Origin of the sequence: Aeromonas sp. s13 (genome assembly GCF_040907905.1) — a bacterium.
Lineage (GTDB): Bacteria > Pseudomonadota > Gammaproteobacteria > Enterobacterales > Aeromonadaceae > Aeromonas > Aeromonas veronii.
Window position 1 is genome coordinate 1 of the sequence record NZ_JBFOCS010000053.1, and the last position, 56,216, is coordinate 56,216.

General features: G+C 57.9%; 50 protein-coding genes. 27 read left to right on the top strand and 23 right to left on the bottom strand.

Features of this window, described 5'->3' with window-relative positions; genetic code table 11:
* A partial coding sequence (locus AB5Y82_RS09300) for a transglutaminase-like cysteine peptidase (protein WP_368173895.1) occupies positions 1-652 on the top strand: 652 nt, incomplete at its 5' end.
* Here AB5Y82_RS09300 and AB5Y82_RS09305 read toward each other — a convergent pair.
* Both AB5Y82_RS09305 and AB5Y82_RS09310 read right to left on the bottom strand, forming a co-directional pair.
* Complete coding sequence (locus tag AB5Y82_RS09305; protein ID WP_368173896.1) at positions 647-1,588, bottom strand: TAXI family TRAP transporter solute-binding subunit; 942 nt, start codon at positions 1,586-1,588, stop codon at positions 647-649. The two genes, AB5Y82_RS09300 and AB5Y82_RS09305, sit on opposite strands and share 6 nt — an antisense overlap.
* Positions 1,585-2,883: a LapD/MoxY N-terminal periplasmic domain-containing protein gene (locus tag AB5Y82_RS09310; protein WP_368173897.1), complete on the bottom strand. Its 1,299-nt coding sequence runs from the start codon at positions 2,881-2,883 to the stop codon at positions 1,585-1,587. The genes AB5Y82_RS09305 and AB5Y82_RS09310 overlap by 4 nt, the downstream gene beginning before the upstream one ends.
* Before the next feature lie 260 nt (positions 2,884-3,143).
* Between AB5Y82_RS09310 and mepM the strand changes: the two genes are divergently transcribed.
* Positions 3,144-4,481: a murein DD-endopeptidase MepM gene (mepM, locus tag AB5Y82_RS09315; protein WP_042081590.1), complete on the top strand. Its 1,338-nt coding sequence runs from the start codon at positions 3,144-3,146 to the stop codon at positions 4,479-4,481.
* 70 nt (positions 4,482-4,551) lie between these two features.
* Here mepM and AB5Y82_RS09320 read toward each other — a convergent pair whose 3' ends face one another.
* A complete protein-coding gene (locus tag AB5Y82_RS09320) occupies positions 4,552-5,496 on the bottom strand; it encodes a D-2-hydroxyacid dehydrogenase (protein ID WP_368173898.1) in 945 nt (314 codons plus the stop codon).
* 162 nt (positions 5,497-5,658) lie between these two features.
* Here AB5Y82_RS09320 and AB5Y82_RS09325 point away from each other — a divergent pair, with 162 nt between their 5' ends.
* Positions 5,659-6,240 carry a YjaG family protein gene (locus AB5Y82_RS09325; protein WP_021231718.1) on the top strand — a complete coding sequence of 194 codons (582 nt, stop codon included), beginning with the start codon at positions 5,659-5,661 and terminating at the stop codon, positions 6,238-6,240.
* 71 nt (positions 6,241-6,311) lie between these two features.
* On the opposite strand, the gene AB5Y82_RS09330 is transcribed toward AB5Y82_RS09325, so the two are convergent.
* On the bottom strand, positions 6,312-6,791 hold the full coding sequence (locus AB5Y82_RS09330) for a MarR family winged helix-turn-helix transcriptional regulator (protein ID WP_021231719.1): 480 nt from the start codon (positions 6,789-6,791) through the stop codon (positions 6,312-6,314).
* A 163-nt stretch (positions 6,792-6,954) separates the two neighbouring features.
* On the opposite strand from AB5Y82_RS09330, the gene AB5Y82_RS09335 reads away from it, so the two are divergent.
* Both AB5Y82_RS09335 and AB5Y82_RS09340 read left to right on the top strand, forming a co-directional pair.
* The gene (locus tag AB5Y82_RS09335; protein WP_005335836.1) at positions 6,955-7,482 is read left to right on the top strand and encodes a hypothetical protein; all 528 of its coding nucleotides are present in this window, start codon (positions 6,955-6,957) and stop codon (positions 7,480-7,482) included.
* A gap of 9 nt (positions 7,483-7,491) precedes the next feature.
* Complete coding sequence (locus tag AB5Y82_RS09340; protein WP_005363036.1) at positions 7,492-9,090, top strand: BCCT family transporter; 1,599 nt, start codon at positions 7,492-7,494, stop codon at positions 9,088-9,090.
* Positions 9,091-9,208: 118 nt separating this feature from the next.
* Here the strand turns inward: AB5Y82_RS09340 and AB5Y82_RS09345 are convergent, their stop codons facing one another.
* Positions 9,209-10,447, bottom strand: coding sequence for a multifunctional CCA addition/repair protein (locus AB5Y82_RS09345; RefSeq protein ID WP_111900242.1), 1,239 nt, complete (start codon positions 10,445-10,447; stop codon positions 9,209-9,211).
* Positions 10,448-10,684: 237 nt separating this feature from the next.
* Between AB5Y82_RS09345 and mutY the strand changes: the two genes are divergently transcribed.
* The 3 genes from mutY to mltC all read left to right on the top strand — a co-directional run bounded on the left by mutY (position 10,685) and on the right by mltC (position 13,239).
* Positions 10,685-11,737, top strand: a complete 1,053-nt coding sequence (mutY, locus tag AB5Y82_RS09350; RefSeq protein ID WP_111900241.1) for an A/G-specific adenine glycosylase — start codon at positions 10,685-10,687, stop codon at positions 11,735-11,737.
* Positions 11,738-11,745: 8 nt separating this feature from the next.
* Positions 11,746-12,018, top strand: a complete 273-nt coding sequence (locus AB5Y82_RS09355) for an oxidative damage protection protein (RefSeq protein WP_005335828.1) — start codon at positions 11,746-11,748, stop codon at positions 12,016-12,018.
* A gap of 117 nt (positions 12,019-12,135) precedes the next feature.
* Positions 12,136-13,239 (top strand): membrane-bound lytic murein transglycosylase MltC, encoded by a 1,104-nt coding sequence (mltC, locus tag AB5Y82_RS09360; RefSeq protein ID WP_111900269.1) that lies wholly within the window; start codon positions 12,136-12,138, stop codon positions 13,237-13,239.
* Between the two features lie 85 nt (positions 13,240-13,324).
* On the opposite strand, the gene AB5Y82_RS09365 is transcribed toward mltC, so the two are convergent.
* Positions 13,325-13,711 carry a YgiW/YdeI family stress tolerance OB fold protein gene (locus AB5Y82_RS09365; RefSeq protein ID WP_111900240.1) on the bottom strand — a complete coding sequence of 129 codons (387 nt, stop codon included), beginning with the start codon at positions 13,709-13,711 and terminating at the stop codon, positions 13,325-13,327.
* A 254-nt stretch (positions 13,712-13,965) separates the two neighbouring features.
* Here AB5Y82_RS09365 and AB5Y82_RS09370 point away from each other — a divergent pair, with 254 nt between their 5' ends.
* Complete coding sequence (locus tag AB5Y82_RS09370; RefSeq protein WP_042081581.1) at positions 13,966-15,003, top strand: SGNH/GDSL hydrolase family protein; 1,038 nt, start codon at positions 13,966-13,968, stop codon at positions 15,001-15,003.
* 266 nt (positions 15,004-15,269) lie between these two features.
* Complete coding sequence (ompA, locus tag AB5Y82_RS09375; protein WP_368173899.1) at positions 15,270-16,304, top strand: porin OmpA; 1,035 nt, start codon at positions 15,270-15,272, stop codon at positions 16,302-16,304.
* A gap of 131 nt (positions 16,305-16,435) precedes the next feature.
* Here the strand turns inward: ompA and AB5Y82_RS09380 are convergent, their stop codons facing one another.
* Positions 16,436-17,458: a GGDEF domain-containing protein gene (locus tag AB5Y82_RS09380; protein WP_019445736.1), complete on the bottom strand. Its 1,023-nt coding sequence runs from the start codon at positions 17,456-17,458 to the stop codon at positions 16,436-16,438.
* A 134-nt stretch (positions 17,459-17,592) separates the two neighbouring features.
* On the opposite strand from AB5Y82_RS09380, the gene rnr reads away from it, so the two are divergent.
* The 6 genes from rnr (at position 17,593) to AB5Y82_RS09410 (ending at position 28,259) form a co-directional block, all read left to right on the top strand.
* Positions 17,593-19,980 carry a ribonuclease R gene (gene rnr / locus AB5Y82_RS09385; protein ID WP_368173900.1) on the top strand — a complete coding sequence of 796 codons (2,388 nt, stop codon included), beginning with the start codon at positions 17,593-17,595 and terminating at the stop codon, positions 19,978-19,980.
* 732 nt (positions 19,981-20,712) lie between these two features.
* Positions 20,713-23,613, top strand: coding sequence for a hypothetical protein (locus AB5Y82_RS09390; RefSeq protein WP_368173901.1), 2,901 nt, complete (start codon positions 20,713-20,715; stop codon positions 23,611-23,613).
* Between the two features lie 23 nt (positions 23,614-23,636).
* The gene (locus AB5Y82_RS09395; RefSeq protein ID WP_368173902.1) at positions 23,637-26,036 is read left to right on the top strand and encodes a hypothetical protein; all 2,400 of its coding nucleotides are present in this window, start codon (positions 23,637-23,639) and stop codon (positions 26,034-26,036) included.
* A 253-nt stretch (positions 26,037-26,289) separates the two neighbouring features.
* Positions 26,290-27,039 carry a 23S rRNA (guanosine(2251)-2'-O)-methyltransferase RlmB gene (rlmB, locus tag AB5Y82_RS09400; protein WP_201953495.1) on the top strand — a complete coding sequence of 250 codons (750 nt, stop codon included), beginning with the start codon at positions 26,290-26,292 and terminating at the stop codon, positions 27,037-27,039.
* Positions 27,040-27,041: 2 nt separating this feature from the next.
* A complete protein-coding gene (locus AB5Y82_RS09405; RefSeq protein ID WP_058056465.1) occupies positions 27,042-27,614 on the top strand; it encodes a Crp/Fnr family transcriptional regulator in 573 nt (190 codons plus the stop codon).
* A 189-nt stretch (positions 27,615-27,803) separates the two neighbouring features.
* Positions 27,804-28,259, top strand: a complete 456-nt coding sequence (locus tag AB5Y82_RS09410) for a GNAT family N-acetyltransferase (RefSeq protein ID WP_206874703.1) — start codon at positions 27,804-27,806, stop codon at positions 28,257-28,259.
* Between the two features lie 72 nt (positions 28,260-28,331).
* Here AB5Y82_RS09410 and srmB read toward each other — a convergent pair whose 3' ends face one another.
* Complete coding sequence (srmB, locus tag AB5Y82_RS09415; protein ID WP_005335816.1) at positions 28,332-29,555, bottom strand: ATP-dependent RNA helicase SrmB; 1,224 nt, start codon at positions 29,553-29,555, stop codon at positions 28,332-28,334.
* A 119-nt stretch (positions 29,556-29,674) separates the two neighbouring features.
* On the opposite strand from srmB, the gene AB5Y82_RS09420 reads away from it, so the two are divergent.
* From AB5Y82_RS09420 to brnQ (AB5Y82_RS09430), 3 genes are all read left to right on the top strand, one after another.
* Complete coding sequence (locus AB5Y82_RS09420; RefSeq protein ID WP_236269396.1) at positions 29,675-30,385, top strand: tRNA1(Val) (adenine(37)-N6)-methyltransferase; 711 nt, start codon at positions 29,675-29,677, stop codon at positions 30,383-30,385.
* 191 nt (positions 30,386-30,576) lie between these two features.
* Entirely contained in the window at positions 30,577-31,881 is a 1,305-nt protein-coding gene (brnQ, locus tag AB5Y82_RS09425; protein ID WP_041236099.1) for a branched-chain amino acid transport system II carrier protein, read from the top strand.
* Positions 31,882-32,319: 438 nt separating this feature from the next.
* A complete protein-coding gene (gene brnQ / locus AB5Y82_RS09430) occupies positions 32,320-33,597 on the top strand; it encodes a branched-chain amino acid transport system II carrier protein (protein WP_368173907.1) in 1,278 nt (425 codons plus the stop codon).
* 73 nt (positions 33,598-33,670) lie between these two features.
* Here brnQ (AB5Y82_RS09430) and AB5Y82_RS09435 read toward each other — a convergent pair whose 3' ends face one another.
* Genes AB5Y82_RS09435 through zur form a run of 3 tightly spaced genes read right to left on the bottom strand, consistent with a single transcriptional unit; the run spans position 33,671 to position 34,815 of the window.
* Positions 33,671-33,901: a hypothetical protein gene (locus AB5Y82_RS09435; protein WP_368173903.1), complete on the bottom strand. Its 231-nt coding sequence runs from the start codon at positions 33,899-33,901 to the stop codon at positions 33,671-33,673.
* 4 nt (positions 33,902-33,905) lie between these two features.
* Positions 33,906-34,367, bottom strand: coding sequence for a chemotaxis protein CheX (locus AB5Y82_RS09440; RefSeq protein WP_005335807.1), 462 nt, complete (start codon positions 34,365-34,367; stop codon positions 33,906-33,908).
* The gene (gene zur, locus AB5Y82_RS09445; RefSeq protein WP_107682785.1) at positions 34,357-34,815 is read right to left on the bottom strand and encodes a zinc uptake transcriptional repressor Zur; all 459 of its coding nucleotides are present in this window, start codon (positions 34,813-34,815) and stop codon (positions 34,357-34,359) included. Before zur ends, AB5Y82_RS09440 begins: the two co-directional genes overlap by 11 nt.
* 137 nt (positions 34,816-34,952) lie before the next feature.
* Here zur and dusA point away from each other — a divergent pair, with 137 nt between their 5' ends.
* On the top strand, positions 34,953-35,939 hold the full coding sequence (gene dusA / locus AB5Y82_RS09450) for a tRNA dihydrouridine(20/20a) synthase DusA (RefSeq protein ID WP_368173904.1): 987 nt from the start codon (positions 34,953-34,955) through the stop codon (positions 35,937-35,939).
* A 67-nt stretch (positions 35,940-36,006) separates the two neighbouring features.
* Here the strand turns inward: dusA and AB5Y82_RS09455 are convergent, their stop codons facing one another.
* The 3 genes from AB5Y82_RS09455 to AB5Y82_RS09465 form a co-directional block, all read right to left on the bottom strand.
* Positions 36,007-37,566 carry a PAS domain-containing methyl-accepting chemotaxis protein gene (locus AB5Y82_RS09455; RefSeq protein WP_159144369.1) on the bottom strand — a complete coding sequence of 520 codons (1,560 nt, stop codon included), beginning with the start codon at positions 37,564-37,566 and terminating at the stop codon, positions 36,007-36,009.
* 137 nt (positions 37,567-37,703) lie between these two features.
* Complete coding sequence (locus AB5Y82_RS09460) at positions 37,704-38,003, bottom strand: hypothetical protein (RefSeq protein WP_005335795.1); 300 nt, start codon at positions 38,001-38,003, stop codon at positions 37,704-37,706.
* A gap of 118 nt (positions 38,004-38,121) precedes the next feature.
* Positions 38,122-39,726, bottom strand: coding sequence for an ABC transporter substrate-binding protein (locus AB5Y82_RS09465; protein ID WP_368173905.1), 1,605 nt, complete (start codon positions 39,724-39,726; stop codon positions 38,122-38,124).
* Positions 39,727-39,910: 184 nt separating this feature from the next.
* Here AB5Y82_RS09465 and AB5Y82_RS09470 point away from each other — a divergent pair, with 184 nt between their 5' ends.
* Positions 39,911-40,618, top strand: a complete 708-nt coding sequence (locus tag AB5Y82_RS09470; RefSeq protein WP_159144367.1) for a ParB-like protein — start codon at positions 39,911-39,913, stop codon at positions 40,616-40,618.
* A gap of 101 nt (positions 40,619-40,719) precedes the next feature.
* On the opposite strand, the gene AB5Y82_RS09475 is transcribed toward AB5Y82_RS09470, so the two are convergent.
* Positions 40,720-41,379 carry a CatB-related O-acetyltransferase gene (locus AB5Y82_RS09475; protein ID WP_159144366.1) on the bottom strand — a complete coding sequence of 220 codons (660 nt, stop codon included), beginning with the start codon at positions 41,377-41,379 and terminating at the stop codon, positions 40,720-40,722.
* A 285-nt stretch (positions 41,380-41,664) separates the two neighbouring features.
* Between AB5Y82_RS09475 and AB5Y82_RS09480 the strand changes: the two genes are divergently transcribed.
* Complete coding sequence (locus AB5Y82_RS09480; RefSeq protein WP_159144365.1) at positions 41,665-42,093, top strand: DUF2753 family protein; 429 nt, start codon at positions 41,665-41,667, stop codon at positions 42,091-42,093.
* A 17-nt stretch (positions 42,094-42,110) separates the two neighbouring features.
* Here AB5Y82_RS09480 and AB5Y82_RS09485 read toward each other — a convergent pair whose 3' ends face one another.
* Positions 42,111-42,860: an enoyl-CoA hydratase-related protein gene (locus tag AB5Y82_RS09485; protein ID WP_159144364.1), complete on the bottom strand. Its 750-nt coding sequence runs from the start codon at positions 42,858-42,860 to the stop codon at positions 42,111-42,113.
* A 90-nt stretch (positions 42,861-42,950) separates the two neighbouring features.
* Between AB5Y82_RS09485 and AB5Y82_RS09490 the strand changes: the two genes are divergently transcribed.
* From AB5Y82_RS09490 to AB5Y82_RS09500, 3 genes are all read left to right on the top strand, one after another.
* Positions 42,951-43,409, top strand: coding sequence for a copper chaperone PCu(A)C (locus AB5Y82_RS09490; RefSeq protein ID WP_159144363.1), 459 nt, complete (start codon positions 42,951-42,953; stop codon positions 43,407-43,409).
* Positions 43,410-43,504: 95 nt separating this feature from the next.
* Entirely contained in the window at positions 43,505-44,137 is a 633-nt protein-coding gene (locus AB5Y82_RS09495) for a TIGR04219 family outer membrane beta-barrel protein (protein WP_005354809.1), read from the top strand.
* A 31-nt stretch (positions 44,138-44,168) separates the two neighbouring features.
* On the top strand, positions 44,169-44,849 hold the full coding sequence (locus AB5Y82_RS09500) for an SDR family oxidoreductase (protein ID WP_042052437.1): 681 nt from the start codon (positions 44,169-44,171) through the stop codon (positions 44,847-44,849).
* A 92-nt stretch (positions 44,850-44,941) separates the two neighbouring features.
* On the opposite strand, the gene AB5Y82_RS09505 is transcribed toward AB5Y82_RS09500, so the two are convergent.
* Positions 44,942-46,666 carry a proline--tRNA ligase gene (locus AB5Y82_RS09505; RefSeq protein WP_043820454.1) on the bottom strand — a complete coding sequence of 575 codons (1,725 nt, stop codon included), beginning with the start codon at positions 46,664-46,666 and terminating at the stop codon, positions 44,942-44,944.
* A gap of 273 nt (positions 46,667-46,939) precedes the next feature.
* On the opposite strand from AB5Y82_RS09505, the gene rlmD reads away from it, so the two are divergent.
* Entirely contained in the window at positions 46,940-48,292 is a 1,353-nt protein-coding gene (gene rlmD / locus AB5Y82_RS09510) for a 23S rRNA (uracil(1939)-C(5))-methyltransferase RlmD (protein WP_150995703.1), read from the top strand.
* A gap of 146 nt (positions 48,293-48,438) precedes the next feature.
* Here rlmD and AB5Y82_RS09515 read toward each other — a convergent pair whose 3' ends face one another.
* Genes AB5Y82_RS09515 through AB5Y82_RS09525 form a run of 3 tightly spaced genes read right to left on the bottom strand, consistent with a single transcriptional unit; the run spans position 48,439 to position 51,915 of the window.
* A complete protein-coding gene (locus AB5Y82_RS09515; RefSeq protein WP_111900225.1) occupies positions 48,439-49,005 on the bottom strand; it encodes a membrane integrity-associated transporter subunit PqiC in 567 nt (188 codons plus the stop codon).
* The gene (gene pqiB / locus AB5Y82_RS09520; protein ID WP_005335774.1) at positions 49,002-50,651 is read right to left on the bottom strand and encodes an intermembrane transport protein PqiB; all 1,650 of its coding nucleotides are present in this window, start codon (positions 50,649-50,651) and stop codon (positions 49,002-49,004) included. The genes AB5Y82_RS09515 and pqiB overlap by 4 nt, the downstream gene beginning before the upstream one ends.
* Positions 50,644-51,915 carry a paraquat-inducible protein A gene (locus tag AB5Y82_RS09525; RefSeq protein ID WP_159144361.1) on the bottom strand — a complete coding sequence of 424 codons (1,272 nt, stop codon included), beginning with the start codon at positions 51,913-51,915 and terminating at the stop codon, positions 50,644-50,646. Before AB5Y82_RS09525 ends, pqiB begins: the two co-directional genes overlap by 8 nt.
* Positions 51,916-52,091: 176 nt before the next feature.
* Between AB5Y82_RS09525 and hfq the strand changes: the two genes are divergently transcribed.
* Positions 52,092-52,451, top strand: a complete 360-nt coding sequence (gene hfq, locus AB5Y82_RS09530; RefSeq protein ID WP_005335772.1) for an RNA chaperone Hfq — start codon at positions 52,092-52,094, stop codon at positions 52,449-52,451.
* 132 nt (positions 52,452-52,583) lie between these two features.
* Here the strand turns inward: hfq and AB5Y82_RS09535 are convergent, their stop codons facing one another.
* From AB5Y82_RS09535 to AB5Y82_RS09545, 3 genes are all read right to left on the bottom strand, one after another.
* A complete protein-coding gene (locus AB5Y82_RS09535) occupies positions 52,584-53,174 on the bottom strand; it encodes an HAD family phosphatase (protein WP_201296120.1) in 591 nt (196 codons plus the stop codon).
* Positions 53,175-53,239: 65 nt separating this feature from the next.
* On the bottom strand, positions 53,240-54,343 hold the full coding sequence (locus tag AB5Y82_RS09540; protein WP_021231747.1) for an EAL and HDOD domain-containing protein: 1,104 nt from the start codon (positions 54,341-54,343) through the stop codon (positions 53,240-53,242).
* 4 nt (positions 54,344-54,347) lie between these two features.
* The gene (locus AB5Y82_RS09545) at positions 54,348-55,988 is read right to left on the bottom strand and encodes a sensor domain-containing diguanylate cyclase (RefSeq protein WP_111900222.1); all 1,641 of its coding nucleotides are present in this window, start codon (positions 55,986-55,988) and stop codon (positions 54,348-54,350) included.
* Between the last annotated feature and the right edge of the window lie 228 nt (positions 55,989-56,216).

Sequence of the window (56,216 nt, forward strand, 5' to 3'; positions counted from 1 at the left end):
CTGCACGTTGGCGCTATGTTGCGCCAACGTGCAGGCTTCGCGTCTTTCCGAATATATTGCCAGTCCGGACCTGCGGGCCAAGCTGCAGGAAGTGTATGGTGGCCGGGCCATCCAGCGGGCCGAGGCATTTTCTCGCTTGCTCACCCCCAGAGCGGGTACAACCGACCAGCAGAAGATCGAGCTGGTGAACAACTACTTCAACAATCTCACCTACAGTGAAGACCCCAAGCTGTGGGGAGATGAGGATTACTGGGCTAATCCGCTGGAGTTCATCGGTGCCCGAGGTGGGGATTGCGAGGATTACAGCATTTCCAAGTACTACACCCTGATGGAGCTGGGGGTGGATGAGAAGAAGCTGCGACTGGCCTACGTCAAGGCTGTGCGTTACAACCAGTTCCACATGGTGACGCTCTACTTCCCTACGCCCAAGGCTGATCCACTGGTGCTCGACAACATCAACAGCCGGATCCTGCCAGGCAGCAAGCGTACCGATCTCATTCCCGTTTACAGTTTCGATGCCAAAAGCATCTGGATCATGAAGTCACGGCGGGAAGGGACGCTGGCGGGGAGTGCCGATCGGTTGGCTCAGTGGACATCGATGAAGACCCGTTTCTCCAGCGAGCAACTGCGCTCTCCCCGCCGTCAGCTATAGCTTGCCCGCCGCCTTCAGCTCCTCGAAATATTTAGCCGCGCCCGGATGCTGCTCAATACTCAGCACCGGGCCGGTTTTATTGCGTGCCCGGTGAAACATATTGGCGTAGCCATAAGTTTGCTCATTGAACTTGGTCTGCTGGGTCAGCATGGCCTTGGTCAGACGATAGACAGACTCTTCCGGCATGGTGGCATTGGTAACCAGGGTGGCGGCAATGGCAAAGGTGGGCGTCGCCTTCAGATTGCCGGGGTAGATGCGGGCAGGCACCTGACTGCGTTGGTAATATTTGACCCCCTTGAGTAGCTGACCCCGGGTGGCCCCATCGATGGGGAGGAAACTGACCGCGCAACGTTTGGCCGTGTCGAGCACAATCCGGTTAGGGTGTCCCATCACAAGTGCAAATGCATCGATCTGCTTGCTACAGAGCGCATCCGGCAGGTTGGCCATGCTCTTCAGATCGAGATCCTGCTCTTTCGCTCCCAAGATGTTGAACAGGGCCAGCGCCGTCTGGCGGGTTCCCGAGTTCTTCAACCCCATGTCGATGGGGGCGAGCTTGAGCTGTTCCAGTGAAGTGATATCGCCATCGGCACGGATCACTATGGTGAAGGGCTCGGCATGGGTGGCAAACAGGGCACGCAGCTCAGGTTGCGGCTGCGTGGCAAAAGGGCCCAAGCCCTGGCTTGCCTGATACAGCCAGTCTGACTGCACCATGGCGTAGGAGGTCTCGCTACTCTTCAGCCGCGTCAGGTTTTCTATTGAACCCGATGAGCTCTGCAGTGTGCACGCAAGTTGCTCGTCGACCTCATGGGCCAGACGGCAAAACTCTTTGGTTATCTGGTGATAAATCCCCTGCTCACCCCCGGTGGTGATAGTCACGGTTTCAGCCATCAGGCCGGGTTGCCACAGCAGGGGCAACAGCATGGCGAGCCTTTTCATGATTGCGCCTCCTTGGCATAACCATCGATACCCCAGGTCCGCAGTTTGTCGATGTCGCGGCACTCTCCCGATTCTGCCAGCAGGGTATAACCGGCGGCATGCATGGTTTGGGAGAGCAGATTCCAGTAAAGCGGCGCATCGGTCAGCTGACAGCTGATAAAGATGGGATTGAGCGGGTCAAGTTGATTGAAGGTATCCGCATTGAGGGGAATGGCGCTGAAGGCGAGCTCACACCCCTGTTCCTGCAACGCAGCCAATGTGGCTTGGCCGTGGGCGGGAAAGGTGACCACATCCCAGCGCCAATCCAGTGTTTTGCCGCGGCCCTGGCTTAGCAGAGGGGCGATCTCGGACCATTGCGGGTGATTGAGCAGGGAGAGGGGCAGCAAGATCCCCTCTATATGAGAGTGCTGCCACTGTTGCAGGGCGCTCTGGATGGTTGCGAGATCGCTGTCGGCACCGAGGGGCTGACTGGGCAAGAAACGCTGATAGAGGGCGATCTCCCCTTGTGTGGAGACAAATTTTTGCAGTTGCCCACCTTCCGGCAGCGGGCTCACTCCTTGCAGCGGCTGTGGGGGCGTCAGTGGCAGCTGTTTTCCCAGCTGGGTGATTTTGAGTCGTTGTTGCAGCAGATCCCGTTTGCGTTCGGAAACCAATTGGTTGATGGAAAGTGCCACTTCTTTGAGGTCTTGCAACCAGGGAGTGGGCAAGGTGCTGTTGAACTGGTGTTTGCGGATACGGATCAACTGCAGGTTGATCTGCTCTAGGGGCTGCAGCAGGCGTTGGCACACCAGGGAGATGATCAGGGTAAATACGACGAGGCCCGCCAGCAGCGCCAGACCGGTGCGACTGATGGCATTCCACAGATGCTGATAGGCGTAGCCGCTATGCCCCTCAAGGGTCAGAGTGCCCAGCATACGCCAGCCATCGGTCAACTCTTGCTCAATTTTGACGGGCGGCATGCCGATAACCGAGGGAAGCCAGCCGGGGACATTTTGCTGGGTAGAGTGGAAGACCTTCTGAAACAGCACCTGACCATCCGGATCCACCAGAATGACCGAGCTGACGAAACCGCCATCGAACATGGCATTGACGATGGTCTCGGCCAGTACATTGTCGTCATTGAGCAGGGTTCCTTGCAGCACCAGCCCGAGAGCGGTGATGGCGGTTTCCAGGTTGGCTGACATCTGGTCGAGGATGGATTGGCGGACCGTCGTGACTTCCAGTGCAAACAGCAGCGCTGCACCGATCAGGAACAGGACGACAATTATTCTGATTAACAGTTTTGCTAACGACATATCCACTCCATGGAAAAGTTATCGCAACATTTCAGGTTTCTATTCAGTATCGAATCCGACCCGGTTCTTAAAAATAGGAAAAAATGGTTAAAAAAGACGATCATTTCTGCCCATCCGGGCGGGTTATGCATAAAATGTGAGGTTCATGCAGATTGTGATGAACTATTTGTAACTATTTGTGTCCAACAAACAGTTTTATACGGTTTTGTCACAACTGACATCACAACTCACACTCTTTAGATCTAAATACAGGATAGCGGATGAAACGTCTCCGTCCCTTGGTAGTACAGGCTGCCAATTGGGAACCACCGGTTCCCCGCAAACACTTTTACGCCATGCTGATGCTGACGGCCATGACCCTGTCAGCAGTGGCATTATTGCCAGCTCCGGGTGACATCCTTGAGCGGCCGCTGCGTCTTGAGTTGCCCATTGATACCGCAGGTACGGCAACCAACGAAAACAACACCGACTTTAACGAAATCCCCGATCACGAACTGGTTGATCAGAGTGCGCCGGATGACGACATCCCGGTTGACACCACCCCCCAGTGGCAGGATTACCGGGTCCGCAACGGCGAAAACCTGACCGCCATTTTTAACAATCTCGGTCTCTCCACCACCACCCTCTACAAGGTGCTGGACGCCGATAACAAGAACTATCTGGCGCGCCTCAAGCCGGGCCAGAATATCGAGCTGCTGATCGATCAGGACAACATCCTGCAGCAACTCAAAATCCGCCTGAACATCAAGCAGACGCTGGTGATGGCACGCAGCGATGATGCCTATACCGCCTCCATGATCAATGAGAAGGTCGAGTGGCAACCGCAGCGTTACAACGGCGTGATCAACGGCAGCTTCTATGTCAGTGCCCGCAATGCGGGGATTCCGGCCAACCATATCCAGAAAATTGCCAACCTGTTCCAGTGGCGAATGAATTTCGCCAAGGATCTGCAGAAGGGCGACAAGTTCAAAGTGCTGGTACGCCAGGAGACGGTGGAAGGCAAGAGCACTGGCAACAGCCAGCTGCTGGGTGTGGAAGTGACCAGCCAGGGCAAGACGGTGTCGGCCTGGCTCTCCGATGACGGCAACTATTACGACGGTCAGGGCAACAGTCTGGAGCGCGGATTCCGCCGCTACCCGACCCACAGCCGCTATCGGATCAGCTCCAATTTCAACCCGGCGCGCAAACATCCGGTAACCGGTATGGTGCGTCCTCACGAGGGCACCGACTTCGCAGTGCCGGTGGGCACGCCAGTGCTGGCGACCGGCGATGGCGTCGTCCAGAAGGCAACCAGCCACCCGCTGGCGGGCACCTATATCGTCATCAAGCATGGCCGTACTCTCTCTACCCGTTATCTGCACCTGAGCAAGCTGCTGGTCAAAACCGGTCAGCGAGTGAAGATGGGCGACAAGATCGGCCTCTCCGGCAACACAGGTCGCTCGACCGGTGCTCACCTGCACTACGAGCTGCGGATCAACAACCGCCCGGTCAATGCCATGACCGCCAAGCTGCCGATGGCTGAACCGCTCAGCGGCAAGGAGCGTCGTCAGTTCCTTGCCAAGGTGAAGAGCTACCGCAAGGAGCTGGCTGCGGGTTGATTCCGGTTGTCACCGCCTGAAATGAAAGGCCCCGCCAGATTGGTGGGGCCTTTTTACATGCGCAGTGAGGTCAGTAACCCTTGTCGAAGTCGATTTTGCCATCCAGTGGCTGGCCATCGATAAAGCGGATGTAGTTGCGCACAAAGATCTGGGCTACATCATCCGGGAAGCTGTAGGCGCTGTTGTGGGGGGTGACGATGAGGTTGGGTTGGCCCCACAGTGGACTGTCGGCAGGCAGCGGCTCCTGCTCGAACACATCCAGCACCGCCATCGCCAGCTTGCCGGTACGCAGTGCGGTGAGCAAATCGCCCGAGTGCACGGCGCTGCCACGACCGACGTTGAACAGGATGGCGCCCGGTTTGCAGTGTTCGAAGCGGGCGGCATTGAACAGATGACGGGTATCGCGGGTGGCTGGCAGCACGCTGACGATGACATCGGTCTGCGCCAGCATCTTGTTGAGCGCAGGTAGCTGATAAACCTGATCAAACCCGGCCCGCTCCCGACCGCTGCGGCTGATGCCCAGCACCTTCATGCCAAAATGTTTGCCGGTGTGGGCAATATGCTGACCAATGCTGCCGGTCCCCAGGATCAGCATGGTGCGCCCCTTGAGGCCCTGATAGGGGTGGCTTTGCCACAGTCGCTGTTTCTGCTGCTCCCGATAAAGGGGGATTTGGCGCATCAGGCTGAGCAGATGACCAAAGACATACTCGCTCATCAGCGGGCCGAAGATGCCGCGCACATTGGTGAGCTGATAATCACGGCGACTATCAGGGTCGAGCAGCACATCGACTCCCGCATAGGTGGACTGGAACCAGCTCAGCTTGTTGGCTTTGGGCAGCAGCGGTTTGGCACGGGCTGGTTCGGCCATCAGAATATGGGCTTCGCCGATCAGCTTCTCGGCATCGCTCTGGTTATCGGCTCGTAGAATGCGCAGATGGGGGAGATTGGCGGCCTTGAGCAGCCGTTCGTAGTGAGCATTATCCTGGCTGAGCAAAAGAAGGGTACGTTGGCTCATACTCTTGTTCCTTATCAGAATTTGCGGCGCAACAAGATGCCGCTCTCGACCCATCTTACCTGACTTCATATCGCAACATAGCCGACCAGGGCGCTTTTTCGTTTTCGCCGCGCCCCTCGTGGGCTACAATCTGCCCCACATTTTGCAAAGGATCCGACTCCAGTGTTTGGTGACAAGTTTTATAAGCGACTGGCCGAGCTACAGCCTTGGCAACAGACCGTCTACACCCTGGCGCTGGCAGAGCGCATGTACCCCAACTATGCCCTGTTCTGTCAGGCTTCCGGCTTTGGCAATGCTGGCGCTTTCCGGCATGCGCTGGATCAGATGTGGGTCTACCTCACCGTCAAGGGATCCCGGGTCAATCTGGGTGCCATTCTCGAAGAGTTTGAGTCTCACATTCCGGATCCCCGCAAGTTTGAATCCTACGGAGCCTATCCCGCGCTGGATGCCTGTGTTGCGCTGGGCTGTGCCTATAACTCGGTGATCTGCCGGGTTGGCGAAGAGGCCAACGATGCCAGTCATGCCTCAGTCGGTACCGTGGCCGGTTTTATCGAGCTGCTGGAAGAGCGGGATCTGACCGAAGAAGAGCTCTACGAGCACGAGTACATGGAAGCCGAACTGGAGTTTCAGGTCGAACTACTCAAGCGGGTTGCCCATGAGCGCGACAGCGATCGTATCCTGGCCATCAGAGCATTCGCCTCTCAGGATGGCGTCTCCAATATCGGGATCAGCTTGGAAGAGTAATCCTCTACGACCCCTGATAGAACAAAGCTCCCTTTCGGGAGCTTTTTTTATGCCTGAAATTGTTCAGCAGCTTATGCCTGCTCTTCGGTGAGGGGTCTGACGCTCAGCACCGGGGCTGCGTCGATTTCGTCTGCATTCATCATGGCGGAGATGCGTTGCAGGGAAGAGAGCAGCAGCGTCTGCTCCCACGCTTCCAGTGCCTGAAAACGCTGAATGAAGCGCTCTTGCAGCGGGGTCGGGGCCTGAGCCAGCAGGGCGCGGCCTGCGTCAGTCAGTGTCGCGTGAACCTTGCGCTTGTCGGTATTGCTGCGAACGCGCTGCACCAGTTGACGGCTCTCCAATCGGTCCATGATGGTGGTGGCGGTGGCCTGGCTCATGTTGGTGTGATCGGCCAGCTGGCGCATGGAGATCTGTCCCAACTCGTCGATCCCCTTGAGCAGCAAAAGTTGCGGAGAGGTGAGCCCGGCTTCTTTGATTAAGCGCCTGGAGTGCATGTCGATGGCACGAATAATCTGGCGCAGGGCGACCAGCACTTCATCATGTTTTTCCATGGGGTGTGCGTCATTGGAGGGCTATGGAGAGGGGCAAAATTTTCCGCCTAATTCGTCTCAAGGTCAATATGGTTTTTGCTGTAATAATTTCTGCTCTAACTAATTTTGTGTTAGGTTGACGGGCATTTCACGGAATTCACCCTGACATTTGAGGAGCGAAATGATGAATGACGAGCTGGATATCAAGTCTCTGGTGGCCGAGTTACGTGTGGTCAGAGTGCGCTATGAACTGCCGGATACCTCGGCTTTTGTGCGCTATCAGCCTGCCTATGATGAAGACCCGAACAACCTAAAGGTACACCACTATGATGGTGAGTTACCCCTCTCTTGCAGTGAGACAGGTACTTTCAACCTAAAGGAGTTGGTGAATGAATTGCGCTACGCCTATGTGCTGGTGCACCTCTTTCCTGACGAAAGTGCCATGAACTTCTATCTGACCGGCCTCGATACCGGTCTGGCTCAGCTGGAGTTCATCGGTGGCTCTTACGACTTCAACCGCCTCTGGATCACCAGCGGTATCTCCAATCTGGGCGTCCCCATGGCCATCTTCCTTGGCAAGCGTCACGCCGTGAATGGCCAGCCCTCGGTTTCGCTGGTGGATCACCGCGAACAGGCGGCTGGCAAACTGGTCTATCGCGCCATCGGCGGTGCCGGTGATCATGTGGGCGAAGATTTTTTCAACAACGACTAAGGAGGCTGGATGCGAGCAAGCAAAGGGCTATTGAAAGGCCTCAACCCGACTATGGCCATGACGGCCCTCACCGTGATCACCCTGTTTTTGCTGTTTGGCGTATTTGTTCCCGATACCGCGGCCGCCTGGTTTGTCGGTGCCAAGGATCAGATTATTGCCGGGTTCAAGTGGTACTACATTCTGGTGGTCGCCCTGTTCCTGTTCTTCGCTGTCTACCTGATGTTCAGCCGTTTTGGCAGCATCCGGCTGGGTGACGACGACCAGGTACCGGAGTTCGGCTACTTCGCCTGGTTCTCCATGCTCTTTAGCGCAGGCATGGGTATCGGTCTGGTGTTCTGGAGCATCGCCGAGCCGATGAACCATCTGCAGGGCAATCCGTTCATTACCGAAGGGATGACCCCGGAAGCGGCCCAGATCGCTATGCGCCTCACCTTCTTCCATTGGGGCCTGCACCCTTGGGCCATCTATGTGATCGTCGGCCTGTCACTGGCCTTTTTCAGCTATCGGCGCAAGTTGCCACTGGCGATCCGCTCTGTGCTTTACCCTATCCTCGGCGAGCGGATCTACGGCTTCTGGGGCCATGCGGCCGATGTGCTGGCCGTGTTCGGCACCGTCTTCGGGGTGGCGACTTCCCTTGGACTGGGTGTCTCCCAGATGAATACCGGCCTCAACCAGATGTTCGGTATGGACGTATCGCAGTCCAACCAGCTCTGGCTGATTGGCGGCATCAGCCTGATCGCCACCCTCTCGGCGGTCTCCGGGGTCGGGCGCGGAGTGAAGATTCTCTCCGAGCTCAATATCTGGCTGAGCGTGTTCGTACTCGCACTCTTTCTGGTGCTGGGGCCGACCACCTATATCCTCAACGCCTATGTACAGAACATCGGTGATTACCTGCAGAACATCGTCAAACTGAGCTTCTGGACCAACACCGAGGCTAACGGCACCTCGGCCTGGCAGTCGAGCTGGACGGCGTTTTACTGGGGCTGGTGGATTGCCTGGGCGCCGTTTGTCGGCATGTTTATCGCCCGCATCTCCAAGGGGCGTACTATCCGCGAGTTTGTGCTCGGTGTGTTGCTGGTACCCTCGCTGCTAGGCATGTTCTGGCTCACCGTGTTTGGCGGCACGGCGATGAATCTGGAGCTGTTCGGTGGTGGTGGCGTGGTCGCTGCGGTCAATCAGGATGTGACGCTGGCGCTCTACAAGACGGTCGAGCTGCTGCACTGGGATACCTTCGGCTGGATCGCCAAGGCCGTGCTGACCCTGCTCATCTGCACCTACTTCATCACCTCCAGTGACTCGGGCACGCTGGTCATCACGACTCTGCTCTCCATTGGTGATCAGGAGCCGCCGGTGCTGCACCGCGCCGTATGGGGTCTGGGGCAGGGGCTGGTTGCCGCTATCCTGCTGGTCTCCGGCGGCCTGGCAGCCTTGCAGGCGGCCAGCATCATAGCCGCGCTGCCCTTCTCGGTGATCATGTTGGCGATGTGCTATTCGCTGATGCTGGGGCTCAAGCAGGAGAGTCAGCGCCAGTTCGAGTATCGTCAGAACCTCAAGCGCCACGATGGCTCATCCCATATGAGCCTGATGGAGCGAATTGGTCCGGCATAACGGCACCAGCAGGGGTTAGCGTCCCCTCACATATCAATCTGGATGCAAAACGGCCGCCCTGGCGATGCTCTCCTTGTGGAGCTCATCATCAGGGCGGCCGTCTGTTATGGGGCCGAGGTTACTCCTCGATAAAGGTCCACTCATCCTTGATGCGGCTAATGGCATCGGTGCGCTTTTTGGCGAGCTGCTCCTTGATCTCTTCTCCCTTGTAACCGGCCGCCACTATCTCTTTCACCGGCACCGCCTGGGCGGCAGCCAGCGCTTCTGCCACATAGTCCGGCTCGGCGTAGACCCGCTCCTCGAAACCGGTACGGCCGTGGAAGTCGGCGCGGCAGGCGTCCAGCAACTGGGCAAAGCGCTCGGGGCGACGCCAGGCATCAGCCTTGTCGAACACCTTGAGCAGGGTGGCGGGCTTGAGCTCAAAGGCGATATGGATGTGGGTGTGCAGATCGCTCACCAGCAGCGCCAGATCCCGGCACTCGTTGGGTACCCGGAACCGCTCGCACAGAGCGCGAATAAGCGGCAGCCCTTTCTGGCCGTGACCGTGATGGCTGGGCCAGAACTCCTTGGGGGTCACTCCCTTGCCAAGGTCGTGGCAGAGGGCAGCAAAGCGGACGGTCAATTCCGGGGAGATCCGGCACGCCTGCTCCAGCACCATCAGGGTGTGGATGCCGGTGTCGATCTCCGGGTGCCACTTGGCCGGGGCGGGGACGCCGAACAGAGCGTCGATTTCGGGGAACAGCGCCTTGAGGGCGCCGCACTGGCGCAGCACCTCGATAAAGATCTGCGGGGTCGGCCCCAGCAGCACCTTCTCCAGCTCCTTCCAGACTCGCTCCGGCGTGAGGTGGGCCAGCTCGCCAGCGGCCGTCATCTCGCTCATCAGGGAGAGAGTTTCCGGCGCTATGGTAAAGCCCTGAGCGTGGAAGCGGGCGGCGAAGCGGGCGACCCGCAGGATGCGCAGCGGATCTTCGGAAAAGGCGGGGGAGACGTGGCGCAGCAGCCGCTTTTCCAAATCCTCGATGCCACCGTAGGGATCGTGGAGCTGGCCCTGATCATCTTCGGCGATGGCGTTGATGGTGAGATCCCGGCGCAGCAGATCCTGCTCGAGCGTCACATCGGGGGCGGCGTGGCAGACAAAGCCGGTGTAGCCCTGACCCTGTTTGCGTTCGGTACGGGCGAGGGCATACTCCTGCTGGGTTTTGGGGTGAAGAAACACGGGAAAGTCGCGACCGACCTGGGTAAAACCCAGCGCCAGCATCTGTTCCACGGTGGCGCCGACCACCAGATGATCCCTGTCGCCCTGCGGCAATCCCAGCAGGCGATCCCGCACTGCGCCCCCAACCAGATAAGTCTGCAAACCGTCTCTCCCGTCATCAATCGTGGGGCCGAGTATATCGTCTTTGTTACCGCTTTGCTGCCTGAGCACCACCTGCCCGCAGCGCCAGTCAGCGCGGCTTTGACTTGGGCGTGACGAGGCCTTACGCTGCCGCACCAGACAGTTGGCGCTGTGCTGCGGGATGACTTTATGCCCGCGCAGGCCAGATGAGCCGAAGGAACCGCAGAGTTCCCCTTATATCAACGACATGAGAACAACGTGAATCAATCAACCTTCGCAAGCCGGGTTCTGGAGTGGTACGAGCTTCATGGCCGCAAAACCCTGCCCTGGCAGCAGGAGAAGACCCCTTACCGGGTCTGGGTCTCGGAGATCATGCTGCAGCAGACCCAGGTCGCCACAGTCATCCCCTATTACCAGCGTTTTATGGCGCGCTTCCCCGATGTTGTGGCGCTGGCCGATGCCCCTGTCGATGAGGTGCTGCACCACTGGACCGGGCTTGGCTACTACGCCCGGGCCCGCAACCTGCACAAGGCGGCCCAGCAGATCCGCGATCATCACCATGGTCTCTTTCCCGAGCGCTTTGACGAGGTGATGGCGCTGCCGGGGATTGGTCGTTCTACCGCCGGGGCCGTGTTGTCGCTCTCTCTGGGTCAGCCCCACGCAATCCTTGATGGCAACGTGAAGCGGGTGCTCACCCGCTGGCTGGCGCTGCCGGGCTGGCCCGGCCAGAAACAGGTGGAGAACGAACTGTGGGAGATCGCCATCCGGCTGACTCCCAAACTGGGCGTGGCGCAATACAATCAGGCAATGATGGATATCGGGGCCACAATCTGCACCCGCAGCAAGCCTGCCTGTGATCGCTGTCCGGTGCGGGCCGATTGCCAGGGGCTGTCGCAAGGCAAGCCTACCGCTTACCCCAACAGCAAGCCGAAGAAGAGCATTCCGGCCCGCGATGGCGTCATGTTGTTGATCCGCCATGGTGACGAGTTATTGCTGGAGAAGCGGCCGCCGCAGGGGATCTGGGGCGGGCTCTACTGCTTCCCGCAGGTGGCCTCGCTGGCGGAGGTGGATGGTCTGCTGGCATCCCTCAGCTTGAGCCATCACGGTTATCGTGAACTGGCCGGTTTTCGCCATACCTTCAGCCACTTCCATCTCGATATTCAGCCGCTGCTGATTGACATTGATGAGGCGCAGCCGCTGCGGCTCATGGAAGCAGATAACCGACTCTGGTATAACTTACGCCATCCTGCCGAGGTGGGGCTGGCGGCCGCCACGGCCCGTCTCCTCGCCTATCCAGAGTTACAACCATAGAGGTCAACATGAGCCGTACTGTATTTTGCCAACGCCTGAAAAAAGAGGGCCCGGGTCTGGATTTCCAACTCTATCCCGGTGAGCTCGGCAAGCGGATTTTTGACAACATCAGCAAGGAAGCCTGGGCCGAGTGGCAGAAGAAGCAGGTGATGCTGATCAACGAGAAAAAGCTCAACATGATGAATCTTGAGCATCGCCAACTGCTGGAAAAAGAGATGGTCAGCTACCTGTTTGATGCAGGTGAAGTGCAGATCGAAGGTTACACCCCGCCTGCCCAGTAAGCTCTCCGGCTGTTGTACGTGTGAACAGGTGCGGGAATGGCGCCACACTTGCGTGACCGCTCCTGAAGTCGCAGCAAATGAATGATGGGCAGCTCTGCTGCCCGGTTTGAGGATCCTATGGGCCGAATTTTTTGGCTGCTGTGCACCCTGCTGTTTCTCTCTGCCTGCTCATCTTCCCCCAAGCCCAGCGGGAGTGAGGATGACGATCTGGTCAACGGCAAGGACATCCGCGGTTTTGAACACATGATCAGCGCGCTCTCCCATAACGTGAACGAGATATGGGGGCGGGAGGCGCTGTTTGCGGGCAAGTTTGACTACGTCAAATACACGGATCAGTACAAGAGCCGGGCCCACATCGACTTCTCCAGCGGTCACATCATGGTGGAGACGGTCTCGGGCATCGATCCCCGCGCTCATCTGCGTCGCGCCATCATCGAGACCCTGCTGACGCCGGACGATCCGGCGGAAGTGGATCTTTACTCCGATCGGGAAATTCTGACCGGCGGCGAGCCTTTCCTCTATGGTCAGGTGCTGGACAATCAGCGCCAGCCAATCCGAGCCTCCTGGCGCGCCGAGCGTTATGCCGATTACCTGCTCAACACGGCGATGAAGAAGCGCACTTTGGGGATTCGCACCATCTTCTTCGTCGATATTCCCATGGTGGCCAACCATGAAGATCGACGGGGCTACAAGTATGCGGGGATCATCCGGGAAGCGTCGCGTAAATACGGCGTGCCGGAGAGCCTGATCTATGCGGTGATCAAGACCGAGAGCAGCTTCAACCCCTATGCGGTGAGCCATGCCAACGCTTATGGCCTGATGCAGGTGATCCCGGCCACTGCCGGTCGTGACGTCTATGTGCGGGTCAAGGGCAAGAACGGCCAGCCGACGCGGGAGGAGCTGTTCAACCCGGCCTACAACATCGATGTCGGTACCGCCTATCTGCACCTGTTGCAGACCGTCTATCTGGCGGATATTCAGGATCCGCGCTCCCGTCGCTATGCGGTGATCTCCGCCTATAACGGTGGTGCGGGCGGGGTACTCAATACCTTCTCCAGCGATCGCAAGGCGGCGCCTGGCCGGATCAACAGGCTCTCCCCAGAGGCGGTCTATCAGGTGTTGACCGAGCAACATCCCAAAGAGGAAGCGCGCCGCTACCTCTACAAGGTCAATCAGGCCGAGAAGGGGTTCAAGAGAACCTTTGCCAGTCGGGCCGGTTAAGCGGTGACGCTGGGTTAACCATGCAAAAGGGCGCTTGATATCAAGCGCCCTTTTAACGTCTGGCCAATTCGTCGTTGAAGTGGCCTTATTTGGCGATAAAACCGCCCTTGGTCTGCGGGGCCGCGCCCACTTTCTCCAGGGTTTTGACTTCCACTTCGATCTTGTTCCAGCTGTGGTCCACTTCACCACGGATACGGATCTGATCATCCGGGCCCACTTCGGTGCCACGCCACACATCCTGATCCACTTCGACCTCCACCTCACCGCTGGCGTCGCGGAACAGATAGTTCTCGCCGCCCAGGTGCTTGACCAGTTTCCCTTCCAGGGTGGCCCAGCTGTCATCTGCCAGATCTTTCAGTTGAGCAACGGAAACCTTGTTCTGCTCCTGCGGGCCGGTATAGGCCGCCATGGCAAAAGAGGAGACAGACATCAGGGTCAACAGTCCGATTACGCTTGCGCTTGCCTTGTTCATTTCATACTCCTGTCGTTGGTATGGGGGCATTGTGCCGGGGGGGGCGTGAAACAAGCGTGAAAGAAATAGGCTGGTGTGATTGTCTGTTTTGTGAGCGCAAGCGATTTCATCGGTGGCGGAACATGTGTGATTTCATCTGGAACTGTAATCTGTCGCCTTCACCAGAAGTCAGTGGCAGCAGACTCTTCCCATGCCTGTCGCCACTCGAGGAGAAGTCCGCAGGTCTCACCTGCTTAATCGAAGAGCATAACAATATGAAAAAATGGCTTGTTTGTTTATTGGGGTTAATGGCATTGACCGCGCAAGCGGCAGAGGGACGCCAACCTTTTTCCCGGGTCGTGATGTTTGGTGACAGCCTCTCCGACACCGGCAAGATGTACAAAAAGATGCGGGGGTATCTCCCCTCCAGCCCACCTTACTTCAACGGGCGTTTCAGCAACGGCCCGGTGTGGCTGGAGCAGTTGGGTGACGAGCGTTTTCCCGGTCTGGTCGTGGCCAACGAGGCGGAAGGCGGTGCAACCGCGGTGGCTTATAACCATCTGGGTGCCCTGAATGGCTGGCTCGGTTTCTGGTCCTGGGATCCCAAATATCAGGTGATCAACAACCTCGATTACGAGATCGATCAGTTCCTGAAAAAGGACAAGTTCCGTCCCGATGATCTGGTGGTGATCTGGGTCGGTGCCAACGACTATCTGGCCTATGGCTGGAACACCGAGCGGGATGCGGATCGGGTGATCGATACCATCCGGCTGGCATCCAACCGGTTGGTGCTCAACGGCGCGCAGCAGATCCTGCTGTTCAACATTCCTGATCTGGGGCAGACCCCGTCAGCCCGCAGCATGAAGGTGGTGGAGAAGGTGCGCCATGTGGCCAGCTACCACAACCAGAAGTTGCAGAACCTCACTCGAGAGCTGGCTCCCCTTGGCATTGTGAAGCTGTTCGAAGTGGACAAGCAGTTTGACGAGATGATGCGCGATCCCCAGCAGTTTGGGCTGAGTGACACAGAACACGCCTGCTACGGTGGCGGCTATACGTGGAAGCCGTTCTCCGGCAGCGCTGCCGAGGTGGCTGCGACCCCGGCTTTGAGTGTCTCCGAAAGAGTGGCTATTGCCGGTAACCCGATCCTGGCGCAGGCGGTGGTGAGCGGGCAGGCAAAAGGGCGAGCAGCGACTCTCAACTGCGATGAGCATATGTTCTGGGATCAGGTCCATCCGACCAGGACGGTGCACAAGGTACTGAGCCAGCGTGTTGCTGACTTTATCGATCAGCACTACGAGTTTGTTCGTCACTGATATCGCTTCGGGCCAGCATGTTGCTGGCCTTTTTTCCCCTTTCAGCCCTCATCTGTGCGTCTTTTTGCGTCACATCCAGTTCAAATAACAAACGTTTGTTGCTGTTTTTGTAACGTGGTTGCGTTAGAGTGTTTTTTGTTAATTGATATCAGTGACTTGAAAATAGGCTAACGTTGATATGCTGCGATCGCTTTTGGGTGGTTGCACCTATAAGACGAGGTGATATCAATCAACCTCCTCCTACATAAAGTTGCAGAGGCTCAAACATGAAAAAATCATTGATTACCTTGTTGGTTACCGGCTTGCTGGCGGCCAATGCCCAGGCTGCCGGTCAAGACAACACCTGGTATGGTGGTGCCAAACTGGGTTGGTCCAACTTCTACGGCATTGATGAAAGCAACAGCTTTACCCTCGGCAATGAGACCAATGATGCTCTTGGGGTTGGTGTATTTGCCGGCTATCAGCTTAACAAGAACCTGGGCATCGAATATGGCTACGATTATCTGGGTAAGTACAAATATGATGCCCGCTCAGCCACGGGCGCAGCGTTTCAAGATGAAGTTCAGGCCCAACTTATTCATTTATCATTGAAGCTGGGCTTCCCTGTAACTGATAGCCTCGACCTGTACGGACGTATCGGCGGCGGTTATGCGGCCGCCAACAGTGATCTGAAAGGCGGTGATGGCCGGTTCAACTTTGTCAGCGCGCTGGGTGCCGAGTATGCATTCAACCTCGACTGGGCTGCTCGCCTGGAGTATCAGTACACCACCCCGTATGGCAGTCGTGATGATACCGGTTTGAGAATGGATAACGGCCTGCTCTCACTGGCAGCGGTTTATCGCTTTGGTCAGGTTGCCCCTGTGGCGCCCGCCCCGGCTCCGGAACCTGCTCCTGCACCTGTGATGGTTGAGAAGCAGTTCACCCTGAGCTCCGATGTGCTGTTTGACTTCAACAAGGTGACTCTCAAGCCAGAGGCCAGTCAGGCACTGGATAGCCTCTATAGCCAGATTGAAGAAGCACGACCCAAAGATGGCGTGGCAACCGTAATTGGTCACACCGACCGTATCGGTTCCGATGCCTACAACCAGAAGCTCTCCGAACAGCGTGCCCAGACCGTTGCCAACTATCTGGTTGGTAAAGGGATCCCGGCCGCCAAGATCAATGTGGAAGGGCGTGGTAAATCCTCACCGGTTACCGGCGACAGCTGCGTCAGCAAGTCCAAGCGTGAGCTGATCGTTTGCCTGGCTCCGGATCGTCGTGTTGATGTGAAAGTCGAAGGTGTCAGCGAGGTGCAGGAGTAATCCTTCACACTGAGCAGCGTTCCACTGGGGCTGGAATGAACAGCCCCTGTCGGAGCAAGAGAGACCAAAAAGCCAGTCAGTTGATCTGACTGGCTTTTTACATTGGCATTGCGGTCGGGCAGGGGACTAAATCAGGAAGGGAGCGGCATCACCCGGTTGCGCCCCAGCTCCTTGGCCTTGTAGAGCAGCTTGTCGGTACGTTCGACCAGACAGTCTGCACTCTCCTGACCGTTGAACTCACCCACGCCAAACGAGGCTGTGATGTGGTCAATGCGGCGGCCCGATTTGCGATCCAGAATCGACATCCGCTCGATGGCGCGGCGCATGCTCTCCGCCATCTGTCTGGCCAGCGCCAGCGAGCGATGGGGGACCAGCATGGCGAACTCCTCCCCACCCAGCCGATAGGCGGTGACCCCCTCCTTGCAGGCATCGCGCAGCCGTTTGCTGAAGGCGCGCAGTACCTGATCGCCGAGCAGGTGCCCATATTCGTCGTTGAAGTTCTTGAAGCGATCGATATCGGCGAGGATCAGCGAGAAGGGGTGCTGGCTGCGGATCAACCCCTCCAGTTCCAGATCGAAGGCGCGGCGGTTGAGCAGGTTGGTGAGGGCATCCTCGTTGGCCAGTTTGCGTGTCTCGTTGAGCGCGGCCCGCAGCTCTTTGATCTCTTTCTCCGCATTGCTGAGCTGGTTGCGAAAGTGCATGGTGGACATGCGCACATCCCGCGATTCGCGCACCAGCTCCCGCAGGATCCCCATGGTGTCTTCCAGGCTGAAGCCCTCGTCATCAATGCGGCTGAGCTTGTCAAAACTCTTGTCGAGCATCTCCTGAAACATGCCGGTATCGGAGATGGCGTCCTGCATGGAGTGGCCTAGCTCGTTGGCCATGGCGGCGAGACTCAGTTTCATCGCCTCCATCTGCTTCTCGTCCTGAGCGGCCAGATACTGGTGATAGAGCCGCTCGCAGGTGGTGAGTGAGCAGGTTCCCTGCATTTTGACTGCCTGATCAATCGCCTGGTTGAGCTCGGGCATGCTGGCCGAGACATAGTTGTACCACAGGTGGTAATTGTCCGGCGTCGTGGGGATCTGGTACTTGATCATCAAGGGGACCGCCTGTTTGAGATAGGCGGCGGATTGGGCAAATGTGTCCTTACTCATGAGTTCTGTGTCTCATCATGCCAGCGAACTGAAGATAGTATGACAGAGAGATTGGCCAAAAGGCAGCCGATGGATGCCATTCGCCCCCCCCTCCGATATAATGGCACCGTTACCACCTACCCTAAGGCCTGCTTATGTCTCAAAAAGATCCTTTCCTCGAACGCGAGGCCGAAAAATACGATAACCCCATCGCCAGTCGCGAGTTGATCCTGGAACTCATCAAGGGCCATGAAAAGCCCATGTCCCGTGAAGAGTTGGCCAAGGTCCTCAAGCTGAAAGATGAAGAGCCGTTGGAAGCCTTGCGTCGTCGTCTGCGCGCCATGGAGCGTGATGGACAACTGGTATTCACTCGCAACCAATGTTATGCCCTGCCGGATCGCCTGAATCTGGTCAAAGGTTATGTAATCGGCCACAAGGATGGCTTCGGTTTTCTGCGTCCGGAAGGTGGTGGTCCGGATCTGTATCTGAACAACCGAGAGATGCAACGCCTGATGCATGGCGATTACGTGCTGGTGCAACCGACCGAGATCGACCGCAAGGGTCGTCAGGAAGCGCGTCTGGTGCGCCTGCTCAAGTCCCGTGAGGCAGACATTGTCGGCCGTTACTTCGTCGAGAATGGCGTTGGTTTCGTGGTGCCGGATGACAGCCGTATCGGCCAGGACATCATCATCCCGGAAGGGGAGAACAAAGGGGCTCGTCAGAGCCAGGTCGTGGTTGTGCGCATTAACCAGCGCGCCACCTCCCGCATCAATGCCGTCGGCACCGTCCTGGAAGTGCTGGGCGAGAACATGGCGCCGGGCATGGAGATCGAAATTGCCCTGCGTACCCACGGCATTCCGCACACCTGGCCGGAAGAGGTGACCAAAGAGGTTGCCGGTCTAGGCGAGCAGGTGCCGGAGAAAGCCAAAGAGGGCCGCATCGACCTGCGCGCCCTGCCGCTGGTGACCATCGACGGCGAAGATGCCCGCGACTTCGATGACGCTGTCTTCTGTGAAGCCAAACGCGGTGGTGGCTGGCGTCTGTGGGTTGCCATTGCTGACGTCTCCGCTTACGTGAAGCCCGGCACGGCGCTGGATGCCGAAGCGTATCAGCGTGGCAACTCCGTCTACTTCCCCGAGTTCGTGGTGCCCATGCTGCCTGAGGTGCTCTCCAACGGCTTGTGTTCCCTGAACCCGCAAGTTGACCGCCTCTGCATGGTGTGCGAGATGACCATCTCCGCCGCTGGCCGCATGTCCGGCTACAAGTTCTACGAAGCGGTAATGAACTCTCACGCCCGTCTGACCTACACCAAGGTTGCGGCGATCCTCGACGGCGATCCCAAGCTGCGCCAGCAGTATGATCCGCTGGTGGGACACATCGAAGAGCTGAACAACCTCTACAAGGCGCTCAAGCATGCCCGTCACCAGCGCGGCGCGGTGGAGTTCGAGAGCGAGGAGACCCGCTTCATCTTCAACGCCCAGCGCAAGATTGACCGCATCGTGCCGCTGGTGCGCAACGATGCCCACAAGATCATCGAAGAGTGCATGATCCAGGCGAACGTGGCTGCTGCCCGTTACATCGAGAAGAACGAAGCCTTTGCCCTGTTCCGGGTACACGATCGTCCTGGCGAAGAGCGTCTGACCGGTTTCCGCGACTTCCTGGCCGAACTGGGTCTGGAGCTCAAGGGCGGCCTCGAGCCCGAGCCGAAGGATTTCGCCGAGCTGGCTGCCAAGTTTGAAGGGCGCCCCGATGCGGAGCTGCTCTCCACCATGTTGCTGCGCTCCATGCGTCAGGCCATCTATCAGGCCGACAACATCGGTCACTTCGGTCTGGCGTTGAAGTCCTATGCGCACTTCACCTCGCCAATCCGTCGCTATCCCGACCTGATCCTGCACCGGGCGATCAAGTACCAGACTGCCAAGGAGCAACAGGGCAACCTGCGCCACAAGTGGACCCCGAGCGGTGGTTATCACTACCAGCTGGAAGAAGTGGACCCGATGGGCGAGCACTGCTCCATGACCGAGCGCCGCGCCGACGATGCTACTCGCGACGTGGCCGACTGGCTCAAGTGCGAGTACATGCTGGATCACGTGGGTGACGAGTTTGACGGCGTTATCGCCAGCGTCACCGGCTTTGGCTTCTTCGTGCGTCTGGCGGAGATCCATATCGATGGTCTGGTGCACGTCAGCACCCTCACCAACGACTACTACCAGTTTGATCCCCTGCACATGCAGCTGATTGGCGAGAACTTCCGCCGTCGCTACCGTCTGGGCGACAAGGTGCGGGTCAAGGTGATGGGCGTGAACCTGGACGATCGCAAGATCGACTTCGTGATGGTGGAAGAGCCGCTCAAGGCCACCGGCAAGAACGCCAAAGAGATGGCGCGCAAGCAGGCCGAGATCAAGAAAGATAAGGCCAAGAGAGCCCAGCGCCACGAAAAACGTAAAGAGGGCAAGGATCACGGCAAATCCGACAAGGGTGGCCGCGCCAAACCGAGCAACAGACGACCGAGCAAAAAGGCTCGCGATAAGGCCAAGGGGTAAACCCTCGGCCTATGGCCTGGGTCTGGCTACCTGGGCTGAGGTCGTAGGGTTGATGGCCCGGGGTTATCTCCGCCAGCGGCTGATAGCCCCAAAGACAAAAAAATCCGAACCCTGTTACCGGGGTTCGGATTTTTTTATGGTCAGCGAAAAGGGGAGGGGTTTAGCCCTTCGGCGGAGAGCGGCCAAGCGCCGTGCCTATGGCGAGGGGCATACTCCCTGCGCGATGGTCACTTTATTGGTCGCTACGCTGCACTTAGAAAGGTGAGTGTCCTATTTTTCATATAGCCCCTTCGGTATTGCTGCTATACGCCAGAACTCCCCTTGCCGATTAATTTATTGATCTTGCTCAGGAAACTATCATCTCCTTCTTCCCTCCCCCGCTTTGCTCGCTAACATAGCCGTTTGGCAACATGAGCCAGGCCAGCACCACATCGCAGGTTAAAAGCAGCAGGCTGAAGGCTGTCACGCAGATCAAATTGAATTGATAAGCGATTAATGCCCATTACATCCCATCAAAATGTAACCCTCCCGATTTGATTGCCGAACAACGATGGGTGTCCATGTTAATTACTACTGACCCGCTCAACCCGCCTCGGCGATTTACAGGGGGAAAATACCATGCCCACCTGTGACTGGGGTGACTGGGGTGACTGGTTGCTGGTCTGTGGGCTGCTACGAGGTGCTCAGCAAGGCGGGTGCCCCATTTTTCCATCTTGAGCGTTGCATCAATCAATGCTGTTTAAATTTAAAGCGCCAGTTCTGATGCACAGGCTGGCCAAAAAACAAAATGACTGGATCGATACCGATATGACTGATAACAAGCAGACTGAAAATCAACAAAATAACGACATCATCATCGACTTGTTCGCCTCCAATCTTCCTGGCAGTACCAAAGACGGAGATCTGATCCAGAAAGCGTTGCGTGATCAGTTGGTTGAGAGCATTCGAGATTCGGTTACCCCACCTGACGCTGATAAGCCGACTGACGTAACAAGGGTTATTGATGAGTCTGGCCGTAATGTGTTCTTTGTGGATGGTACTCGTGGTGCAGGTAAAACCACCTTTATCAATAGCGTGGTCAAATCCTTAAATGGTGACACAGCTGATGCCCGCGTCAGTATCAAGTGTCTGCCGACCATCGATCCTACCAAGCTGCCGCGTCATGAACCCATTCTGGTCACGGTGACCGCCCGTTTGAACAAAATGGTGTCCGACAAGTTAAAAGGATGCTGGTCGTCAAATGACCAAAAAAAACAAAAGGAACAATGGCAGAGCCACCTTGAGCAACTCAAACGGGGTCTGCATTTGCTGACCGACAAGGAGTACAAACCGGAATATTTCAGTGACGCTTTGAAGCTGGATGCCCAGCTTGACTACTCCATTGGTGGCCAGAATTTATCGCAAATATTTGAACAACTGGTTGAACGTGCGTGTGAAATTCTCGGCTGCAAGGCCATTTTGATCTCGTTCGATGATATCGATACCCAGTTTGATACGGGTTGGGATGTTCTTGAATCTATTCGAAAATTCTTTAATAGCCAGAAATTGGTGGTGGTGGCGACCGGCGATTTGCGTCTGTATTCCCAGTTAATTCGCGGTAAGCAATACGAAAATTACAGTAAAACCTTGCTCGATCAAGAGAAAGAGAGCGCCCGACTGGCCGAGCGGGGGTATATGGTGGAACACCTTGAGCAACAATATTTGTTGAAACTGTTTCCTGTACAGAAACGTATGCAGCTGAAGACTATGCTGCAACTGGTTGGCGAAAAGGGAAAAGCTCGTAAAGAAAATATCAGGGTTAAAACCAAGCTTGCCATGCCGGATATTGACGCTATAGAAATCCGGCAAGCGATTGGCGATGCTGTTAGGGAAGGTCTCAATTTGAGGGTGGGTTCTGATGCGGATATGTATGTGAATGAGCTGCTGAAGCAGCCTGTGCGGTTGTTGATGCAGGTGCTTCAGGATTTCTATACCAAAAAGGATCATGTTACATCGGTGAAAATAGCAGGTGAGCAAGACAGCGATGAAAAGTCTGATCCGAAGTTACTTAGAAATGCCTTGTATGGCTCGATGCTAAGCAGCATCTATCGAGCAGGGTTGAATTATGAACAGCATCGGTTTGGTATGGATTCGCTTTGTAAAGATATATTTACCTATGTTAAGCAGGACCGTGACTTTAACACCGGATTTTATTTGCGTCCTCAGTCTGAAAGTGAGGCACTAAGAAATTGTGCTATTTACTTAGCGTCTCAGGTAAGTGAAAACTGTCAGGGAAGCCTTTCTAAAGTATTACAAATGCTTTTAGTAGGTTGTGGTTCGGTTAGTATATTTAACCAGTTCGTTTCCGGATTAGTTCAGGCGGAAAATGATAAGGAAAAATTTGAGCAGCTTGTCAGTGAGTATGTTGCCTATATGTCCGTTGGCAGAAATGAAAGCGCCTCTCATTGGGCTAACCGTTGTTCTGCAGTTATAGCGGATACAAGTAATGACGGAAAAGTTGGAGTTTTTATCGGTCAAGTCCAATTAAATCGTGGTTCAAGAAAGGAAAAAATAGAACATTATCAACAGTTTAAACTTAATAGAGAAAGTGGTTTAGCCAAAGTGGCAATGGCTGCATCTTTAAGTACAGTTGCATCAAATAACCTGATGGATTTTAGTAGTGTTTTCAACTTGATCGGCGCTATTTCTGATATCGCTGCATGTTCGTATGATAGTTCTGCAGCGTCTAAAGTTTTTAATAAAATCATATCGCAACCAACTTGTATTGCTCCTCCCTGGAGTAATGCTGCTGCGCGCGCAGAGGTGAAGACTGGTAAAGCTGATGATGAAAACGAAGTTTTAGGCCAGATAGATGATGATGATGACGACGATAAATTAAGTGGTGCTGAGCCAAAAATTGAAGCGGAATTTAAAGACGCCTTTGATGCTATTGTTAGTTGGCTTGATTGTGTTAAAAATGTGGAGCCGAAGGTTCGGCCTTCTGCAGTATTGATAGGAAAAATCTGGACTAGATTTTATTTTAATATTAATAATGTGGCGGATCTACATAAAAATAGGCTAAATAAGCCAGAGGCTTGGCATGGCGTTATTGCTATGCACTCTAATGCTGCAAAGATCATGCGGTTTAATGTATTGGCTCTTCTTCATGCTGTCTTGGTTGAGGAAAGTTTATATCATGCGGTGGAGGATAGAGATTACCTTGGGGCAGGGTTGCGGCTTAATCCGGTTACATCAGTAAAAGAGTTTGAGGAGAAGCTCAGGGATATGTCTGCTATCTTAAAGACATCAGGAAAGGAGTGGAATGATACTAACCCATTATTTTTCTTGTTAATTAGCTGTCCTATCCTTCACCCATTTATCTTCCCATTTGGTGGCGTTAATAGTTCATCGAAATCACTTAAAAATGAGGAAGGGCTTCGTGATCTTATTTTTGATATTGTAGGGTATGAGTTGTTTTCTGAAGATGACTGGCGTGCATTGATTACACAATGTGATCCTGATGATAGTAAACCGTTCGATAAAATAATTAAATCACTGAACTCTGCAACAATCGCAAGTGTAAAATATGCTGAATCCAAGCCAGCAGAGGAAAATGCCGTTCTCCCTTCGGATATAAAGTCAGGCAAAAAATGATGACCACTATATAAGGATTGGAGATGGAGCGGTTTATTCTTAATTCAACAGCGCTGTTGCATTGCCTGTGTGATGCTTCATTTGATGAGTCATCACTTGATGACAGGGTGGAGTCATCTGTGTTCCTTGCTCAATACGAGCAGACGCGTAGCTTGCCTGATCATGTAGCCAAATCTGCTTGGTCATCCTTGGCACAACAACTCAAACAGCGAAATATGAAACTTGGCCCCATTGCGGCTTTGCGTTTTATCGCTGAAAAATTTGTTAAAAACGAGAAAGGTGGCCCCAAAACCGATCTTGCTTTGTTCTCGGAATGGCAAACGTTGATGAGTAGGGTGTCGTGTCTGCCGATTCTGGCGTGCCATCAGGTGTTTAATCCTGGTCCTGCCAGTCAGGATTACAACTTTCGCTGGCCTTTGTATCCCTATCATCCGGCGGTTGAGGATTACCTTACCCGTGAGCGGCTGAACGAAACTCATCAACATCTGAATGGCAGTACCAGTGCGGAAGAGTGTTGGCTGGATGCACTCAAACACCCAGAAGTGACAGTCAGAGATTTCGAGAAGGGCTGGGCGGTTCAAGAGATGAAACAACTCTGTGCCCAGATTGATCCCTCCCTGACGCCTGTCATCTTCAGGGAGCGTTTGCAGATCGCCTGTAATATTCGTGAAATTCTTTGCCGGGTAGCTCAGGGCATGGTGTTGCCTGATTGGATGGTGTCATTGCAGCACCCGCAGCAGTTGGCGGACAGCACCATTCTGCATAATGACCAGGAGTACGGGTTTACGACGGTTTGGCCAACAGATGACAAATACCGCCAGGAGTCTGAGTTTCGCTTGCTAACCGGGTTGTTGGAAAAATGGCGGCATGGTGCGCCAGAAGGATTGGAACGACTGCTTTGGGTTTACCTGCTAATTCAGAATCAGTATTTGACCCTGCTGGTTCAGCGAGACGATTTTTTCGGGTTTGATCAGTTCCAGAAATACACCATGACGGAGCTGAGGGAAGAGACCGAGAAATCTTATTTGTCTCGTTTCAAACATGCACATGGGGCGGGTGTGTATTCTCAGGTTCGTTATCTGGAAGGGCGTTTTGCTCCGAAGAGCGACCCCAACAAAATGCAAAAACTGATCTTCAGTGTTTTGCGTGGGTATTGGGAATACCTTAAAGGTCACATGACCGTAGACTGGGAACATCCCCAGCCACTCAATATCACCCAAGTGCTCGATAATCTTGAGCAGGTTAAGCCTGACAGTATATGTGCCGAGCTAGCGCTGGTGCTGCACTTCATCAAGAAAAAGCCCCAAAAGGATGAAGTCTATCCCTACGCGTTGCTGTTCAAGGATGTAAAAAATCAGGCAGCTATCCTGATGGAGATCCTGAATCATGAGCCACGTTTGACCCGCTGGGTTCGAGGTGTGGATGCCGCTGCCAATGAGATGCACGCGCCACCGGAATTGTTTGGCCCCTTGTTTCGGGTGCTGGCAAAATCCGGTATTGCTCATTTTACCTATCATGTTGGCGAGGACTTCCCGCATCTGATCAGTGGTATTCGTTCCATTGATGATGCCTTGAGGTTTTTGCCGTTGCGTAATGGCGACCGTCTTGGTCACTGCACCGCCATTGGCATCACGCCTAACATCTGGAAACGCTCTTTGCCATCGTCTCTGTCCATGACCAAAGAGACGCGATTGCTCGATTTGGTATTTATCTGGCGGGAACTTCGCAATCATCCACAGCTACTGCGTTACGCCAGTGATGCAGCGATTGAAGCGGTTCGTTTGGCCCATAAGGTGTTTTCGCTGGAAGACGAGATCTCGATTACCACTCTTGATCAGGTGTTTGAGTTGCGAGGCGTGTTGGCTGAATCGGAAGGCCTGCTGGGTGAACTGGATGGGCCATTAAAGCCCGAATCCCTCTGGTTGGAAGAGTACGAGCACGCTAGAGAGTTGTTTAAAGTAGCGGGCATGAAAAGGCCACTGAAGTTGTATCGGCAATGGCTGACAGATGACAATGTGCGAAAGCAGCGTGCCGAATTCGTTGATGTTACCTTGGAATATTTGCCGGATGAGGCGTTAGTTTCGTTGCAACAGGCGGTGATGGCAAAAATGGCAGACCGAAACATCGCGATTGAGTGCCCTCCGACCAGCAATACCCGTATCAGCCAGTATCGAGATGTTAGCGAGCATCATATCTTTCGTTGGATGGGTTTGCCGGGTGAGGCAATTAAAGGTGATGTCCCTATGTCTATTTGTCTGGGATCTGATGATCCGGGGATCTTCGCCGCGGATTTGAAATCCGAGTTCTACCATCTGTTCGTTGTGTTAACCCGAAAGTTCGGTTTGTCGCCAGCGGAGGCTTTGAGAAAGGTGGCGGAGGTGAACGAGAATGGGCGGATTTATCGCTTTCACGATGTCAGGTAGTGAAGTCGGGATTCCCATCGTCTTGAGCGCCGCATAGCAAGCCCACTTCGTCACTGCCGGGCCGGATCAAGAGGCCTGTCATAGATCCGGAGCTTGGCCGAGCAGCTTCCTCCTCCCTAGATGCCGGTCTCTCTGGTATGATGCGCCATTATTTAGCGACCGGTGACGAGACCAGTATCATGGTGGTCAGGCTGCCGGTACGGCCATTTTTCTTCGGGGCGCATTTATGCGGCCCGACCTACGGATCTTGAACATGAGCACTGAACTGATCTACGGCATTCACGCTGTATCCGCGCTGCTGGAGCGCACCCCGGAGCGCTTTATCGAAGTGTGGGCCCTCAAGGGGCGGGATGACGACCGGCTGCAACCCCTGCTGAACGAGCTGGAATCCCTCGGCCTCAAGGTGCAGAGCGTGAACCGCAAGACACTCGACGATAAAGCGGAAGGCAACAATCACCAGGGCATCATGGCCCGGGTGAAAGAGGCGCCGAAGCTCGCCGAGCACGATCTGGCCAGCCTGCTGGACGAGCTGGCTGCACAACAGAGCCAGCCCTTCCTGCTGGTACTGGATGGCGTGACCGATCCGCATAACCTCGGCGCCTGCCTGCGCAGCGCCGATGCTGCCGGGGCTCATGCGGTGATCGTGCCGCGGGACAAGGCCACGGGTCTCACCCCAATCGTGCGCAAGGTTGCCTGTGGCGCCGCCGAAGTGGTGCCGCTTATTCAGGTCACCAACCTGGCCCGCACCCTGCGCGAATTGCAGGAGCGCGGCGTCTGGATTGTCGGCACCGCTGGCGAGGCCGATCACGACCTCTATCAGGCCAAACTGACCGGCCCGATGGCGCTGGTGATGGGTGCCGAAGGTAAAGGTATGCGTCGCCTGACCCGCGAACATTGCGACGAGCTGGTGAGCATCCCAATGGCAGGGGCGGTATCCAGCCTCAACGTCTCAGTGGCAACCGGCGTCTGCCTGTTTGAAGCCGTGCGTCAGCGTCGCGGTTAATCATGCTGACTGACAGACCCCCCTTCGATTGGGCGCAGGTCGCAGATAAAGAGGAGGCCGCGCGCCTCCTCTCTTTTGCCCGCCCGCTGACCCTCAGCCCGAAAAGCTGCCTCTGGCACGCCGGTGACAGCCCGGATCTGCTGGTCAGGGTGGAGCAGGGGCTGCTGCGGGCCAAGCTGGTGCTGGAGGATGGCCGCGAGTACATCAAGGAGTTCTATTGGGAGGGGGACGAGTTTCTCGACTTCCATCACCTGCTCAGTGGCGAGCCGGCCCGCTACAGCGTGGAGGCGCTGGAGCCCTGTCGTCTGCAGCTGTTCAGTCTGGCCGACCTGCGCCAGCTGCCCGGCTGGCCGCGCTGGTACCAGCACCTGCTGGAGGTGCAGCTGCGCATCAAGGAGGAGAAGGAGCAGTTGCTGCTGACCGGTAGCCCGCAGGCGCGCTATCAGCACTTTTTGGACAGCTTTCCCGCGCTTGATGCCAGAGTGCCCGACCACCAGATTGCAGCCTATCTCGGCATTACTCCCATCAGCCTGAGCCGCATTCGCAAGCGGTTGAGAGCGCTGAACAAGGAATAGTGTCGCCGAGGCGCCATGAGGGGCTGTGTTGCCACCAGATTTCAGACCTTTCATAGAGCCCGTCTCGGCATTACGCCAGCCAGTCAGTCTGAGCCGCATTCACAAACGGCTGAAAGAACTTAACAAAGGTTAATGCAGGGCACTGGCGTCACGATTATGCTGGCAGGCCGAACTGATAAGGAGTTGCCGATGAACTGGATCCTGAAACCCTGGTCTGAACTGACCACTGACGAGTTGTATGAGTTGCTGGCGCTGCGGGCCGAGGTGTTCGTGGTGGAGCAGACCTGCCCCTTTCAGGATCTGGACGGGCTCGATCGCCGCGAAGGGGTCTTGCACCTGCTCGGATATCAGGGCGATCTGCTGGCCGCCTATGCGCGGATTATGGCGCCCGGCATCGGCGATGAGAGCGGCGCCGCTATCGGCCGGGTGGTGACCTCACCCAAGGCGCGTGGCGGTGGTCTCGGTCACCAGCTAATAGGCGAGGCGGTCAAGGCGTGCGAGGCGCGCTGGCCGACTCACAGCATCTGGCTGGGGGCGCAGGCCCATCTGCAGGGCTTCTATGGCCAGCACGGTTTTGTGGCGGAAGGGGAAGGCTATCTCGAAGATGATATCCCCCATATGGGGATGCGCAGAGTGGCGGCATAACCACTCGTCAGAGTGATTCAGAATGCAGAAGGGCCATCCCGCGGGATGGCCCTTCTCTTTATCGCCAGGCGATCACTTCTTCTTTTTCTTCTTGGCGGACTTCTTCTTGTCGACCGGCTTTTTCTTCTTCACCGGTACCCGCGCTTCCTTGTGTTTCGGGCGCAGCTCGTCGATCACCCGGCGCTTGAGGCGCTCTTCGGTGTAGCGCTCGATCTTGGCGACCATCGCCATGTCGTGGGCTTCCACCAGGCTGATGGCGCATCCTCGGTTGCCGGCGCGGCCGGTACGACCGATCCGGTGGACGTAAACATCGGCGCCGTAGGGCATGTCGTAGTTGATGACATGGCTGACGTTCGGCAGGTCGATACCGCGGGCGGCGACGTCGGTGGCGATCAGGAAGGGTACTTCACCTTCGTGGAACTTGCGGATCGACTCGATACGCTTGCTCTGCTCCATCTCGCCGCGGATCCAGGCGCAGGAGATGCCTGCCGCCTGCAGCTGGCCGGAGAGCTCCGCCAGACGCTCGCGAGTCTTGACGAAGATAATGGCTTTCTGGGTTTCCGGATCTTTCAGGATATGGGTCAGCAGCGCCAGCTTGTGGGCGGCGTCATCGGCCAGATGGATCCACTGGGTAATGGGGCGACGTTCGCTGCGGGGCGGCTCGGCGTGCAGCTCCACCGGATCCTTGAGGATCTCGTTGGCGAACTTCTCAAGGCCGGCCCCTTCCAGGGTGGCGGAGAAGAGCATGGTGTGCTTGCGGTAGCGTGCCTCTTCCACGATGCGGTTCACATCCTTGATAAAGCCCATGTCCAGCATGCGATCCGCTTCATCCAGCACCAGCACTTCGATGTCGTGGCTCTCGAACTCCTCTTTCTCGATGTACTCGAGCAGACGGCCCGGGGTGGCCACGACGATGTCGGTGGTCTTGGTCAGGGCAGGCAGCTGCTCTTCATGGCTGACGCCGCCGATGATGGTTTCGATGCTGAGGTTGGTATGGGCCGCCAGCGCCTTGGCGTGGGCGGTCACCTGCAGCGCCAGCTCGCGGGTCGGGGTCAGGATCAGCATGCGGCAGGGGCCCGGCTTGCGGCGCGGGAAGTCCAGCAGATGCTGGAGTGCCGGCAGCAGGAAAGAGGCGGTCTTGCCGGTACCGGTCGGAGCGGATGCCAGAATATCGCGGCCGTCCAGGGCTGGCTCCAGCACCATCTGCTGGATGGTGGTGGGGCGGGTGAATCCCATCTCGGCCAAGGCCCGGTTGAGGGCTGGGTGCAGGTCGAAATCATCAAAGGACTGGCTCATGGCAATACTCGGTCATTAAGGAAACGGCAGATTATAGGCGATTATCTCGTCGGCTCCTATTGGTGAGTGTGTCTTAGCCGCTATAATCGCCCACCATTTTTGCAGATGACGGGGGCCAGATGGGACGTAGTCGCGGATTTACCTTCAAACAGTTCCATATCAATCACGATCGCTGCGCCATGAAGGTGGGCACCGATGGCATTTTGCTCGGTGCCTGGGCGCCGGTCGAACAGGCGCGTCGAGTGCTCGATATCGGCACCGGCAGCGGCCTGATCGCCCTGATGCTGGCCCAGCGCAGCAGATCTGACTGCCGTCTTGATGCGGTTGAGCTGGATATTAATGCGGCCAGCCAGGCGCGGGAGAATGCGGCTGCCTCTCCCTGGGCCGATCGGGTGACCGTCATAGAGAGTGCCATTCAGGATTTTCAGGCCGCCCCTTACGATCTTGTCGTCTCCAACCCTCCTTATTTCGTGGCAGGCCAGTCATTTAGCGATCCGGCGCGGGCGTTGGCCCGCCATACCGGCGCCCTCGACAGCCCCGCATTACTGGCGGCCTGCGATCGTTTGCTGAGCCCGAACGGGCAGGTGGCGCTGGTGCTGCCGACGGCGATGGCCGATGAAATTTTATGCATTTCGGCGAATTATGATCTGCATGGCATTTGTTATACAGCTGTTATCACCAGAGAGGGTAAAGAGGCAAATCGTGTTTTATTGCTACTTGGCAGAGGATTAAACAGGTGTGAGAGGGGTGAAATTGTGATCCATTCTGCTGATGGGGCCTATTCCGACAGATATATCCAACTGACCAACCCCTTCTATTTGAAGATGTAAATTTCGTCTTGAACTATTTTTTCACGCCATTATGCTGGTTCCAGATCGAGCGCCCGCTCCAGACCAGCTAAAACCACTGGTTGCGATGAAAAAACATGCGGGGCTCTTTTTTTATACCCCCTGAACACACCCGGTCAGCGACCGATAAAAACTATAACAAGCAATAATTTACAAGACAGACGAGGTTGAACTTGACGAAATCACTCACATTGTCCGATGTACTCGGATTAGGGTTTATGACCTTCGCCTTCTACCTGGGCGCCGGTAACATCATTTTCCCGCCGTTGGCCGGTTACATGGCTGGTGAGCACCTCTCCCTGGCGATGTTTGGCTTCCTGGTCACTGCCGTGGGCCTGCCTCTGGTGACCATTCTGGCCGTGGCGAAAGCCGGTAACGGCTGGGCTGGCATGACCAAGCTGCTGCCTGCCGGTGTCGCGACTGCGCTGGCCGTTGCCATCTATATCATCATAGGCCCGGCCTTTGCCGCGCCCCGTACCGGTCTGGTTGCCTATGAAATGGGCCTCAAGCCGTTTATCGGCGATATGGGGCAAGCGGGTCTGGCTGCCTATACCGTGATCTTCTTTGGTGTGGCCATTCTGGTCTCCATGAACCAGGGCAAGCTGATGGACGCCATCGGCAAATACCTGACTCCGGTACTGATGCTGCTGCTGCTGACTCTGGCGGTCGGGGTATTCGTAGCGCCGCAAGGCTCCATGCCTGATGCGTCCGGTGACTATCAGAACAGCCCCTTCGTCAAAGGGATCCTGGAAGGCTACAACACTATGGACACCCTGGCGTCCCTGATGTTTGGCGCCCTGATCGTCGATCTGCTGCGCCAGAAAGGCATCAACGATTACAAGAGCCAGTTCAAGTATCTGGCCATTGCCGGCCTCATCTCTGCCGTTGGTCTGAGCGTGGTGTACGTCTCCCTGTTCCAGCTGGGTAACACTGCAGCCGGTGTGGCGACCGATGTCAGCAATGGTGGCGCCATCGTCAATGCCTACGTACTGAGCCTGTTTGGTCAGCCGGGTCAGTTCATTCTGGCGGCCATCATCACTCTGGCGTGCTTTACCACTGCAGTCGGTCTGATCTCCGCTTGTTCCGATTTCTTCCACAATCTGACCGGCATGGCTTACAAGAAGCTGGTGGTGTTGCTGGGCGTTATCTGTGCCGTGGTGGCCAACGTGGGCCTGAGCCAGTTGATCAGCCTCTCCATTCCGGTGCTGGTTGCCATCTATCCGGTTGCCGTGGCGCTGGTGCTGGTCACCTTCCTGAAGGGTTACTTCGGCCGCCCCCGTCTGGTGTTCCGTGGGGTGTTGATGGTTGCCTTCCTGTTTGGTTGCCTGGATGGTCTGGGTGCTGCCGGTATGAAGATGGATGCGTTTGCCTTCCTGCCGCTGTTCGACAAGGGCCTCGCCTGGCTGATGCCGACCCTGCTGGCCTGCGTAGTTGGCGTGATGGTGCGTCCGACCGAGATGGCTGCCGAAGCTGCCTGATCACACCCGATCTGATATTGCCAAGAGCCTGCCCCGTGCAGGCTCTTTTGTTTTCTGTGAGCCTCGCTTGCACTGCCGTAATTGTCACTGTACACAGATTGCATCTGAGCAGCCGTATCTTGCCGCTATAACCCGTTCCCCTCTTCTTGCCTCCCATACGCAACGTGTGACACCTGTTTATGGAGCGCCGAGTTGTTCGGCGATTAATTCCACAGCGGTAAATTGTTTCAAGATATTAATTGGTGATTGAGATCGAACTCCTCTTCTTTATGCTAAAGGTGGTGCGCCTCATCCGGTCCGCGGGCTGTGTGGGGGCGAGAGGTATTGTTACCGGTTATCTGCCAGGCAGTGGGTGCAATCAATAACAAGCTGATAAGGCAGATGAGGTTGAGTTTGACGAAATCATTGAAGTTGTCCGACGTATTCGGATTGGGGTTTATGACGTTTGCCTTCTATCTGGGGGCTGGCAATATCATTTTTCCGCCGCTGGCCGGTTTTATGGCTGGTGAGCATCTGCTGGCCGCCATGTGCGGCTTTTTGCTGACGGCAGTGGGTTTGCCGCTGATCACCCTGATTGCGGTGGCCAAGGGGAGCTCGGGGGGCGGCGCGAGTGGCTGGACCGGAATGACCCGCTATCTGCCCGCCGGGGCGGCGACGGCGCTGGCCATCGCCATCTATATCATCATGGGGCCAGCCTTTGCCATTCCCCGCACCGGTCTGGTCGCCTACGAGATGGGGCTCAAGCCCTGGCTCGGCGATGCCGGTCATGCGGGGCTGCTGATCTACACCCTGAGTTTCTTTGCGCTGGTGATCCTGGTGGCGCTCGATCGGGGCAAGCTGCTCGATGCGGTCGGCAAGTATCTGACCCCAGCCCTGATGGCGATGCTGCTCATTCTGGCGGTCGGGGTCTTTATGACGCCGCAGGGCACCATGCCTGATGCCAGCGGTGAGTACATAGATGCAGCCCTGACCAAAGGAATGCTGGAGGGGTACAACACCATGGATACCCTGGCCTCCCTGATGTTTGGAGCCCTGATCATCGGGTTGCTGCGCCAGAAGGGGATTGAGGATTATCGCAGCCAGTTCAAATATCTGACCATTGCAGGCTTGATCTCGGCGGTCGGGTTGTCGGCGGTGTATGTCTCGCTCTTTCAGCTGGGCAACAGCGCCGGTGGGGTGGCGAGCGATATCAGCAACGGCGGCGTCATCGTCAATGCTTACGTCCTGAGTCTGTTTGGTCAACCGGGTCAGTTTATTCTGGCTGCCATCATCACCCTGGCCTGTTTTACCAGTGCGGTCGGCCTGCTCTGTGCCGGTGCCGACTACTTCCATGGCCTGACAGGTTGGGCCTATCGCAACTGGGTGATGCTGCTGGGGGCGCTTTGTGCAGTGGTGGCCAATGTGGGGCTGAGCGAGCTGATCGGCCTCTCGATTCCGGTGCTGGTGGCCATCTATCCGGTGGCCATCGCGCTGGTGCTGGTGACCTTCCTCAAGGGATGGTTTGCCCAGCCACGGCTGGCGTTTCGCGGCGTGCTGACGGTCGCCTTTCTGTTTGGTTGCCTCGATGGGCTGGGGGCTGCCGGGATGGCGATGGACGGCTTTGCCTTCCTGCCGCTGTTCGACAAGGGGCTTGCCTGGCTGCTGCCGACTCTGTTGGCCTGCATTATCGGCATCCTGGTGCGACCAAGCAGGAAGTTGGCTGCCGAAGCGGCTTGATTCAGAAACAACGAGATAGCAAAGAGGCCAGCAGCTGCTGGCCTCTTTTGTTTCTGCCGGATCCGTTACCGGATCAGATTTGCGGGCCTTTCGGCTTGGGTTTGCCCTCCAGACCATACCAGTGGGTTTCTACCCGTCCGGCATACCACTCGAAGGTGCCCCAGGGCTGCTTGGTTTCCCAGCGCGGGAAGTTGATGAGCACCCGGTTATCTTCGTACTTGTAGAGGGAGGTGCTGATCTGAATGTCCGACAGGATCAACAGCAGGGCCCAGCAGATGAAAATCCATTTCAATGCTTTCCACATAGGGTTACTCGAAGCAGATTTCGATAGTGGCGCGACCGAAATCCGATTCGAACGGCATCATGATCTTGGTGCCATCGGCACGGTGGGTAATGGTGTGGTTGGGACCGGAGACGATGATGGGGGTCGCCATGTCAAACTCGTAGCCCTTCTCGCCCAGCATCCGCTTGGCACCGCCGGTCACCATGTTGGTGATTTCACCGACCATGTCGGTCACCTCTTCGTTGATGTTGGCGGGAGCTTCCCCCAGCATGCGGCGCATGATCTCCAGCGCCAGCCCCTTCTCGAAGCTGATTGAGAGGGAGCCACGGGTCTGCGGGCCGACCATGCCAATCAGGCCGGAGACGTCGCCGCGCGCCAGCTCATCCATCTTGCGTTTCGGTTTGCCCGGTTTGAGTTCCAGCTGTGCCATGGTCGAGAGCACATTGAGCAGGGATAGCAGGAACGGATTTACAAAATCAGCCTTCATGATGACTTCCTACAGTGGGCGTACAACGGGCACATTGGCCATGTGCCTCTATCGTCTTATTGGTAATAGTAAAACCATGCAAGTGGGCCTGCTCGGAAAACGCGCTATCGATCGCCGTATCGTGAAGCTCGACCACATCCCCGCACTCGTCGCAGATCAGCAACTGCATCGGGTGAGCGTGATCGAAGTGGCAGCAGAAGATAAATGCGTTGAGAGATTCCACCTTGTGAGCAAAGCCCTGTTCGAGCAAAAAATCGAGTGCCCGATAGACGGTTGGCGGCTTGGCATTCGCTTCGGTTTGTTGCAGCTGGGCCAACAAATCATAGGCGCTGATGGCGTTGCCGTGTGCCGCCAGCAGGCGAAATACCTGACGTCGGGTCGGGGTGAAGCGGCTCCCTCGCTGTATACAGAGTCGCTCGGCTCGTTGTAAAAGTTGGTCTTGATTCATGATCGCGCAGATACCCTTTCTATTAGCCGGATACTATCACAGGGCCTCGCATGGCGCGGCGACAAAATTCATTTTCTGGGGCTGCTTCACGTTGTGATAAAATCCGCCCCTTTCTTTAGCCAACCCGGATGATTTTTATGCAGGCGCAGCGTTTTTCCATCGCCCCCATGCTGGACTGGACTGATCGGCATTGCCGTTACTTTCATCGACTGATGAGCCGCCAGACCTTGCTCTATACCGAAATGGTGACCACCGGCGCCATCATCCACGGCAAGGGGGATTATCTGGGTTACAGCGAGCAGGAGCACCCCATCTCCCTGCAGCTGGGTGGCAGCAATCCAGCCGATCTGGCGCGCTGTGCCAAGCTGGCCGAGGAGCGCGGCTATGACGAGGTGAACATCAACGTCGGCTGCCCCTCCGATCGGGTGCAGAACGGTCGCTTTGGTGCCTGCCTGATGGGTGAACCGGCGCTGGTGGCAGACTGCGTCAAGGCGATGCGCGATGTGGTCGATATTCCGGTGACGGTGAAGACCCGTATCGGCATCGACGAACAGGACTCCTACGAATTTCTGCAGGCATTCATCGAACAGGTGCGCGATGCCGGTTGCGACACCTTTATCGTCCATGCCCGCAAGGCGTGGCTGAGTGGCTTGAGCCCCAAGGAGAACCGCGAGATCCCGCCCCTCGATTATCCTCGGGTCTATCGGGTCAAACAGGATTACCCGGAGCTGACCATCGCCCTCAACGGCGGTGTCACCTCCATGGAGCAGACTCTCGAGCACCTGCAACACGTCGATGGCGTCATGATGGGGCGTGAAGCCTATCAGAACCCCTACATTCTGGCGCAGGTAGACAACCTGGTGTTCGGCCAGAACAACGCCGTGCCGAGCCGCCACGAAGTGGTGCGGATGATGCTGCCCTATATCGAGCAGGAACTGGCCAAGGGCAACTACCTCTCCCACATGACCCGCCACATGCTGGGATTGTTCCAGAATATGCAGGGGGCCCGCGCCTGGCGTCGTCACCTGAGCGAGAACGCCTGCAAACCGGGCGCCGGTATTCAGGTGGTGCTGGATGCCATGGCCAAGGTGCCGGAGTTTGCCAGCAGCGAGACGGCCGAATAAGCCTGTTGTGCCAAGGCAAGAGCAACAAAAAGCGCGTCAGTTGACGCGCTTTTTTATTACTGTCGCTTCAATATCTGAACTGGTTGATCAGCCGCGAGAGATCCTGCAGCCGCTCTACCAGCAGGGTGATGCCATCGAGGGCCTGCCTGCTGTTGTCGGCGGTGTGGCTGGCCAGTTGGTGGATCTGGTGTACCCCTTCATCGAGGGTCGCCGTGACGTCGGCCTGCTGACTCACCGCCTGGGCGATCTCGTCGCTGGTGCGGGTTACCTGCCCCAGCATCCGGTTGATCTGGGTGAGCACGTCGGCGGTGGTGCCCGCGTGCTGCTGGCAGCGTACCGAGGTCTGCGCCCCTTGTGTCATCCCGTCCGACAGCTGTTGTGTAGTCTGTTGCAGCGCCTGGATCATCTCGTGGATCTCGCTGGTCGAGGCTCGGGTCTTCTGGGCCAGCGCCCTCACTTCATCCGCCACCACGGCAAAACCGCGCCCCTGTTCGCCCGCCCGGGCGGCCTCGATGGCCGCATTGAGGGCGAGCAGGTTGGTCTGGTCAGCGATTTGACTGATCACCTCCAGAATACCGCTGATCTTCTGGCTGTCGCTGGTGAGCTGGGCCAGCACGGCATGGTTGGCATCCAGCTCCTGATGAAGTTGGTTGACGGCGGATCGGGTGGTCGCCAATGCTTGCAGCCCCTCATCGGAGACCTGCTGTACCTCTATAACCAGATTGCTCGCCTCATGGGCACTGTGGGCCACATCGCGAATGGAGTGGCTCAACTCGGTGATGGCGGTCGCCAGCTGCTCGCTGTGGGCGCGCTGCTGCTGCAGATGAGTATCAATGGTCTGGATATTGCCCCGGTCATCTTCGGCTGCCTGCAGGATCTGCTGGTTGGTGTCGGCGCTGCGCCCGACCACGGCCTTGAGCTCGGCCTGCTTCATTCGCAGGGCCAGTTCGACGGCCGCCAGGGTATCGCGCCGTCGGGTGTAGAGCACCTGACAGAGGTGGGTTCCCTTGTCTTGATCGGCAAGGGTGAGCAGATGAGCCAGCCGCTGCTGCAATCGCCAGCCGTGGATTGCCTGTGCCAACAGCAACAAGGCGGTGGGCAGCAGCCATAACAGGTTGCCGGTGGCAAAGGTAGCAAGGATGGTGAGCAAGGCAGAAGCGGAGAGCCAGAGGGTCAGCTGACCCGGTTCAATGTGAAACCGGCTCAGCCAGGGAAGTGCCTTGCCGCTGCGCAGCAGGCCATAGAGCTGCTCGGCCCAGGCCACATCGCTGGCGGCGGGTTTGGTGCGCACCGACTGGAACTCGACGATCTCCTTCTGCGCATTGAGGATCGGGGTGACGTAAGCGTTTACCCAATAGAACTGACCGCTTTTGGAGCGGTTCTTGACCAGCCCCATCCAGCTTTTGCCCTGTCGCAGCCGCTGCCACATGTCGGCGAAGGCCACCTTGGGCATGTCGGGGTGTCGCACCAGATTGTGGGGCACCCCTTCCATTTCGGCAGCACCGTACCCGGCCACATCACAGAAGTGCTGGTTGGCATAGGTAATATGACTGGCGGGATCCGTGGTCGAGATGAGTGCGATGTTGTCGGGGAAGTGTATCTCCCCCTCCTGATGGAGTCTGGTCATGTGTCGTTCCTGAAAAAGCCAACTAACTGATAACTATGTTTTTTATTGTCGTTCTCAGTTAATCATTCTAAGGCTCTTCAGTGACCCGAACTTGGCTTGGGTCAATTAATCAACACAATGAATTGATGAAGTGAGGGTCAGCTGGCCGGTGTGAAATCGTGAACTTCGCCGCTTCTCGGTTTAAAGCGCGGATCGCTATCTTTGTAGCTGCGCACCAGCTCCATCGTCTTGCAAAAGCTGGTCTGCTTGTCGTACTCCTGACGAGCCAACTCGATGGCCCGTTCGGCACGGCGCCGCTCCATCTTGTCAGACTTGCGATCGCTGAACTGTTGCTGCTGGTGCAGCATCCAGCCGACAAACTCTTGCTGGCATTGGGATTCGCTATTGGCCTGCGCGGGCAGGGTCCACAACAACGAGAGCAGTATCAAATAACGCATGTCTGACTGGGCATTGAAGATTAATTGAACAGAAGGGGCGACATTTTAGGCTGGAAATCAGGGTGTGAACAGTATCAATAGCGAGGCCCTGCGGGGCCTCGCATCGTTGTGGCCGGTGTCAGTGTTTGACGAGGTACAGCTGGCGGCTGTAGGCCACATCTTCCGGGTTGTTGATGGGGTAGCCCTTGAGCCATGGCTTGATGAGTCGGGCATTGGTGTACTGGTAGATGGGGGCGATGGGGGCTTGATCCAGCAGGATCGCCTCCGCCTCGCCAAACAGCTTGCTGCGGCTGGCGGCATCCTGAGTGCTGGCCGCCTCTGCCAGTAGCTGGTCATAACGGGCATTGGCAAAGCCAGCCATATTGCCGCTGTGACGAGAGCCCCACAGGCCAAGGAACGCTGAAGGGTCGTTATAATCGGCGACCCAGGAGGAGCGGCTCACCTCGAACTGACCACTCTGGCGGCTGTCGAGATAGGTTTTCCACTCCTGATTGGTCAGCTCGACCTCGGCGCCCAGCTTCTGCTTCCACATGCTGGCGATGGCCAGCGCCATCTTCTTGTGAATTTCCGCGGTGTTGTAGAGCAGGGTCAACTTGAGCGGCTTGTCCGGGCCGTAACCGGCCTCCTTGAGCAGGGCCTTGGCCTTGCTGTCCAGCGCCGGTTGGCTGCTGGTGGAGAGCAAGTTGACGGCCGGGGTAAAGCTGGCGGTCACATCCGGAGTGAAGTGATAAGCAGGTTTCTCGCCAGTGCCGAGCACTTTGTCGGCGATCAGGGCGCGGTCGATGGTGTAGGAGAGCGCCTTGCGCACCCGCACATCGTTCAGTGGTGCCTGACGGGTATTGAAAGCGTAGTAGTAGGTACCGAGCTGATCCGGGGTGTAGACCTCATTCGGGATCTGCTGCTTCAGCTTGTCGTACTGCTCCTTGGGGAAGGATTCGGTGATATGCAGATCGCCCGCCAGATAGCGGTTGGTCGCCGCGCTCTCCTGATTGATCGGCATGAAGATCACCTTGGTCAATACGGTATGGGCCCGATCCCAGTAATAAGGGTTGGGGGTCAGCTCCAGCTTCTCGTTGACCACCCGGTTGTTCAGCACAAAGGCACCGTTGCCCACCAGTTTGCCGGGTTGGGTCCACTGGTTGCCGTACTGCTCGATGCTGGCCTGATGGAGCGGCGACAGGCTGGGGTGGCTCAGCAGGTTCAGGAAGTAGGGCACCGGCTGGGAGAGGGTCACTTGCAGGGTGTGATCATCGAGGGCCTTGACCCCCAGCTCGCTGGCAGGCAATTTGCCAGCCACGATCTCGTCCACCTTGTCGAAACGGGCCAGTTGGGCAAACCAGGCGAAGGTGGCCGCCTCTTTCGGGTCGACCAGCTTGCGCCAGCCGTAGACGAAGTCGCCGGCCTTGACCGGATCGCCGTTGGACCAGCGCGCATCCGGGCGCAGATGGAAGGTAAAGAACTGGTTGCCCTTGTTCTCCCAGCTGGCCGCCACCCCGGCAACCGGTTTGCCATCCGGCCCCTGGGTCAGCAGCCCCTCGAACAGATCCCGCAGTACCTGCAACTCCGGCAGGCCGACCAGCTTGAGAGGGCTCAGGCTCGCAGGTTCATCCTTGAGGTGGCGAACGACAATCTGCTCGGCGGCGAGTTGTGTTCCGGCGGGAATATCGGCAGCCTGGACAGCAGCACAGCCCAGCAGGGCCAGCAAGGGGCTCCATCCTTTCATGGGTCGGATCCTTCAAATAGTGTGAAGCGGGGAGAAAACTCGGCGAGAAAATATCGCCGACAGATGGGAAATCATGATATCCCGTTTGCTGGTCTGACCGCCAGCATTCGACTCTCACTCCCAATCGGGGTAGAAGAGCGTTCCCGGCGTCTGTGCAGTTCAATGTGGTGAGGAGTGTCAAACGATGAAAGCATGGTTATTGCTGGCCTGTGTGTTGAGCCAGGGTGCCTGGGCGTTGGCCCCGTGCCAGAGCGACACGGCGGTGGGCAACTGGTGCGAGATCGGCATCGATGCCTTGCACCCGACTCAGGGAGGCGTCGGCCAGATCCAGGTCGATGAGACCCAGGCCACATTGGCGGGCATGAGCGCAAAGCAGCTCGACAAGTTGATGAAAAAGAAAGAGATCCCCGTGGTAATTGCGCCGGATGGCAGTTACTGGCTGGTGGACAGACACCATCTCACCAAGGCGCTGTGGCAGCAGGGCGTCAAGGATGCCCGGGTCAAGGTGATTGGCCGCCTGCAGGACAAGGCCAACTTCTGGAGCCAGATGCAGAACAACCACTGGGCCTGGCTCAAGGATGAGAAGGGGCAGCCGCTGACCCCGGAGCAGTTGCCGAGCAGTATCGACAAGCTGCCTGATTACCCCTATCGCACCCTCGCCGGACTGCTGCAGAATGCGGGCTACTTTCGCAAAGATAAACAGGTCTATTTCGTCGAGTTTGCCTGGGCCAGCTGGCTCGGCAAGCAGATGCAGTGGATGCCGGTGGACAGCGCCAATCTGGCGGCCCGCCTGCAACAGGCCAAACGGCTCGCCTGCGGCAGCGATGCCAAGGATCTACCCGGTTATCCCGGCAAGCAGTGCAGCCTCAACCAGTCCAAAAGCGCGCAGTGAGTGGGTGTGCGATGACGGCATCCAGAGTATGCCGGAGATAAAAGAGGGCGACCCCGGGGTCGCCCTTATGCTGTCAGCTTGCTACTGCTGGCTGGCGGTGGTCACCCATGGCACACCACCCAGCGGGCAGCAGCCTGTTCAAGCAGGGCGACGTCACCTTGCTGGATCAGCGGTAGCAGATCGTTGACCTGTTGATCCCGCCAATCCCACCAAGCGAGGGCCTGTAGCCGGGCAATTTCCTCCTCGCCAAAGCGCATTCGCACCACCCTGGCCGGGGTACCCGCCACCATGGCATAGGGCGGCACATCCTGATTGACCAACGAGCGGGCGGCGATGATGGCGCCATCGCCGATGGTGACACCGGGCATGATCATCGCCTCCATGCCGATCCAGACATCGTTGCCGATGCGGGTATCACCTGCGGGGTGGTAGCTGCGCTTGAGCGCCGCCAGATCGGCGAACGGATAGGTGCTGATGAAGGCCGTGTTGTGGGTGTGGTTGCCCCCCATGATGATCTTTACCCCGGCGGCAATTTGCACATAGTCGCCGATATGGAGCCGGTCGATATGCCAGAGCGGCTCCCAGCCGGTTTCCGGGCTGCGGCTGAAGGGATCGCCATGGAGGTAGCGCACCGCCACCTCTTCGAAGGGGCCATCCCAGGCACCCGAGTAGTAGCTGTGCTGCCCTTTGAGGCAGATATTGGGGTTGGTCACCGTCAGGTGCAGGTATTCGACCTGCGACCAGTGTTGGCAGGTGCTCATATTGGTACTCCTTTGCTGAATGGATCGGATGGGTTGCGTTCGCTTGAGCGCAGCTAATAGATCCAGACCAGCATGCGGGGCACGCAGAGCAGGGAGCAGCCCAGCATCTGCGGGAGGCGTGGTCGCATTGTGGTGTGCTCCAAAGGAGGGAGGAGGGGCACGATCATAAGGTCGGATGCCGGATTTGCCAAGGTTGCGCAAAGATCCTGCACTAACCCTCTGGTTGATATTTATTCTCAATTAGCCATGATAACACTCCCACCATGACGGACTCGGGAGAGCGAGATGACACCGCAAAGTTGGCAACGATACATGCTGGAGGCGGAGCGTGCCTGGCAGGCCGGTTCGCTGGGGGCGGCGATCTGCTTTTATCAGCAGGCGCTGGGAGATGTTTACCAGATGACCCAGGTCGAGTTGACCGAGCTGGCCACCATGCGGGTCGCCACCTGTCACCGGCTGGCCGACTTCTGGCGGGCGATGGATGAGCCGACTTACGAGCTGCGCTACCTGAAGCTTGCCTCCGAGCTGGTGACGGCGCTGGTGCCGCAGTGCCCCAACCGGGAGTGCGAGGCACTGATCAGCGAGCTGGGTTGCTGTCGCGGAGCCCTGCTCGCCTTTCTCAAGCGTCACCCCAATCCGGAAATTGCCCGGCTGATCCAGCTGCAGGACAAGGTGCAGGGCTGCGAGCTGATCGGCCGTTTTCGACTCAACTGAACGGATGTGGGCGCGGCTCAGCCCCGCCGTTTGAGTTTCTGGGCGATGCGCTGCTGCGCCTCTTCCCCTTGCAGTGCCTGGGCGAAGGCGCGCGCCTCCAGATCGATGACAAAGTGCACCGCCTGTTTGAGCTCCTGTTTCAGCAGCGCCTTGCTCTTTTGTAGCGCTCTGGGCGGTTTGGCCGCCAGCTTCAGCCCCTGCTCGCGGGCAAAGGAGAGCACTCCATCGGCCGCCACCACCTTGTTGGCCAGCCCGAGACGTAGCGCCTCCTCGGCATCCATCGCCTCGGCCAGCAGCAACAGCTCTGCCGCCTTGAGGTGTCCCACCAGACGCGGCAGCAGCAGGCTGGAGGCGAACTCCGGCACCAGCCCCAGCTCGACAAAGGGAAGCTGCAAGCGGGCGTTATCCGCCAGATAGACCAGATCGCAATGCAGCAGAATGGTGGTGCCAATCCCCACAGCCGGGCCGGCAACGGCGGCGATCACGGGTTTGGGGAAGTCGGCCAGGGTGTGGAGGAGCTGCAGTATGGGATCGTCGGGCTCCAGCGAGCTCTTGCCCATAAAGTCGGCCAGATCATTGCCCGCGGTAAAGCAATCTTGCTGCCCCTGCAACAGCAGGACATGCACCTCCTCATCGGCTGCCGCCTCTCGCAGCGCTGCCACCAGTTGCTTATAGAGCTCGGTATTGAGGGCGTTGCGCTTGTCGGGGCGGTTGAGGGTCAGGGTGAGCAAGCCATCCTGCTGCTCGGCAATGAGAATGGGGGTCATGTCTAAATCCTTGTTATTGAAAGGTGCAAAAAAGGTTGCTGCTGGGGTAACCTTGGCGCCGTTTAACAACATCATAAAAGGATTTCAACCATGTTTAAACGTACGTTTTATTCTCTGCTGGTTCTGGGTATGACGGCGCCTGCACTGGCTAAGGTCGAGGCTGTCGACGGCTATGTGCGCCTGTTGCCACCGGGCTCCCCCAACACTGCCGCCTTTATGGTGCTGAAGAATGACGCCGACCAGCCGGTCAAGCTGGTGGCGGCGGCTTCTGCTGCGGCCGGGCGTGCCGAGCTGCACACCCACCTGCACGAAAATGGCGTGATGAAGATGCGTCAGGTCGAGAATATCGAGATCCCGGCCAAGGGCGAAGCTGTGCTGAAACCGGGCAGCCTGCACATCATGCTGTTCGAGGTGGGTACGCTCTCCGAGCAGACTCCTTTCCCGCTCACCCTCACCATGGATGATGGTCAGAAGCTGGAGCTGTCACTGCCGGTGAAGCCGATTGAGCCGATGGCAGAGATGAAGCATATGAAGCATATGAAGCACTGACATTTGTCGTCGTTTGTTCAGGATTGACGCTGGGTATTTTGGCTGCACCGAGTAAAATAGTGCTCTTTTCCATGTATGCAAGAGGAAGTGACGTAATGAAAAAGACGCTGATTGCCGGTTTTGTGCTGGCTCTGTGCAGCCAGAGTGCCATGGCCGCTGACGACTGGCGTTTTGCCGCCGGTGCCGACGTATGGGCCGCCAAGGGCAGTGGTCAGGCTTATGGTACCAGTGCTGATGGCAGCTATGACGACAGCTACAACTGGAACGGCTATCTGCAACTGGAACACGGCATCATCTTCCTGCCGAACGCCAAGTTTGAAGTCTCCGATTTCAGCACCTCCGGCGGCAACTTCAAAAACGATCTGACCGCCTACGATCTGAGCCTCTACTACCGTCTGTTCAACAACGATCTGTTCAAGATCGATCTGGGTATGACCGGCCGTCACTACGATGGCGAGCAGGTCTACTTCGGTCGCAAGGGTTATGACGAAGATACCCTGATGGCCTATGCCGGCAGCGAAGTGAAGATCCCGGGCACCGGCATCGCCTTCTTCGGCGATCTGCGTACTCACGATGCGGACAACTATGACTACCGTCTGGGTGGTTCCTACAAGTTCTCCTCCATGCCGATCAAGCTGCGTGCCGGCTGGCGTGAAGCCAAGGTCGACTTCGCCAATATCGACCAGTCTGTTGATGGCTGGTTCATGGGCGGCGAATTCACTTTCTAATCTGACCGTCGACTGACGACGAGGGGCGATAATGGGCCACATCATAGTGACAGGTGCCGGTTCTGGTCTCGGCCGGGCGCTGACCATCGGACTGGTTGAGCGGGGCCATCAGGTCTCCATGATGGGGCGCCGTTATCAGCGACTGCAGGAGCAGGAACAACTGCTCGGCAGCGCGGTGATCGGCATCGCTGCCGATCTGGCGCACCATGAAGAGGTCGACGTCGCCTTCGCCGCTGCGGTGGAGTGGGGCGGGCAGCCCGACATGGTGATCCACTGCGCCGGGGTGGGCGAGTTTGGCCCGGTCGGTGTCTACACCGCCGAGCAGATCCGCCGGGTGGTGGAGAGCAATCTCATCTCCACCATTCTGGTGGCTCAGCAGACGGTGCGGCTTATCGGTGAGAAAGGCGGAGTGTTGGCCAATGTGCTCTCCTCCGCCGCTCAGGTGGGCAAGGCTAACGAGAGCCTCTACTGCGCCTCCAAATGGGGGATGCGCGGCTTTCTCGAATCCTTGCGTGCCGAGCTGAAAGGCTCGCCACTGCGGCTGGTCAACCTCTACCCGAGCGGGATCCGCAGCGAATTCTGGGACAACTCGGATCACGTGGACCCGAGTGGCTTCATGACCCCGGAAGATGCGGCGGCCTATATGCTCGACGCACTGGAAGCCAGAAGCAGCTGCCACGTGACCGACCTCTTTATTGGTCGCAATCCCTGAGGCGAAACCCGCCATCCGGTTGCCGTCGTCAGAATACGGAAACAAAAAGCGCGCCAAATGGCGCGCTTTTTTATATCGGGAAGAGGGCGGAATTAACGGCCCAGCTTGGCCTTGAGCATGGCGATGATGTCGCTGATGGCCACTTCCTGCTTCTCGCCGGTGCGGCGGCACTTGTACTCCACCACGCCGTTGTCCAGACCGCGATCGCCGATGACGATGGCGTGCGGGATGCCCAGCAGCTCCATGTCGGCGAACATTACGCCCGGGCGCTCTTTACGGTCGTCGAACAGCACGTCCACACCGGCCGCTTTCAGCTCGGCGTAGAACTGTTGTGCCTGCTCGGCCACGCGCTCGGACTTGTGCATGTTCATCGGCACGATGGCCACTTCGAACGGAGCGATGGCGTCCGGCCAGATGATGCCGTACTGGTCGTTGTTCTGCTCGATGGCAGCGGCCACCAGACGGGAAACCCCGATCCCGTAGCAACCCATCTCCATGGTGACGGACTTGCCAGCTTCGTTCAGCACGCTCGCCTTCATTGCTTCGGAGTACTTGGTACCCAGCTGGAAGATGTGGCCCACTTCGATACCGCGCTTGAGCAGCAGCTTGCCCTGGCCGCACGGGCTCGGGTCGCCTTCCACCACGTTGCGCAGGTCGGCAACTTCGTAAGCGGTGATGTCGCGATCCCAGTTGGCACCGGTCAGGTGGAAGCCGGTTTCGTTGGCGCCGCAGACGAAGTCCGCCAGATGGGCAGCGCTGCGATCGACGATGATGCGACCGGCAAAGCCGACCGGGCCGATGGAGCCTGCGTCGCAACCGGCGGCAGCTTTGATCTGCTCGTCGTTGGCGAAGGTCAGCGGGTTAGCCACGCCAGCCAGTTTCTCTGCCTTGATTTCGTTCAGCTCGTGGTCGCCACGCAGTACCAGCGCAATAACGGCCTGCTTGCCGTGCTCATCTTCCTCTGCCAGTACCAGCAGGGTTTTGGCGATGGCGGTCGGTGCCACGTTCAGGAAAGCGGCCACTTCGTCGATGGTGTGAACATTCGGGGTGGCAACCTTGCTCAGGGCTGCGGTGGCGGCAGGGCGCTCACCAGCCGGTGCCAGTGCTTCGGCCATCTCGATGTTGGCGGCGTAATCGGAGCTGTCGGAGAAGGCGATCAAGTCTTCACCGCTCTCGGCCAGCACCTGGAATTCGTGGGAACCGGTACCACCGATGGAGCCGGTATCGGCCTGCACCGGACGGAAGTTCAGACCCATGCGGGTGAACGCCTTGCAGTAGGCGGCGTGCATCTTCTCGTAGGTATCGACCAGAGATTCTTTGTCGATGTGGAAGGAGTAGGCATCCTTCATCAGGAATTCGCGGCCGCGCATCACGCCGAAACGGGGGCGCACTTCGTCGCGGAATTTGGTCTGGATCTGGTAGAGGTTGAGCGGCAGCTGCTTGTAGCTGTTCACTTCGTAACGTACCAGCGCAGTGATTACCTCTTCGTGGGTCGGGCCCAGCACGAAGGGGCGGTTGTGACGGTCGGTCAGGCGGCACAGCTCGGGACCGTAGTCATCCCAGCGGCCGGACTCCTGCCACAGCTCGGCGGGTTGTACCACCGGCATGGAGACTTCGACGGCACCAGCATTGTTCATCTCTTCGCGAACAATGTTCTCGATTTTCTTCAGTACCCGCAGACCGGTTGGCAACCAGGCATACATGCCGGAGGCCAGTTTACGGATCATCCCGGCGCGCAGCATCAGCTGGTGGCTGACAACTTCAGCGTCGGAGGGGGTTTCCTTGAGAGTGGAAAGCAGATATTGGCTGGTACGCATCGCGGTAGACCTTAGCTAGAACGGGCGCGGGGCCCAGGATAATTTCAAGGGCGGAATTTTAACAGGCTGGGCGTTATGGCCCAAGGGCTAAATTTGCCGCAACCCGAAAGGTGGCCACGCTCGGCAGATGGTCAGGGCAATGACCATTGCAACAAGCAGGCTTTTTATGCCTGCAATTTGGCCGGATCTCCGCTAAACTCTGCCACCTTTTCTCGATGGGCATGGCTCTGCCGCGTTCATCACCCCCCATTTTTAGTACTTTTGGAGCCGCTCATGCCGTTAGTGGGACATCAACACCAGATCGAGATCCTGGAACTGACCGACAAAGGAGATGGCAAAGGACGCCTGTTCGATCGCCCCCTGTTTGTCGAAGGTCTGCTGCCCGGTGAGCAGGCGCTGGTGGAGCTGACCGAGGTCAAGCCGAACTATCTGCACGGCAAGGTTGCCGAGCTGCTCCAGCCCTCTGCCGATCGGGTTGCCGATTTCTGCCCCAACACCGAGTGTGGTGGCTGTCAGGTTCGTCCGCTGGCCTATCCGGCCCAGCTCAAGCTCAAGCAGGCACTGGTGCAGAGCGCACTGGAGCAGGCCGGGCTGGGTGACACCCCGGTCAAGGATATCCTTGGCATGGAAAGCCCGTTCGCCTATCGCAACAAGGCGCAATATGCGGTGCGTGGCTGTGACGCCGGTGCCGAGATCGGTTTTTATCGCAAGCACTCCCACGATCTCATCACCGCCGATGACTGTGCGGTGCAGGATCCGCTGCACGTTGAGCTCAACGCCCGGGTGCGCAACTGGATGCGCGAGCACGACATCGCCGCCTATGACGAAGTAAACCACAGCGGCTGCGTGCGCAACCTGATGACCCGCAAGGGCTTCAAGAGCGGTGAGCTGATGGTAGTGCTGGTCACTTTGGGCGAGGAGTTACCGTTCGAAGCCGAGCTGCTTGCAGCCCTGAGCGATCTGCCGGTCACTACCCTGGTGCAGAACATCAACAACGAGCGCACCAACCGCATTCTGGGCGCGACCAACCGGGTGCTGCTCGGCGAAGGGGTGATCCGCGACAAGATCCACGAACTCGAGTTCGAGATCTCGCCGCTCTCCTTCTTCCAGAACAACCCGACCCAGACCGATGTGCTCTACTCCAGCGCCCTTGAGTATGCCGAGCTGACCGGTAACGAGACGGTGTTCGACATCTATTGCGGTATCGGCACCATCTCCCTGTTCCTGGCTGGCAAGGCCGCCAAGGTGGTGGGGATCGAGTCGGTGGAGAGCGCCATCAGCGATGCCCGTCGCAATGCCGCCCTCAACGGCATCGAGCACACCGAATTCCACGTCGGCAAGGCCGAGCAGCTGATGCCCGAGCTGCACGCCCAAGGAGTGACCGCTGACGTGGTAGTGATGGACCCGCCGCGCAAAGGCTGTGACAAAGCGGTGCTGCAGACCCTAGTCGCCATGGCGCCCCGTCGTCTGGTCTATGTCTCCTGCAACCCGCAGACCCTGGCCCGCGATCTTGCCTGGCTGGTCAAGCAGGGCTTCGTGCTGGACGAGGTGCAACCGGTCGATATGTTCCCGCACTCCATGCATGTGGAAGCGGTTGCCCGCCTGAGCTTGCCAGCGAAAGCGTAATCGGACATTGGCGCGGAGCGATTGACATGTTCCTCCTCCACGCCATGCACGTCGAAGCTGTCGCTCGCCTGAGCCTGCCCGCCAAGGCATAAGTCGCCCCCGACTCTTGCNCGTTTTTTCTATCTGATGCTTGCAGGTTGGTGTGCTCAACCCTGCTTGCGCACCTCGGCGGCGATCTGGTCGAGCAGCTGTTGCCAGCCCTGACCCAGCTCGTTCACCAGTGCGTTGTAGCCATCGGCTGGCAGTACTCGCTCCTGACGGAAGGGGGCATCGCGCAGCACGGTGCCATCTTCCGCCAGCAGGCGCCAGCGGCCGCTCAGCACGGCGCTGCCGTCATGACGGCCCTGAAAGCGCTCCACCAGAATGGTCAGCACCGGCCCCTTGCGGGCGCCATCCTGCCGTACCACCCAGCCCGGCAGGCGGGTGGAGAGGCCATTGAGGGTGAGCTGGTTGAGTTGATCGTCCAGCGCACCGGCCCAGCGATGGTACTCGGTGAAGTGCAGCTCTTGCCCTTCCAGCTGATAGACCAGACTGATCCGGTCGAGCTGGCTGGCCAGCGCCACCGGGCGCAGCACCAGCTGGTGCTGCGGTTGGGCCGGGGCCGTTACGGGTTGCTGGTTGTCGGCATCGAGCGAGTAGTAGTGCAGGCTTGGTTGGCTGCTGCAACCCGCCAGCAGGCCCAGCAGGGCCAGCGTCAGGATCTCTCTTTTCATTGTTTGCCTCGCTTGGGCTCAGGGTCCGATGGATGCGCGCGATCGAAGATCAGCGAGCTGGGCTGCTCGTTGAGGGAGTGCACCAGCGGCTGCAGTTCGCGCATCAACTGATTGAGGGTCTGCACCGACTGGCGCAGGTCCTGATTGGTCTGCGACTGGGCATCATAGGCCTGCAAGGTCTCCTGCAACTGCTTGAGGCTCTCGTTGAGCGAGGCCGGCAGCTGCTGGGTGGAATCCTTGGCAGTGAGCTTGTTCAGGTTGGCGCTAACTGCACTGATGTTCTTCAGGGTGCCATCCAGGGTGGTGAGTGACCCGTTGACCTTGGTCAGGGTGGTCGCCATGTCCATGTCGACAAACTTGTCTAGGATGAGGTTCACCTTGCGCTCGATCTGATCCAGCCCGCCCTGCACGGTGGGGAAGACCTGATAACCGGCCAGCTTGGCCTGCTCGAAACGTGGCGCGTCCGGATAGAAGTTGAGATCGATGATCTTGCCGCCGGTCAGCAGGCTCGAGGTCTTGAGGCTGGCACGCAACCCCTCCTTGAACTGCTTGCCGAACAGGGCGCGCCACTGATCCTTCTCCGCCTTGGCATAGCGGTGGGAGAGGCGTTGCACCTCGATGCGGGCCAGCACTGGTATCTGGCGGCTCTTGAAGATCTGCACGCCCTTGTCCTCGATGAGGTAGGGGGCGGAGATGACGGTACCGACCCGAATGCCGCGATACTGCACCGCCGCGCCCGGGTGCAGGCCACCCACGTTGTCATCGAACAGGAAGACGTAGTCGATGAACTGATCCAGACTACCGGCCAGCACGCTCGCCTCATCCTGGAACAGGGTGAACCCTTCCATCTGTTTGACCGGCTCGCCAGGCGCCCAGCCGGGTGGCAGACCCATGGTAATGCCGCCATCGATCAGGCTCTCCAGCGAATCCATCTTCACCTTCATCCCCTCGCTGCTCATGGAGACCTCGAAGCCCGGGGTCATCCAGAAGCGGGAGTTGCTGCTCACCAGAATGTCATAGGGGGCGTGGATGAAGATTTGATACTGCATCTCGCTCTTTTCCGGCAGGAACTTCGCCTCTTCCACCTGACCTATGGTGAAGCCCTGATAGTTGATGGGGGAGCCTTCCCCGAGCGCGCGGGTGTCGCGACTGCTGAGGGTGAGACGCAGCCCCTTGGCATCGAGGGAGGCGAGCGGCGGTTTGTCGAGCATAGCGTATTCGTCCCGCGCCCGACCTTTCTTGCCGGGGGCGAGCTCGATATAGGCGCCGGAGAGCAGGGTGCTCAGACCCGATACCCCTTCACGGCCTACTCTGGGCTTGACCACCCAGAACTGGCTGTCACCGCGCAGCATGCCGGAGGCGGCATTGGTCAGCCGTCCTTTCAGCACGGCATGGCTGTAGTCATCGCTCAGCTCGACGGCCTCGATGCGGCCGACGTCCACTTCGCGGGAACGGATCACCGTCTTGCCGGCGACTATGCCCTCGGCAGTGGCGACTGTCAGGGTGAAACTGGGGCCCTGGGAGTACCAGTGCTGGAACAGCATCCAGAGACCGATGAACAGCGCCAGCAGGGGTACCATCCAGATTGCGGCGGCAGAGCTCAGAAAGTCAGAGCCCGGTTTCCACCTTTTTTTACGCTCACTCACGTTCGCGTTCTCCTTGTTGTAAATCCCAGATCAGGCGGGAGTCGAAACTCATGGCGGCGACCATGGTGATCAGCACCACACCTGCAAATGCGACGGCCGCAGGGCCGGGGTAGATGGTCATCAGATTGTCGAGCCGGATCAGGCCCGCCAGAATGGCCACCACGAAGACGTCGATCATCGACCAGCGTCCGACAAATTCGGTCATGCGATAGAGTTTGAGCTTGCCGAGGGGGGAGGTGACATTGCCGCGCTGCACCATATAGCAAAGCCAGAATAGCGCCAGTATTTTCACCAGCGGCACCACCACGCTGGCGAAAAAGATCACCACCGCTATGGGGTAGGAGCCCATGGCCCAGAGCAGCACCACACCGCCAAGGATGGTGGAGGGGCTGTCATCACCGAGAAACACCGTATCCATGATGGGATAGACGTTGGCCGGAATGTAGAGAATGGCGGAGGTAAACAGCAGCGCCCAGGTACGGTTCAGGCCGCCCGGCTTGCGGGCATGCAGCTTGCCGCCGCAGCGGGAGCAACTGTGGCTGCCCACCTCGCTCAGAGCGCCACAGATATGGCAGCCCACCAGGCCGGACTCCAGCGCGCCCGCTTCCGGGTCGATCTCCCGCGCCTCGGTAGGGCCGAACAGCCGCTGCCACAGCCACATCTGATCCAGTGAGGAGATCATCTTGATGAGCAGCACCGTGTAACCGACGAAAGCCCAGAATGACAGCCCCATCTTGATGTCGGCCATCCCCATCAGCTTGACCAGCGAGATGAGCACCCCCACCAGAAAGACATCCACCATCAGCCAGGGTTTGATCCGGCAGAGCAGACGGCCTAGGGAGCGCAGGGCATTGCTGTGCAGATCTTTATCGACTCGCCACAGCACCAGCATGATGGATCCCATATAGACCAGTGGCAGGCCGATCAGGGTCAGGCTCAGCACCGCGCCGAGAAACAGATAGCCCTCATCCACCAGGGTGGTGATGCTCTGCAAAAAGGTCATCTCCTGGCCCACCCCTTTGGCCGAGAAGGACATAAAGGTAAAGGCATTGGCGAGCACGAACATGATAAGTGCCGCGAACCCGTAGGAGATCGGCCGCAACTCCTGCTGTGGCAGGTGGCGACTCAGGGTGTGTCCGCAACGGGGGCAGCAGCTGGCCTGTCCCACCTCGAGCGGTGTGGCCGATATCAGCAGGTCACACTCTTCGCAGGCAGTGGCATCATGGACATAGGTGGTGTGGTGTTGGTGTGAAACCGGATGCAAGATAAAACCCCAGATAAGGCCCGTGGTAGAGCCAGAGCTGGCGATTATCGCAGTTGTGCTGGTCAGCGACCAGCCCCCGGAGGCCGCTATTGCTGGCGGGAGTGAGAATGACTTTGACAAGCCAGTGCCCATTTAGCACAATCAAACGCCACTTTTTTTCCGCGGGACAATAATTTATGACAACTGAATCCCCCAGCTACTCCACGATTGAGCAAGCCTTCTCCCTCGGGAACGGGCAAGATTCTGCCCTCAACTGGTTGCGCAAGAACCGCAGTCAGGTCGCTATTTTTCTGGTGAGCGGCATCAAGCTGGAAGGCACCATCAGCGGGTTCGACCAGTACAGCGTGCTGCTGACCGATGCTCATGGTAACCAGCAGCTGGTCTACAAGGCCAAGATCTCCACCATCGCCATGCACACCGGCCGTCCGCAGGTGAATATCCAGCGCGCGCGCAAGCCGCGTGTCTCCATGGCGCCGCGCCCCCACGGTGCGCCGGGTCGTTATGACGACAATCAGGGCGGCGGCAACAACGAGTAATCGTATGCCCCGCACGCCCCGTTGATGCGCCCTGCGTCAGCGACTGACGGAACCTGCTCTCATTTTCATTCATGTCCCGTATGAGAGCCGGTTCCGGTTATCGCCCCTTGCAGGGCGATATTTTTTTCCGCACTACGCCGTTATGCCGACCGGTTTGCCCTCTTTGACCATGCAGGTCTGCATACCCGCCGCTTCTCCGGCCTGTACCCCGATACCGGTATCTTCAAACACCAGACAGCCTGATGGCTCGACCCCCAGCTTGCTGGCGACCAGCAGGAAGGTGTCCGGATTGGGCTTGTGCAGCTCCACATCGTCTGCGGTGACCACCACAGAGAAGTAGCGATCCAGCCCGGTGTTGCGCAGCACCGCCTCGGCATTTATGCGCGGCGAGCCGGTGCCAATCCCCATCGGGATGACGCCATGATAGCGCTCGACCAGCGCCTGCATGGCCGGAAAGACGGTCGCCTTGTGCAGGTTGGCCACATAGTGGGCGGTCTTGCAGCGGGTGACTTCGATCGGATCGAGGGGGATCTGCTGCTCCTGTGCCACCAGCAGGGCTATCTTGCGGCTCGGCATGCCACCCAGTTCATAGAACCAGTCGGCGTCGAAGTGAAAGCCAAACTCGCGGGCGGTATGTTCCCAGGCGGCGAGGTGCAGCGGCATGGAGTCGACCAGGGTGCCATCAAGGTCAAAGACCAGGCCTTGGAATCCGGAAAGCGTCATGGTGCGGGTCAGTCTCTGAAAAAAGGGAACCCATTCTAGCCAGTGGCTCCCCGCCTCGCCATCACCTAGCTGGTGAGAAACGCTTGCCCCCACATTTGTGACTGAAAATAGACGGGGGTGAGCTGGGCCGGATCGAGTTGATATTTGGGGGCAAGCTGTTCCAGCAGGGCCCAGTTGCCCTGTTCATAGGTGCTGACCAGCTGAAACAGATGAAAGAGTGGCCCTTCGTGCAGTTCGATGGCGCGCTGCACGCTCTTGGGCAGGTGGGCCATCAGCGGCTCCGACAGCAGGGAGCCATCGAGCACCAGTCCTACCAGAAAGGCCCAGCTGGCCTCCGCTTTACCCAGCGCCGTGAGAGCAATCAACTCGCAGAAGCGGCCGCGGGCGATGGCCATGCGGGTGCAGGCCTCCGGCATGTGCTGGCTCACCCGGGCCAGACCGTTGATCAGCACGAACTTGCGGATCTCCTGCTCCCCCAGATAGGAGAGGGCGCGGGGTACCGAGGTGATGGGGGCGGCATGATCGAAGCCGGGGGCGTTGACGTAGGTGAGCAGCAGGCCGGGCAGCCAGGCATCCTGCTCCAGCAGGCGGGCTACCTGGGCGAAGGAGAACTCCTCGTGGCAGATGAGCTGGAGGATCTGCTGCACCAGCGCCATATCGGGCTGGTTGGCCCGCTGATTAACCAGCTCCGGACGGGCGAGAAAGCCGCCGGCAAAGAAGTCGACCCCCGCCTCCCGCAGCGGGAGAAAATCCGCCCAGGTTTCGATGTTCAGCGCCATCCGCTTGTGCTCGGTGGGCTGGCAGATCCCCTCTTCTCCCATCCAGTACACTAGCAAGCGGCTGGCGCCGAGCCAGCGCGGATCCCGGTTGGCGCCATGCACCGCCAGTCTGCGCCGGCTGTCACGCCACTGCTCCAGCACCGGGAACGAGTTGGGCTGGCGTTCGCTGGAGGCTTCAACCAGCGGGATCGCGTCCTGATCCAGCAGCAGGGGACGCTGTTCATCGAGCTGTTCGTGGGTGAAGGGCACCAGATATTGACGCCCCTGCGCCAGCAGGCGGCAATGTTGCGCCAGTGAAGGCCATTCGACCGGTGAACTGAGCTGATAGTCGATGCCGTAGGCCACCAGAGCCAGGCGACGATTGAAGATGGGGTAGCGACGCAACAGCATGGGATCACCGATAGGCCAGAGTGCGGGCCCTCCCTTGTGACTTGGCGTGGTAGAGCGCCTGGTCAGCCTGTTCGGTCAGGGTCTGCCATGCTCCGTCCAGGGAGGGAACCAGATAGCTAAAGCCTATGCTAACCGTAATGAAATCAGCAACCCGCGAGGCGGGATGGGGCATTTTCAAGCGGGCAAGACCATCGTGGATCCGCCCGGCCAGCTGTTCGGCCTCACCGGGTTGCGGGGCGCAGAGCAGAATGACGAACTCCTCCCCGCCGTAACGGGCGACCAGATTGGTGCAGCGTCGCTCTGCATCCCGCAGCACATGGGCCACCTGTTGCAGGCAGAGATCCCCCTTGGCATGGCCGAAGTGGTCGTTGTAGGCCTTGAACTCGTCGACGTCGATCATCAATACCGCCAGCAGGTTCTGGGTGCGTCGTGCCCACTCCCACTCCCGCTGCATGGTGATGTCCCACTGGCGCCGGTTGGCGATGCCGGTGAGGGGATCTTCCAGCGACAGCAGGGAGAGGCGGTGATTGGCCTCCTCCAGCGCACGGTTGGTCTCGGCCAGCTGCATGGTGCGCTCGGCGACCCTGGCCTCCAGCTGGCGGTTGAGGGTTTCCAGCTGCTCCTGGGTGCGCTGGCGGATCAGCAGTTGCGACAGGATGGCGGCGTACTGTTTGAAGATCTCGCTCTGATAGGCCTTGAGCGGCCGGTGCCAGAGCAGGTTGTCGGCGGCGATCCAGCCGATGGGGGTGGTGCCATCCCATAGCGATACCATGGCGTTCCAGCCACGGCCCACCTGCTGCTTCTCGTAGTAGAGGGGGGTATCTTCCATCACCAGTACGTAGTCCTTGCGCCTGAGCGCCTCTTGCACCGTGGGGTGATCCGGAATGGGGCTGATGAAGTTCTGTTCATCCATCAGCTCGCCCTCTTCGCTGGTGCCCCAGGTGCCGCGCATGGTCTTGCCATCGGGTTCGATCAGGAAGATGGCGACCCGATCGAACTGCAGCTCCTTGCGGGCCAGCAGCACGGCATCCCGCAGCAGATCGTTCTCGCTGCGACTGCGGGAGAGGGTGACGCTGACCATGTGCAGCGCCTGCAACATGGTGAGGAAGGAGCCCTGCAGTGCCTGACTCTGTACCAGATCGGTCTGGGTATGGAGCCGCTGGTCCCGCTCCTGATTGACCTGGCTGGAGAGCAGGTGATTGCTGAGCTCGGCCGTCAGATAGTGGATAAGGAGCTGGATGCCCTGACGCTGGTGGGAGGAGAGGCGATCGATGCGACGGCGGGTCTCCAGATAGATGACCCCTTCCAGTTTCATGTGACGCTTGAGAGGGAAACAGGCGCGTAACTGCGGCTGGGCGGGCTCCACATTTTCGCCGGGATCAGGCGGTGGTGGGAGCTGTTCGATCACCAGTTGTCCCTTCTCCATCGCCTTGTCGATCAGGTGGTGGGGCAGGGTCAGTTGACCGAGATGGGCGAGATCAAGCGTGGTCAGCCCCTGATCGAGCTGAAAACTGTAGAGCTGCGGTTCGGGGGCTTTCAGCCAGAGGTAGAGGCGTTCGGCATCGGTCTTTTCACGGATGGTGGCGAGGCTCACTTCGCATAACTGAGCAAAGTTGGTGAAGTGTTCCGGGTCCCATTCCTGCATACCAATATCCCTTGGATTGTACCCAAGCGAGTATAGACATATTTCTCCTTGATTAATATGTCAGAAAGGAGAGGCAGCGCACATAACGGTTGCTTTCAGCCCTGCTGGTGGAGACATTCACTGCGTTCTCTGCCAATCGTGGATAGAACTGTGTGCCATAACGGTATATATGGCAGCTTGTCGGGCGGGATACCGGGCAAAAAAGAGCCCGCACGATGGCGGGCTCTC

What these genes read in the sequence shown, in the direction of transcription:
- rlmB (WP_201953495.1), top strand. Translation starts at nt 26,290, where the DNA reads ATGAGCACTGAACTGATCTACGGCATTCACGCTGTATCCGCGCTGCTG.
- AB5Y82_RS09495 (WP_005354809.1), top strand. Translation starts at nt 43,505, where the DNA reads ATGAAAAAGACGCTGATTGCCGGTTTTGTGCTGGCTCTGTGCAGCCAG.
- AB5Y82_RS09390 (WP_368173901.1), top strand. Translation starts at nt 20,713, where the DNA reads ATGCTGTTTAAATTTAAAGCGCCAGTTCTGATGCACAGGCTGGCCAAA.
- AB5Y82_RS09475 (WP_159144366.1), bottom strand. Translation starts at nt 41,379, where the DNA reads ATGAGCACCTGCCAACACTGGTCGCAGGTCGAATACCTGCACCTGACG.
- AB5Y82_RS09310 (WP_368173897.1), bottom strand. Translation starts at nt 2,883, where the DNA reads ATGTCGTTAGCAAAACTGTTAATCAGAATAATTGTCGTCCTGTTCCTG.
- AB5Y82_RS09505 (WP_043820454.1), bottom strand. Translation starts at nt 46,666, where the DNA reads ATGCGTACCAGCCAATATCTGCTTTCCACTCTCAAGGAAACCCCCTCC.
- AB5Y82_RS09470 (WP_159144367.1), top strand. Translation starts at nt 39,911, where the DNA reads ATGAAAGCATGGTTATTGCTGGCCTGTGTGTTGAGCCAGGGTGCCTGG.
- brnQ (WP_368173907.1), top strand. Translation starts at nt 32,320, where the DNA reads ATGACGTTTGCCTTCTATCTGGGGGCTGGCAATATCATTTTTCCGCCG.
- dusA (WP_368173904.1), top strand. Translation starts at nt 34,953, where the DNA reads ATGCAGGCGCAGCGTTTTTCCATCGCCCCCATGCTGGACTGGACTGAT.
- rnr (WP_368173900.1), top strand. Translation starts at nt 17,593, where the DNA reads ATGTCTCAAAAAGATCCTTTCCTCGAACGCGAGGCCGAAAAATACGAT.
- AB5Y82_RS09410 (WP_206874703.1), top strand. Translation starts at nt 27,804, where the DNA reads ATGAACTGGATCCTGAAACCCTGGTCTGAACTGACCACTGACGAGTTG.
- AB5Y82_RS09485 (WP_159144364.1), bottom strand. Translation starts at nt 42,860, where the DNA reads ATGACCCCCATTCTCATTGCCGAGCAGCAGGATGGCTTGCTCACCCTG.
- AB5Y82_RS09370 (WP_042081581.1), top strand. Translation starts at nt 13,966, where the DNA reads ATGAAAAAATGGCTTGTTTGTTTATTGGGGTTAATGGCATTGACCGCG.
- zur (WP_107682785.1), bottom strand. Translation starts at nt 34,815, where the DNA reads ATGAATCAAGACCAACTTTTACAACGAGCCGAGCGACTCTGTATACAG.
- mepM (WP_042081590.1), top strand. Translation starts at nt 3,144, where the DNA reads ATGAAACGTCTCCGTCCCTTGGTAGTACAGGCTGCCAATTGGGAACCA.
- srmB (WP_005335816.1), bottom strand. Translation starts at nt 29,555, where the DNA reads ATGAGCCAGTCCTTTGATGATTTCGACCTGCACCCAGCCCTCAACCGG.
- AB5Y82_RS09455 (WP_159144369.1), bottom strand. Translation starts at nt 37,566, where the DNA reads ATGACCAGACTCCATCAGGAGGGGGAGATACACTTCCCCGACAACATC.
- AB5Y82_RS09405 (WP_058056465.1), top strand. Translation starts at nt 27,042, where the DNA reads ATGCTGACTGACAGACCCCCCTTCGATTGGGCGCAGGTCGCAGATAAA.
- AB5Y82_RS09320 (WP_368173898.1), bottom strand. Translation starts at nt 5,496, where the DNA reads ATGAGCCAACGTACCCTTCTTTTGCTCAGCCAGGATAATGCTCACTAC.
- AB5Y82_RS09500 (WP_042052437.1), top strand. Translation starts at nt 44,169, where the DNA reads ATGGGCCACATCATAGTGACAGGTGCCGGTTCTGGTCTCGGCCGGGCG.
- AB5Y82_RS09535 (WP_201296120.1), bottom strand. Translation starts at nt 53,174, where the DNA reads ATGACGCTTTCCGGATTCCAAGGCCTGGTCTTTGACCTTGATGGCACC.
- mltC (WP_111900269.1), top strand. Translation starts at nt 12,136, where the DNA reads ATGGGCCGAATTTTTTGGCTGCTGTGCACCCTGCTGTTTCTCTCTGCC.
- AB5Y82_RS09480 (WP_159144365.1), top strand. Translation starts at nt 41,665, where the DNA reads ATGACACCGCAAAGTTGGCAACGATACATGCTGGAGGCGGAGCGTGCC.
- AB5Y82_RS09395 (WP_368173902.1), top strand. Translation starts at nt 23,637, where the DNA reads ATGGAGCGGTTTATTCTTAATTCAACAGCGCTGTTGCATTGCCTGTGT.
- AB5Y82_RS09305 (WP_368173896.1), bottom strand. Translation starts at nt 1,588, where the DNA reads ATGAAAAGGCTCGCCATGCTGTTGCCCCTGCTGTGGCAACCCGGCCTG.
- ompA (WP_368173899.1), top strand. Translation starts at nt 15,270, where the DNA reads ATGAAAAAATCATTGATTACCTTGTTGGTTACCGGCTTGCTGGCGGCC.
- rlmD (WP_150995703.1), top strand. Translation starts at nt 46,940, where the DNA reads ATGCCGTTAGTGGGACATCAACACCAGATCGAGATCCTGGAACTGACC.
- AB5Y82_RS09355 (WP_005335828.1), top strand. Translation starts at nt 11,746, where the DNA reads ATGAGCCGTACTGTATTTTGCCAACGCCTGAAAAAAGAGGGCCCGGGT.
- AB5Y82_RS09540 (WP_021231747.1), bottom strand. Translation starts at nt 54,343, where the DNA reads ATGCTGTTGCGTCGCTACCCCATCTTCAATCGTCGCCTGGCTCTGGTG.
- AB5Y82_RS09545 (WP_111900222.1), bottom strand. Translation starts at nt 55,988, where the DNA reads ATGCAGGAATGGGACCCGGAACACTTCACCAACTTTGCTCAGTTATGC.
- AB5Y82_RS09365 (WP_111900240.1), bottom strand. Translation starts at nt 13,711, where the DNA reads ATGAACAAGGCAAGCGCAAGCGTAATCGGACTGTTGACCCTGATGTCT.
- AB5Y82_RS09440 (WP_005335807.1), bottom strand. Translation starts at nt 34,367, where the DNA reads ATGAAGGCTGATTTTGTAAATCCGTTCCTGCTATCCCTGCTCAATGTG.
- AB5Y82_RS09460 (WP_005335795.1), bottom strand. Translation starts at nt 38,003, where the DNA reads ATGCGTTATTTGATACTGCTCTCGTTGTTGTGGACCCTGCCCGCGCAG.
- AB5Y82_RS09330 (WP_021231719.1), bottom strand. Translation starts at nt 6,791, where the DNA reads ATGGAAAAACATGATGAAGTGCTGGTCGCCCTGCGCCAGATTATTCGT.
- AB5Y82_RS09465 (WP_368173905.1), bottom strand. Translation starts at nt 39,726, where the DNA reads ATGAAAGGATGGAGCCCCTTGCTGGCCCTGCTGGGCTGTGCTGCTGTC.
- AB5Y82_RS09515 (WP_111900225.1), bottom strand. Translation starts at nt 49,005, where the DNA reads ATGAAAAGAGAGATCCTGACGCTGGCCCTGCTGGGCCTGCTGGCGGGT.
- hfq (WP_005335772.1), top strand. Translation starts at nt 52,092, where the DNA reads ATGACAACTGAATCCCCCAGCTACTCCACGATTGAGCAAGCCTTCTCC.
- AB5Y82_RS09340 (WP_005363036.1), top strand. Translation starts at nt 7,492, where the DNA reads ATGCGAGCAAGCAAAGGGCTATTGAAAGGCCTCAACCCGACTATGGCC.
- AB5Y82_RS09380 (WP_019445736.1), bottom strand. Translation starts at nt 17,458, where the DNA reads ATGAGTAAGGACACATTTGCCCAATCCGCCGCCTATCTCAAACAGGCG.
- AB5Y82_RS09490 (WP_159144363.1), top strand. Translation starts at nt 42,951, where the DNA reads ATGTTTAAACGTACGTTTTATTCTCTGCTGGTTCTGGGTATGACGGCG.
- AB5Y82_RS09420 (WP_236269396.1), top strand. Translation starts at nt 29,675, where the DNA reads ATGGGACGTAGTCGCGGATTTACCTTCAAACAGTTCCATATCAATCAC.
- AB5Y82_RS09435 (WP_368173903.1), bottom strand. Translation starts at nt 33,901, where the DNA reads ATGTGGAAAGCATTGAAATGGATTTTCATCTGCTGGGCCCTGCTGTTG.
- AB5Y82_RS09335 (WP_005335836.1), top strand. Translation starts at nt 6,955, where the DNA reads ATGAATGACGAGCTGGATATCAAGTCTCTGGTGGCCGAGTTACGTGTG.